At 71.2% G+C, this 57,671-nt stretch carries 39 protein-coding genes and 1 pseudogene (1 of these 40 cut by a window edge); 18 read left to right on the plus strand and 22 right to left on the minus strand.

All coding sequences use genetic code 11. The features are described 5' to 3' along the window. Nucleotides 1–797: 797 nt before the first annotated feature. Nucleotides 798–1,934: a glycerate kinase gene (locus AB0G63_RS19780; protein WP_360751794.1), complete on the minus strand. Its 1,137-nt coding sequence runs from the start codon at nucleotides 1,932–1,934 to the stop codon at nucleotides 798–800. Nucleotides 1,935–2,116: 182 nt separating this feature from the next. On the opposite strand from AB0G63_RS19780, the gene AB0G63_RS19785 reads away from it, so the two are divergent. The 3 genes from AB0G63_RS19785 to AB0G63_RS19795 all read left to right on the plus strand — a co-directional run bounded on the left by AB0G63_RS19785 (nucleotide 2,117) and on the right by AB0G63_RS19795 (nucleotide 4,559). Continuing rightward, the gene (locus AB0G63_RS19785; protein ID WP_360751680.1) at nucleotides 2,117–3,196 is read left to right on the plus strand and encodes an ADP-ribosylglycohydrolase family protein; all 1,080 of its coding nucleotides are present in this window, start codon (nucleotides 2,117–2,119) and stop codon (nucleotides 3,194–3,196) included. Next, on the plus strand, nucleotides 3,193–3,690 hold the full coding sequence (locus AB0G63_RS19790) for an NUDIX hydrolase (RefSeq protein WP_360751682.1): 498 nt from the start codon (nucleotides 3,193–3,195) through the stop codon (nucleotides 3,688–3,690). The genes AB0G63_RS19785 and AB0G63_RS19790 overlap by 4 nt, the downstream gene beginning before the upstream one ends. A gap of 92 nt (nucleotides 3,691–3,782) precedes the next feature. Continuing rightward, entirely contained in the window at nucleotides 3,783–4,559 is a 777-nt protein-coding gene (locus tag AB0G63_RS19795) for a Sir2 family NAD-dependent protein deacetylase (RefSeq protein ID WP_360751685.1), read from the plus strand. A gap of 197 nt (nucleotides 4,560–4,756) precedes the next feature. On the opposite strand, the gene AB0G63_RS19800 is transcribed toward AB0G63_RS19795, so the two are convergent. The 5 genes from AB0G63_RS19800 to AB0G63_RS19820 form a co-directional block, all read right to left on the minus strand. Further along, nucleotides 4,757–5,245, minus strand: coding sequence for a methylated-DNA--[protein]-cysteine S-methyltransferase (locus tag AB0G63_RS19800; protein ID WP_360751688.1), 489 nt, complete (start codon nucleotides 5,243–5,245; stop codon nucleotides 4,757–4,759). A gap of 8 nt (nucleotides 5,246–5,253) precedes the next feature. Continuing rightward, nucleotides 5,254–6,777: an AlkA N-terminal domain-containing protein gene (locus AB0G63_RS19805; RefSeq protein WP_360751690.1), complete on the minus strand. Its 1,524-nt coding sequence runs from the start codon at nucleotides 6,775–6,777 to the stop codon at nucleotides 5,254–5,256. A 94-nt stretch (nucleotides 6,778–6,871) separates the two neighbouring features. After that, a complete protein-coding gene (locus AB0G63_RS19810; protein ID WP_360751796.1) occupies nucleotides 6,872–10,798 on the minus strand; it encodes a glycoside hydrolase family 2 TIM barrel-domain containing protein in 3,927 nt (1,308 codons plus the stop codon). A 556-nt stretch (nucleotides 10,799–11,354) separates the two neighbouring features. After that, on the minus strand, nucleotides 11,355–11,558 hold the full coding sequence (locus AB0G63_RS19815) for a DUF397 domain-containing protein (protein ID WP_360751692.1): 204 nt from the start codon (nucleotides 11,556–11,558) through the stop codon (nucleotides 11,355–11,357). Next, nucleotides 11,555–12,394 carry a helix-turn-helix transcriptional regulator gene (locus AB0G63_RS19820; RefSeq protein ID WP_360751695.1) on the minus strand — a complete coding sequence of 280 codons (840 nt, stop codon included), beginning with the start codon at nucleotides 12,392–12,394 and terminating at the stop codon, nucleotides 11,555–11,557. Before AB0G63_RS19820 ends, AB0G63_RS19815 begins: the two co-directional genes overlap by 4 nt. Before the next feature lie 1,191 nt (nucleotides 12,395–13,585). On the opposite strand from AB0G63_RS19820, the gene AB0G63_RS19825 reads away from it, so the two are divergent. The 4 genes from AB0G63_RS19825 (at nucleotide 13,586) to AB0G63_RS19840 (ending at nucleotide 25,198) form a co-directional block, all read left to right on the plus strand. Further along, nucleotides 13,586–17,155, plus strand: coding sequence for a LamG domain-containing protein (locus tag AB0G63_RS19825; protein WP_360751698.1), 3,570 nt, complete (start codon nucleotides 13,586–13,588; stop codon nucleotides 17,153–17,155). 267 nt (nucleotides 17,156–17,422) lie between these two features. Next, nucleotides 17,423–23,884 carry an RHS repeat-associated core domain-containing protein gene (locus tag AB0G63_RS19830; protein WP_360751700.1) on the plus strand — a complete coding sequence of 2,154 codons (6,462 nt, stop codon included), beginning with the start codon at nucleotides 17,423–17,425 and terminating at the stop codon, nucleotides 23,882–23,884. Next, on the plus strand, nucleotides 23,881–24,240 hold the full coding sequence (locus AB0G63_RS19835; protein WP_360751703.1) for a DUF6086 family protein: 360 nt from the start codon (nucleotides 23,881–23,883) through the stop codon (nucleotides 24,238–24,240). The genes AB0G63_RS19830 and AB0G63_RS19835 overlap by 4 nt, the downstream gene beginning before the upstream one ends. Nucleotides 24,241–24,859: 619 nt before the next feature. After that, on the plus strand, nucleotides 24,860–25,198 hold the full coding sequence (locus tag AB0G63_RS19840; RefSeq protein ID WP_360751706.1) for a hypothetical protein: 339 nt from the start codon (nucleotides 24,860–24,862) through the stop codon (nucleotides 25,196–25,198). A 121-nt stretch (nucleotides 25,199–25,319) separates the two neighbouring features. Here AB0G63_RS19840 and AB0G63_RS19845 read toward each other — a convergent pair. Beyond that, a pseudogene (locus tag AB0G63_RS19845) lies at nucleotides 25,320–25,989 on the minus strand (transposase); the annotation flags it as partial. 58 nt (nucleotides 25,990–26,047) lie between these two features. Between AB0G63_RS19845 and AB0G63_RS19850 the strand changes: the two are divergent. Beyond that, nucleotides 26,048–26,320, plus strand: a complete 273-nt coding sequence (locus tag AB0G63_RS19850; RefSeq protein WP_360751708.1) for a YrhB domain-containing protein — start codon at nucleotides 26,048–26,050, stop codon at nucleotides 26,318–26,320. Between the two features lie 28 nt (nucleotides 26,321–26,348). Here the strand turns inward: AB0G63_RS19850 and AB0G63_RS19855 are convergent, their stop codons facing one another. From AB0G63_RS19855 to AB0G63_RS19870, 4 genes are all read right to left on the minus strand, one after another. Beyond that, nucleotides 26,349–26,870 (minus strand): O-acetyl-ADP-ribose deacetylase, encoded by a 522-nt coding sequence (locus AB0G63_RS19855; RefSeq protein ID WP_360751710.1) that lies wholly within the window; start codon nucleotides 26,868–26,870, stop codon nucleotides 26,349–26,351. Beyond that, the gene (locus tag AB0G63_RS19860; RefSeq protein WP_360751713.1) at nucleotides 26,867–28,276 is read right to left on the minus strand and encodes an NAD(P)/FAD-dependent oxidoreductase; all 1,410 of its coding nucleotides are present in this window, start codon (nucleotides 28,274–28,276) and stop codon (nucleotides 26,867–26,869) included. The genes AB0G63_RS19855 and AB0G63_RS19860 overlap by 4 nt, the downstream gene beginning before the upstream one ends. 104 nt (nucleotides 28,277–28,380) lie before the next feature. Further along, the gene (locus AB0G63_RS19865; RefSeq protein WP_360751715.1) at nucleotides 28,381–29,226 is read right to left on the minus strand and encodes an inositol monophosphatase family protein; all 846 of its coding nucleotides are present in this window, start codon (nucleotides 29,224–29,226) and stop codon (nucleotides 28,381–28,383) included. 111 nt (nucleotides 29,227–29,337) lie between these two features. Beyond that, a complete protein-coding gene (locus AB0G63_RS19870) occupies nucleotides 29,338–31,167 on the minus strand; it encodes a gamma-glutamyltransferase (protein ID WP_360751718.1) in 1,830 nt (609 codons plus the stop codon). Between the two features lie 836 nt (nucleotides 31,168–32,003). Here AB0G63_RS19870 and AB0G63_RS19875 point away from each other — a divergent pair. After that, nucleotides 32,004–32,660: a hypothetical protein gene (locus AB0G63_RS19875; RefSeq protein WP_360751721.1), complete on the plus strand. Its 657-nt coding sequence runs from the start codon at nucleotides 32,004–32,006 to the stop codon at nucleotides 32,658–32,660. A gap of 58 nt (nucleotides 32,661–32,718) precedes the next feature. Here AB0G63_RS19875 and AB0G63_RS19880 read toward each other — a convergent pair whose 3' ends face one another. The 9 genes from AB0G63_RS19880 to AB0G63_RS19920 all read right to left on the minus strand — a co-directional run bounded on the left by AB0G63_RS19880 (nucleotide 32,719) and on the right by AB0G63_RS19920 (nucleotide 44,596). Further along, a complete protein-coding gene (locus tag AB0G63_RS19880; protein WP_360751724.1) occupies nucleotides 32,719–34,245 on the minus strand; it encodes an NCS1 family nucleobase:cation symporter-1 in 1,527 nt (508 codons plus the stop codon). Between the two features lie 121 nt (nucleotides 34,246–34,366). Beyond that, nucleotides 34,367–35,389, minus strand: a complete 1,023-nt coding sequence (locus AB0G63_RS19885; protein WP_360751726.1) for a TIGR03842 family LLM class F420-dependent oxidoreductase — start codon at nucleotides 35,387–35,389, stop codon at nucleotides 34,367–34,369. An 11-nt stretch (nucleotides 35,390–35,400) separates the two neighbouring features. Further along, the gene (gene hydA, locus AB0G63_RS19890; protein WP_360751728.1) at nucleotides 35,401–36,804 is read right to left on the minus strand and encodes a dihydropyrimidinase; all 1,404 of its coding nucleotides are present in this window, start codon (nucleotides 36,802–36,804) and stop codon (nucleotides 35,401–35,403) included. 31 nt (nucleotides 36,805–36,835) lie between these two features. Continuing rightward, entirely contained in the window at nucleotides 36,836–37,678 is an 843-nt protein-coding gene (locus AB0G63_RS19895) for a nitrilase-related carbon-nitrogen hydrolase (RefSeq protein ID WP_360751731.1), read from the minus strand. A 155-nt stretch (nucleotides 37,679–37,833) separates the two neighbouring features. Continuing rightward, nucleotides 37,834–39,468 carry a PucR family transcriptional regulator ligand-binding domain-containing protein gene (locus AB0G63_RS19900; RefSeq protein WP_360751733.1) on the minus strand — a complete coding sequence of 545 codons (1,635 nt, stop codon included), beginning with the start codon at nucleotides 39,466–39,468 and terminating at the stop codon, nucleotides 37,834–37,836. Between the two features lie 219 nt (nucleotides 39,469–39,687). Beyond that, nucleotides 39,688–40,974, minus strand: a complete 1,287-nt coding sequence (locus AB0G63_RS19905; RefSeq protein WP_360751736.1) for an aspartate aminotransferase family protein — start codon at nucleotides 40,972–40,974, stop codon at nucleotides 39,688–39,690. Continuing rightward, nucleotides 40,971–41,813 carry a nitrilase-related carbon-nitrogen hydrolase gene (locus AB0G63_RS19910; protein ID WP_360751739.1) on the minus strand — a complete coding sequence of 281 codons (843 nt, stop codon included), beginning with the start codon at nucleotides 41,811–41,813 and terminating at the stop codon, nucleotides 40,971–40,973. Before AB0G63_RS19910 ends, AB0G63_RS19905 begins: the two co-directional genes overlap by 4 nt. A 199-nt stretch (nucleotides 41,814–42,012) precedes the next feature. Next, the gene (locus tag AB0G63_RS19915; protein WP_360751741.1) at nucleotides 42,013–44,211 is read right to left on the minus strand and encodes a hypothetical protein; all 2,199 of its coding nucleotides are present in this window, start codon (nucleotides 44,209–44,211) and stop codon (nucleotides 42,013–42,015) included. A 133-nt stretch (nucleotides 44,212–44,344) separates the two neighbouring features. Continuing rightward, the gene (locus tag AB0G63_RS19920) at nucleotides 44,345–44,596 is read right to left on the minus strand and encodes a helix-turn-helix transcriptional regulator (RefSeq protein ID WP_360751744.1); all 252 of its coding nucleotides are present in this window, start codon (nucleotides 44,594–44,596) and stop codon (nucleotides 44,345–44,347) included. A gap of 230 nt (nucleotides 44,597–44,826) precedes the next feature. Between AB0G63_RS19920 and AB0G63_RS19925 the strand changes: the two genes are divergently transcribed. Then, a complete protein-coding gene (locus AB0G63_RS19925; RefSeq protein ID WP_360751746.1) occupies nucleotides 44,827–47,361 on the plus strand; it encodes an ATP-dependent Clp protease ATP-binding subunit in 2,535 nt (844 codons plus the stop codon). 175 nt (nucleotides 47,362–47,536) lie between these two features. Here the strand turns inward: AB0G63_RS19925 and ggt are convergent, their stop codons facing one another. Beyond that, a complete protein-coding gene (gene ggt, locus AB0G63_RS19930) occupies nucleotides 47,537–49,336 on the minus strand; it encodes a gamma-glutamyltransferase (protein WP_360751748.1) in 1,800 nt (599 codons plus the stop codon). A gap of 116 nt (nucleotides 49,337–49,452) precedes the next feature. Between ggt and AB0G63_RS19935 the strand changes: the two genes are divergently transcribed. Continuing rightward, a complete protein-coding gene (locus AB0G63_RS19935) occupies nucleotides 49,453–50,208 on the plus strand; it encodes a hypothetical protein (protein WP_360751750.1) in 756 nt (251 codons plus the stop codon). Between the two features lie 528 nt (nucleotides 50,209–50,736). Here the strand turns inward: AB0G63_RS19935 and AB0G63_RS19940 are convergent. Beyond that, nucleotides 50,737–51,144 carry a DUF6278 family protein gene (locus AB0G63_RS19940; RefSeq protein WP_360751753.1) on the minus strand — a complete coding sequence of 136 codons (408 nt, stop codon included), beginning with the start codon at nucleotides 51,142–51,144 and terminating at the stop codon, nucleotides 50,737–50,739. 165 nt (nucleotides 51,145–51,309) lie between these two features. On the opposite strand from AB0G63_RS19940, the gene AB0G63_RS19945 reads away from it, so the two are divergent. From AB0G63_RS19945 to AB0G63_RS19975, 7 genes are all read left to right on the plus strand, one after another. Continuing rightward, nucleotides 51,310–52,650, plus strand: a complete 1,341-nt coding sequence (locus AB0G63_RS19945) for a radical SAM protein (RefSeq protein WP_360751755.1) — start codon at nucleotides 51,310–51,312, stop codon at nucleotides 52,648–52,650. A gap of 117 nt (nucleotides 52,651–52,767) precedes the next feature. After that, nucleotides 52,768–52,926 carry a hypothetical protein gene (locus AB0G63_RS19950; RefSeq protein WP_360751758.1) on the plus strand — a complete coding sequence of 53 codons (159 nt, stop codon included), beginning with the start codon at nucleotides 52,768–52,770 and terminating at the stop codon, nucleotides 52,924–52,926. Nucleotides 52,927–53,193: 267 nt separating this feature from the next. Continuing rightward, nucleotides 53,194–54,666 (plus strand): radical SAM protein, encoded by a 1,473-nt coding sequence (locus tag AB0G63_RS19955; protein WP_360751761.1) that lies wholly within the window; start codon nucleotides 53,194–53,196, stop codon nucleotides 54,664–54,666. 4 nt (nucleotides 54,667–54,670) lie between these two features. After that, a complete protein-coding gene (locus AB0G63_RS19960) occupies nucleotides 54,671–55,456 on the plus strand; it encodes a hypothetical protein (RefSeq protein WP_360751764.1) in 786 nt (261 codons plus the stop codon). A 237-nt stretch (nucleotides 55,457–55,693) separates the two neighbouring features. Then, on the plus strand, nucleotides 55,694–56,491 hold the full coding sequence (locus AB0G63_RS19965) for a class I SAM-dependent methyltransferase (protein WP_360751766.1): 798 nt from the start codon (nucleotides 55,694–55,696) through the stop codon (nucleotides 56,489–56,491). A gap of 1 nt (nucleotide 56,492) precedes the next feature. Next, nucleotides 56,493–57,389 (plus strand): SAM-dependent methyltransferase, encoded by an 897-nt coding sequence (locus AB0G63_RS19970; protein WP_360751769.1) that lies wholly within the window; start codon nucleotides 56,493–56,495, stop codon nucleotides 57,387–57,389. Between the two features lie 57 nt (nucleotides 57,390–57,446). After that, nucleotides 57,447–57,671 carry the 5' end (the start) of an MFS transporter gene (locus AB0G63_RS19975; RefSeq protein WP_360751771.1) on the plus strand. 1,095 nt of this gene lie beyond the right edge of the window, so the window shows 225 of its 1,320 coding nt (coding positions 1–225); the start codon lies at nucleotides 57,447–57,449; its stop codon lies beyond the right edge, outside the window.

Raw genomic sequence — 57,671 nt, forward strand, 5'->3', positions numbered from 1 at the left:
ACCGGGGCCGCCCGCACGAACCGGCCGAGCGGCCGAGCGCCGCCGGGCACGAACTTGCGGGGCAGCCGCACGCCGAGCGGGCGACGGCCGACCGGCAGCCACGACGCGAGGCCGACACACCGGAGCCCTCCGCACCGGACGGCTTCCGCCCACCGGGACACGCCGCAGGACCGGCCGGACACGGCCCGGCCTGGCGGCCGGCCGAGCACCGGGGCGACCGGCACCAACCAGCCGGACGGCCGCGTGCCGCGCAGCCGGCAGAAGCCGACGGGACAGCCACACGCCGAGCGAGCGATCGGGCGACGTGCAGCCGACATGACCCCGGCGGGCAGCCGACACCGCCCCCGCGGCAGCCAAGCACCGGGGCCGCCCGCACGAACCGGCCGAGCGGCCGAGCGCCGCCGGGCACGAACTTGCGGGGCAGCCGCACGCCGAGCGGGCGACGGCCGACCGGCAGCCACGACGCGAGGCCGACACACCGGAGCCCTCCGCACCGGACGGCTCCCTCCCACCCGAACACCCCGCAGGACCGGGCGGACGGCCGCGTGCCGAACAGCCGGCACAGACCGGCGGGACAGCCGCACGCCGAGCAGGCGCGGCCGACGGGCAGCTGGCACAGCCCTCGCGGACAGCCCGCACCAGGGCCCCGACACCGGCCCGGCAGACGGGTCCCGGGCGGGCGGCAGGCCGACAGGCAGCCGACACCACCCTCGCGGGAGAGGCGCACCGGGGTGGCCGACACGAACCGGCCGGGCGGGCGTCGGGCAGCCGGCACCGCCCTCGGAGGAAGGCGGGGGTCAGGTCAGGAAGTCGTGGGCGATGGCCTCCGCCACCCGTTCCAGGATCGGGCCCGCGTCCGCGATGCACTTCGCGACGTCCGGCTCGGCCTGCGTCAGGGGGTAGGCGCGGCGGATGCCGGCCCGGCCCAGCGCCTCCGGGGGCAGCGCGAGGCGTCCGCACACGGCGACCACCTCCTTGCCGGCGGCGCGCGCGGCGGCGGCGACCCCCGCGGGGGCCTTGCCGTGCAGGGTCTGCTCGTCGAGGGAGCCCTCACCGGTGATCACGAGGTCGGCCCGGTCCAGCGCGGGGGCGAAGCCCAGCACGTCGAGCATCACCTCGATGCCGGGGCGGAAGCGCGCGCCGAGGAGCAGCGCGCCGAAGCCGATGCCGCCGGCCGCGCCCGCGCCCGGCGCGGCGGCGTACTCGGCGGCCCGGGCGCCGACGGCCTCCTCCAGCACCTTGGCGTAGTGCGCGAGGGCCGCGTCCAGCGTCTCCACGTCGTCCGGCGAGGCGCCCTTCTGCGGCCCGTAGACGGCCGGTGCGCCCTTCGGCCCGGTCAGCGGGTTGTCGACGTCGCTGGCGAGCACCAGCTCCACGGAGGCCAGGCGCGGGTCCAGTCCCGACAGGTCGGCGGACGCCAGGTCGCCGAGGCCGCCGCCGCCCGGCGTCACCGGCTCCCCCTCCGCGTCCAGGAACCGCGCCCCGAGCGCGGACAGCATCCCGGCGCCGCCGTCGGTGGTCGCGCTCCCGCCGACGCCGAACACGATCGTCCGTGCCCCCGCGTCCAGCGCGGCCCGCAGCAGTTCCCCGGAACCGTAGGTGGACGCCGTCAGCGGCGCGAAGACGCCGGCCGGCAGGCGCTGCAGCCCGCTCGCCTCCGCCATCTCCACCACCGCCGTGTCGCCGCGCAGCGCGAACGCCGCCGTCACCTCGTGACCGAGCGGCCCCGCGACCCGCGCCTCCCGCCGCTCGAACCCGGCCGCGACGGCCGCGTCGACGGTTCCGTCGCCGCCGTCGGCCACCGGCAGCGACTCCACCGTCACCCGCGGCGCGACCCGGCGCAGTCCGGCCGTCACGCGCTCGGCGACCTGAACGGCCGTCAGCGACCCCTTGAACTTGTCCGCGGCGATGAGCACGCGCTGTGTCACTCGAATTCCCCTTGCTCCCCGGGCCTTGGGCACGTCAAGGCCAGTCGCGCCGCTGCGACCTTAACCGGAGGGCGCCCTCGCCGTCATGCCCCGTCCGGAGCCTGGGAACACCCTGTCGGACCCCTGTGCCGGGGAGCCGGGGAGCCGCGGAGCGCGCGGGCGCCGCCGGATGCGGGTACACCGGTGCCATGACCTCTGTGGGCACTGAGCCAGAGCTCGCCGACCGCGTCCTCGGAGGCTGGCTGGGCCGGATCGCCGGCAACATGCTCGGCAAGCCGGTCGAGCAGGGCGAGGTGTGGACGCGGGACCGGATCGACCGTTACCTGCGGCGGGCCGACGCCCTGCCGCTGACCGACTACCTGCCGGAGCCGGCCGACGAGAGCGACCGTCTCGCGCTGCGGCCCGAATGGCGCCAGTGCGTGCGCGGCCGCGTCGACGGCAGCTGCCGGGACGACGACGTCGACTACGCCGTCCTCGGCCTGCACCTGCTGGAGACCCACGGCTTCGCGTTCAGCACCGAGCAGGTCGGCGAGCTGTGGCTGCTGCGGCTGCCCTACCTGCAGACGTTCACCGCGGAGCGGGCCGCCTACCGCAACCTCGCAGACGGGCTCAGGCCGCCGCTGACGGCGACGTACGACAACCCGTACCAGGAGTGGATCGGCGCCCTCATCCGCGCCGACGTGTACGGCTGGACCTGCCCCGGCGAGCCGCACCGGGCCGCCGCGCTGGCCCGCCGGGACGCGGTGCTGTCGCACACCGGCAACGGCGTGTACGGCGCGATGTGGGCGGCGGCGCTGATCTCGGCGGCGTTCACCGCGCCCACGGTCCGGCACGCCGTGGACACCGCGCTGACGGTGATCCCGGCGGGCAGCCGCCTCGCCCGCGCCGTACGCCGCGTCGTCTCGCTCCACGACACACGGATGGCGTGGGAGGACACGCTCTCCACGGTGGCGGAGGAGACGGCGGGGCTGCACTGGATCCACGTCGTCCCGAACGCGGCGGTGCTCACCGCCGGGCTGCTGTACGGCGACGGGGACTTCACCCGCACCGTCGCCCTCACCGTCCGCGGCGGCCTGGACACCGACTCCAACGGCGCGACCGCCGGCTCGGTGGCCGGTGTGCTGACCGGGGCGGAGGCGGTCCCCGCGGTGTGGAAGGACCCGCTGCGGGACACGGTGCGCAGCGCGGTGTTCGGCTTCGACGGGGTGGCGATCAGCGAACTGGCGGAACGCACCGTCCGGCTGGCGCTGGCTACCCTTCCCGCATGACCACCACCCAGGACTACGCCACGTACATAGCCGGACTCCCCCGCGTCCTCGCCGCCACCGCTGTCCTCTTCCGCGACGCCGGGGGCCGGGTGCTGCTCCTCGAGCCCAACTACCGTGACGGCTGGGTCCTGCCGGGCGGCACCGTCGAGTCCGACGACGGCGAGACCCCGCGCCAGGGCGCGCGCCGTGAGACGGCCGAGGAGATCGGGCTCGACCGCGAGCCGGGGCGGCTGCTCGCGGTGGACTGGGCGCACGGCGCGGGCCGTCCGCCGCTGGTGGCGTACCTGTACGACGGCGGGGTGCTGGCCGAGGACGAGTTCGGGGCGATCCGGCTGCAGGAGGAGGAGCTGCTGTCCTGGCGCCTGGTCCGGCCCGAGGAGCTGGCCGACCACCTGCCGGGCGCTCTCGGCCGCCGTGTCCTGGCGGCCCTGGACGTCCTGGCCACCGGGTCGGGCACGGCGGAGCTGGAGAACGGGCACCGGGTGGACCGGTAGGCGTTCGCCCTGCCGCGGGCCGACAAGCATTCGCCGTACGGCGGGCCGATAAGCGTTCGCCCGACGGCCGGGCCCCGCCTACCCTCGGCACCATGACCAAGCCCCTCGTCGCCATCCTCAGCGGCGCCGGTGTCTCCACCGATTCGGGGATCCCTGATTACCGCGGTCCGAACGGGCTGTGGCGGCGGGATCCGGAGGCCGAGAAGCTCGTCACCTACGAGCACTACATGGCCGATCCGGAGATCCGGCGGCGCTCATGGCGGATGCGGCGCGACAACGGCGCCCTCCGGGCCGAGCCGAACGCCGCGCACCGGGCGGTGGCGGAGCTGGAGCGGGCCGGGGTGCCGGTGCGGGTGCTCACGCAGAACGTGGACGGGCTGCACCAGCTCGCCGGGATGCCCGCCCGCAAGGTGCTCGAGCTGCACGGCACCGCCCGCAGCGTGGTCTGCACGCGGTGCGGGGCACGCGGGTCGATGGAGGACGCCCTCGCCCGGGTCGCGGCCGGCGAGGACGATCCGCCCTGCCGGGACTGCGGCGGCATCCTGAAGTCGGCCACCGTGATGTTCGGCGAGCGGCTCGATCCGCAGGTGCTCGGCGAGGCCGTCGCGATCACCAAGGCGTGCCAGGTGTTCGTCGCCGTGGGCACCAGCCTGCAGGTGCAGCCCGCCGCCGGGCTCGCCGGCGTCGCCGCCGACCACGGCGCGCGGCTGATCATCGTCAACGCCGAGCCGACACCGTACGACGAACTCGCCGACGAGGTGGTGCGCGAGCCGATCGGCACCGCCCTGCCCCGGCTGCTGCGGCGGCTGGCCGGCCAGGGCGCCGAGGAGGGCGAGGACGCCGAGGGGCGGGTTCCGCGGGGGCGGTGAGCGGGTACGGGCTTACGCACGTGCGGACCCCGTGGCCTACGCACGTGCGGACCCCGTGGCCTACGCACGTGCGGACCCCGTGGCCTACGCACGTGCGGACCCCGTGGCCTACGCGCGTGCGGACGCCGTGGCCTACGCGCGTGCGGACCCCGTGGCCTACGCGCGGGCGGACGCCGTAGGGCCCTGGCCGGGGTCGGTCACTGGACGAAGAGGGCGGCTCCGCGTTCGAAGTCCAGCAGACGGCGCTTGCGGTCCAGGCCGCCGCCGTAGCCGGTCAGGCTGCCGTTCGCGCCGACGACGCGGTGGCAGGGAACGATGATGCCGACCGGGTTGCGGCCGTTGGCGAGGCCGACCGCGCGGGCGGCGCCCGGGGTGCCGAGGGCCTGGGCGAGTTCGCCGTAGGAGCGGGTCTCGCCGTAGGGGATCTCGCGCAGCCCGGCCCAGACCCTGCGCTGGAACGGGGTGCCGTGCATGCGCAGTTCGAGGGTGAACTCCTTCAGCTCGCCCGCGAAATACGCCTCCAGTTGTTCCTCGGCGGCGCGGAAGAGGGTGTCGTCGCGCGGGCCGAAGGTCTCCTCCGGCGGGCGGTGGCGCTGCTCGGTCATGTACAGGCCGCACAGGACCCCGTCCTCGGCGACCAGGGTGAGCGGGCCGCAGGGGCTGTCGGTGACGGTGTGGTGCTTCATGGACGTCCTCACACGGGAAGGAAGTTGATCGGGTGGCTGTCGGTCGCCCACAGGTACTGGACCGCGTACGCACGCCACGGCCGCCACGCCGCGGCGCGGGCGGTCAGGGCCGCGGGGGTGGAGGGCAGGCCCAGTTCCCGGGCGGCCCGGCGGATGCCGAGGTCGGTGGGGAGGAAGGCGTCGGGGTCGCCGAGGGCGCGCATCGCGATGACGTCGACCGTCCAGGGGCCGAAGCCGGGAAGGGCGAGCAGTCGGGCGCGGGCCTCGGGCCAGTCGCTGTCGACCCCGAGGTTGAGGGTGCCGTCGGCCAGGCCGCGGACGAGGGTGGTGAGCGTGGCGCGGCGGGTGCGGGGCATCGCCAGTGACTCGGGGTCGAGGGCGGCGAGCGCCTCGGGGCTGGGGAAGAGGTGGGTGAGGCCCCCCTCGGGGTCGTCGACGCGGTCGCCGTGGGCGGTGACCAGGCGGGCCGCGTGGGTGCGGGCGGCGGCGGTGGAGACCTGCTGGCCGAGGACGGCGCGCACGGCGAACTCCGCCTCGTCGACGGTGCGCGGCACGCGCCGGCCGGGGGCCTTGTCCACCAGCGGGGCGAGCAGCGGGTCCGCGCGCAGCTGGTCGTCGACGGCGACCGGGTCGGCGTCGAGGTCGAGCATGCGCCGGCAGCGGCTGATCGCGACGGGCAGGTCGCGCAGGTCCCCGAGGGTGAGCCGGCAGGCGATGTGGTCCGGCTGGGGGGTCAGGGCGACGATGCCGTGGCCGTAGGGGAGGCGGAGGGTGCGGCGGTAGGCGCCGTCCCGCCATTCCTCGACGCCGGGTACGGCGGTGGCCGCGAGGTGGCCGAAGAGGTTGTCGGGGTTGAGGGGGGCGCGGAACGGGAGACGGAGGGTGAGCGTGCCCGGGGTGGCCCGGGAGTCCGGCCGCGGTTCCCGGGCGTCGTTCCTCGATGCCCGGGCATCGTTCCTCGATGTCCGGGCGCGCAGTTCGCTCGGGGTCAGGGCATGCACCTCGCGCACGGTGTCGTTGAAGGTGCGGATGGAGGAGAAGCCCGCGGCGAAGGCGATCCGCGCCATGGGCAGCGTCGTCGTCTCGATCAGCAGGCGGGCGGTCCGGGCGCGCTGGGCGCGGGCCAGGGCGAGGGGGCCCGCGCCCAGCTCGGCCAGCAGCTGGCGCTCGATCTGCCGGGGGCTGTAGCCGAGGCGGGCGGCCAGTCCGGGCACGCCCTCGCGGTCGACGACGCCGTCGGCGATCAGCCGCATCGCGCGGGCCACGAGGTCGGCGCGCTGGTTCCACTCCGGGGAGCCGGGGCTGGTGTCGGGGCGGCAGCGCTTGCAGGCGCGGAACCCGGCCTGCTGACAGGCGGCCGCGCTCGGGTAGAAGGTCATGTTCTCCGGCTTGGGCGGCACCACCGGGCAGCTGGGACGGCAGTAGATGCGGGTGGTCAGCACCGCCGTGAAGAACCAGCCGTCGAAGCGCGCGTCCTTGGACCGGACGGCGCGCACGCAGCGCTCGGTGTCGGTGTGCATCCCCTTCTGCATGTCTCCAGCATCGGGGACGGGCCGGGCAGGAGCTGGCGGGAATCCGACATCGACCTCGCCTGTCCTGCGCCGGCCCGGATCGCGCGAACCCCGGCTAGTCCGAGAACCGCGTGGAGGTCGGCCGCCGGGAGGCCGGTGTCGCCGCGCGGACGCTCATCAGCGGGCGCAGCCGGTAGGTGTAGGCGTAGTCCCGGTCCGCGAAGAGCTTGTACGCGTCGTGCGTGTGGGCGCCCCAGCTGTTGTCGCCGCCGACGCCCATCTGCCGGTGGTTCACGCGCAGGACGACCTGCTCGCGCGGAGTGAGCTGGTAGGCGTGGCGGGCTCCGGCCGACAGGTCCTCCGGAGTGAAGTGGGAGGCGTTGACCTCCAGCAGCGGTTCCGCGGAGACCAGCAGGCCCCGGCCGCGCCCGTCGGTCAGGGCGGCCCAGCGCACGTCGGTCTTGTTGCCGTTCTCCTGCGGGCGGATGTAGGGCGTCCACTGGCCGGAGACGGTCCCGGAGTACAGGCCGACGTCGGTGCCGGTGTTGCGGTCCCAGTGGTTCTCCTCGGGACCGCGCCCGTAGTAGTGCAGGTGCTCCAGCCGGCCGGGCAGGAACAGCAGGGAGCCGACCTCGGGGATGTAGGGCAGGCTCGCGGCACCGGGGTGGAGGGTGTTGTCGACCCTGATCTCGCCGTTGCCGAAGACGGTGTACGCCGTGGTGTACGCCGACTCGACGGTCGTCGGCAGCGTGCCGGTGACCTTGATCTCGACGGCGCGGTCGCGCAGGGCGCGCACGGTCACGTCCGTCACCGTGCGGCGGGCGCCGGCGTCGCGCCAGGTCTGGTTGCGGACGTGCTGGCCGTTGCCGCGGTCGTTGTCGGTGGGGGCCCGCCAGAAGTTGGGCACCGGGCCGGAGTCGATCAGCCGGGCGCCGTGGGCCTCGTAGGAGGTGATGAGCCCGCTGCGCTTGTCGACGGTGACGGAGAAGCCGTCGCCGGTGACGGTGACGGTGCCGTCGCGGTCGTCGTACCGCAGCGCCGGGACGCTCTCCAGTGGCACCGGCACCACGTCGGGGCTGCCCGCGTCGAGGGCGAGCTGCTGCCGGGCCACCTCGAAGCCGGCCCGCGCCCACTTGGTGGGCTCCTTGGTGGTGAACGACAGCTCCAGGAAGTACTCGGTGCCCGGCGCCGGGTTACGCGGCAGCCGTACGGGCACCGTGACGTCGCGGCCGGCCAGCGGCTCCACGTCGAGCTGGGCGCGGCTGAGCCTCCCGCTCTGGACGGTCCGGCCGTCCGCGACGAGTTCCCAACAGCATTCGAATTCCCGGAGGTTGGTGAACAGGTACTCGTTGGTGAGGGTCACCGCTCCGGGAGCGCCGCCGGCGGCCGGGGACACCTGGACGGCCTGGTAGACCCGTTTGACCTCGGCGGCCTTGCCGGTGTGGCCGCGGTCGGCGGTGACGATGCCGTTCGCGCAGAAGTTGCCGTCGTTGGGGTTGTCGCCCCAGTCGCCGCCGTAGGAGAAGTACGTGTCCTCGGTGGGGCGTTGCTCGGTGAGGCCGGCCGTGGCCGCGTCGAACCAGAAGCGCACCCCGTCGTCGCCGGGACCGCGGTCGTCGTCGGCCAGTTCGGCGGCGGTGAGGGCGCGGGCGTGGACGACGGCCCGGCGGACGGTGCCGCTGAACTCGCGGGTGGGGTTGTCGGCATCGCCGGCGATGGCGAGGGGCGCGGTGCCGTTGTCCGGCCGCCGGGTGGTGGCGCGGGTGGCCCTGGCCACGCCGTCGACGTACAGGGTGAGCGCGCCCGCCGTCGCGTCGAAGACGCCCGCGACGTGGTGTTCGGTGCCGGTCCAGCCGCTCGCGGGCAGGGTCCAGCTGGTGCTGATCCACTGGCCGCCGCCGTAGATGAAGAACTCGAGTCTGCCGTCGGTCTGCTTCAGGGCGTACTGGGTGTCGCCCTTGGCGAGGAGGGGTTGGTGATAGCCCGTCAGGTGCGGGGTGATCCAGGCCTCCAGCGTCAGGGAGCCGGTGAGGTCGAGGCCGGGGTCGCGGGCGAAGACGGTGGCCCCGCGCACGCCCTTGTCGCGGTCGAAGTCGCCGCTGGGGTTCATCAGTTCGCCGCGCAGACCGCCCGGTCCGGTCTCGGTGAGGAACCTGCGCCGCGGGGCCGGCCGGCTCAGGGACTGGTCGACGAAGTCCCAGATCCAGCCGCCCTGCAGCACGTCGTGGCGGCGGACGACGTCCCAGTACTCCTTGAAGTTGCCGTTGGAGTTCCCCATGGCGTGCGAGTACTCGATCATCACGTAGGGCCGGGTGTCGGCGGTGTCCCGGGCGCGTGCCTCGACGGCTGCCGGGCTCTCGTACATCTTCGAGCGGATGTCGCTGATCGCCGGGCTGTCGTCGCCCTCGTACTGGATGACGCGGGTGGGGTCACAGGAGCGGATCCAGTCGTGCATGGCGACGAAGGTGCTGCCGCCGCCCGCCTCGTTGCCGAGGGACCAGATGACGACCGAGGCGTGGTTCTTGTCGCGGTGGACCATGTTCTTTGCGCGGGCCACGCAGGCGGCGGTCCACTCGGGGTGGTCGCCGGGGTACTCGCCGCGGATGCCGTGGGTCTCGAGGTTGGTCTCGTCGACGAGGTAGAGGCCGTACTCGTCGGCGAGTTCGAGCCACTGCGGGTTGTTCGGATAGTGCGAGGTGCGCACGGAGTTGATGTTCAGGCGTTTGACGATCTCGATGTCGCGGACCATGTCCGCGCGGGTGAGGGCGGTGCCGCGGACGGGGTGCATCTCGTGCCGGTTGGTGCCGCGGAGCGAGACCGGCCTGCCGTTGATCCGCATCAGGCCGTCCACGAGCGCGAACTCCCGGATGCCGACGCGGTGCGAGAGGGTCTCGGTGACCTTCCCGGACGGGTCGCGCAGGCGCAGCACCGCGGTGTAGAGGTACGGGTCCTCGGCCGACCACAGCCTCGGCTCGGGTACGGCTCTCGCCGCCTGTACGGTCGTCTCGGCGCCGGCGTCGAGGTCCGCCGTCTGCTGGAGCGGGCGGGGCCAGACGGGGTGCCCGCCGGCGTCGTAGAGCTGGGTCTCGACGGTGTACCGGCCCCGGCCGTCGCCCGCGTAGTCGCGCACGCTCGCGGTGACCGACAGCCGCGCGGTGGTGTGGCCGTCGCCGAGCGGGGTCTCCAGCTTGAAGTCGCGCAGGTGCACGCCGGGCGTGGAGTAGAGGTAGACCGAGCGGAAGATGCCGCTCAGCCGGATCATGTCCTGGTCCTCCATCCAGTCGCCGTCGGAGAAGCGGTAGACCTCCACCGCGATCTGGTTGACGCCGGGCTTGAGGTGCGCGGTGATGTCGTACTCGGCGGGTGTGTAGGAGTCCTCGTGGTAGCCGGCCAGTCGGCCGTTGATCCACACGTAGTGGGCCGACTTGACGCCCTCGAAGTGCAGGAACGTGCGGCGTCCGGCCCAGTGGCGGGGCAGCGTGAAGGTGCGCCGGTACTGGCCCACGGGGTTGAAGCGGGTCGGCGCGGCCGGCGGCCGCGCCTCCTCGCCGAGGCCGTTGGGGCCCCACCACGGGTAGGTGATGTTGAGGTAGATCGGGCGGTCGTGGCCGTGCAACTGCCACGGGGAGGGCACGGGGACGGTGTCCCAGTCGCTGTCGTCGAGGTCGGTGCGGTGGAAGTCGGGGTCGCGGTCGTCGGGGCGGTCGGCATGGGCGAACCGCCAGGTCCCGTCGAGGCTCATCCGGTACGGCGAACGGGTGCGGTCGGCGGCCAGCGCCTGCTCCAGGTCCGCGTAGGGCATCAGCGTGGCGTGCGGGGGCTCGGTACCGACCTCGAACAGGCCGACGTGCCCGTTCCACTCGGGCGGGCCGTCGGCCGCCGCGTCGCCGGCCGCGTGTGCGGCGACCGACGGCCGGGACAGGGCGAGCGCGCCGAGCACGGCGGCGGAGGACTCCAGGAGCCGACGGCGGCTGACCACCGCGCGCCGGGGACGGTCGGGCTGGGACGCGTGCGGGTGGGGGTGCGCGTGCGGGTGCGGCATGACCGTGGCCTTCCTCGGGACGACCGTGTACGACACGGGCTTGAGGGTGCGTCAGGGTTCAGTGGGGTGGGGGGTCTCGAACGGGGACGCGTGCGCTGTCGGCCGGCTGGCGGCGGGGTCGGTGGCGACGGGTGGTGACGGTGTGACTACCGAGCCAGACCTCACCCTAGAACCCGAACACAATCGAATCAATTATCTTGTCGGACTCTGTGTGAACGTGATGGTCCGGTGCCGGCCGGTGCATGGCCGACCGGGGCGGCGGCGGGAGCTGTGGACGAACTGCTGCCGGTGTCGGCCCCCGGCCCGGCCCGGCCCGGCCCGGGGGCGGGTGCCGCCGGGCACGCCCCCCGCGCCCCCACCGCTGGATCACGGCCACGTCGGCCGCGCGGCCGACGGGACCGGCCGTTTTCCGCGCCGTGTCCGTGTCGCGCAGGGCGGCCTGATCGCGGCCGTCGGCGCGCCGGCCGGCCCGCTGCCGGCCGCCACCGTCGCCGGCTGACACGCAGATGCGGCCGGCACCCGTGGCTTCGGGCGCCGGCCGCGTGCGTTCACTCCGTCAGCGTCTGGAGGCGTACGGAAGGAAGGTCGCCCAGGTGGTGGGAGCGAGGGCGAGGCGGGGGCCGTGGGGGTTCTTGGAGTCGCGGACGAGTATGCGACCGGGGGCGGCCGCTGCTTCGACGCAGTCAGGGCCGTCGGACGTGCTGTAGCTGCTCTTTATCCATTCCGGCTCGGTGCCGGTTCCAGAGACCTTGAGCGTCATGTCCTTGTCTCTCCCAGTGCTTTCTCGATCAGTGGCAAGGAATCCTGTGGGCTGAGAGCCTGGGCGCGCAGAGCTCCGTAGCGGATGTCGAGGACCGTCGTTTCCTTGGGGTCAGCCGTCACTCGGCTGCTCAGGGGCGACTCGCTGAACGCGACTGTGGTTCCTTCCTTGAGCTTGAGCAGCCGGAACGAACCGCCGGTTCCGGAGTTCACCTCGCGGTCCAGGGGAAGGACCTGGAGGTCCACGTTGCGCAACTGGGCCACGGTGAGCAGGCGTTCGAGCTGCTGGCGCATCACCATTCTGCCTCCCATGGGCCTACGAAGCGTCGACTCGCACTGAACGAAGCTGAACACGCGCCGCCCGGTCATGAGATCAAGGATCCCCTGTCGTGCCAAGCGTGCCGCGACCTGCTGCTCGACCTCGTCCTCGGTGAGCGTTGGTCGATGTGCGTTGAACACGGCCCGTGCGTAGTCCTCGGTCTGCAACAGCCCATGGATGACAGAGTTGTTGTAGGCGCACAGCTCAACAGCCTCCGCCTCCAGCTTCTTCAGGTCCCGCACCTTCTTCGGGTACCGGGCCTCCGCCACGTCCCCCTTCATCGCCGCGATCTTCCCGCCCGCGCCCAGCACCTCGTCCGCCGCGTCCAGATATTCAGGCCGGGGAATCCGCCGCCCTCGCTCCACGGAGGACACCAGCTCCTCCCCGTACCCGATGGCCGCCCCGAACTCCGCCTGGGTGAGGCCAGCCGCCTCGCGCCACAGCTTCAACTGCCGAACCACCGTCCGCATCACGGCCCCGGCCTCTTCGTCCTCCGGCCCCGCTTCCCATCCGCTCATGTCCGTCTCCCTCCGTCGCGCGCCCTCCCCGGACCAACCTCTGCCGCCGGCGCCCGGTCACCCCGGACAGCCCGGACGGAATCCGGACACCTCGCGTACAGCCACCCGCCGTACGAGCCGTCCGCCTCCACACGGTACGCACGCATGAAGACACAGAGTGATACGAATCAGAGAGACACCACACAGAAGGGGCACCGCATGACGACGCCCGCACCCGAGACCCCCTGGGCACTGCGCCTGGTCACCGACCGACTGCCGGCCGGGCCGCCGCCACACCTCGAGCCCGAGGCCATCGGACTCCGGTGAGGCGGCCCGTGACCAGCGGGACACCGCCGTATCGCGCGGATGAGCACAGGCAGCGCAGACCTCTGAGTTCAAGTCGTCGGCCAGCATGCAGCAAAGCGGCTCTCAGCAGTCCGAGGGACTGTCTCGATCACCACCGGCGTGACCTCGGCAGCCACCCGGTGTAACGCAGCGGTAGCGCAGCGCTCGCCGCTCGACCCAGGTCGTGGTCTCGCTGGTGAACGAGTGGCGCCCTTCGTGCTGGTGCCAACGCCGGCGCAGCGCTGGTGCAGCACATCCACGGCCTTGCTCCCTCCCCCACACACAGCCGCAGTCCGCCGTTTCGGGAGGGTGGGCGAAGCAGGAATTCTGACGCCCGTTCTCACAGCGACTCTCTGCGGTCCCCTTGGAAGACCCCAGCACCACGCCGACCTGTGAGCTCACCGGCATCACAGAGGCATCGGTCTCGGCCGGAACACCTCCCACAGCATCCCGGCCATCCCCTGGCCACGCCAGAGGCATACAGAAGCAATCTCACGGCGCGCCACGGCATCCACCACGCCCCGGGCACGCACCGAAGGCGCGCTGAATCGCTGTCAATTTCCTGTGAGCATGCGGATTGATCCAGTTCAGGCCATGACCTGCCCCTGTCAATCTAAACCACCTGAAGGCGTTGACTTGCCGCGACGTCGTGACTTAGATCTTCAACTTGTAAAGATCATATATAGATGGGGTGGGGGCTATGGGGTGGAGTGCGTCGCGCCGTCATGTCCGCGCACGTGGGGGACACAACAAGTGCACCGGACACGGCAGACGGAGTAGGAAACGGTTCCTCTCAGGTGCGGTGGTGGTGGCGTTACTGGCGGGACTGCCAGTGATTGGGGGGGACCTGCAGCTCAGGCGGATGCGATGTCCGAGGCGCAGGCCGCTTCGGCACAGGCGGCCGAGTCTGGCGAACGGGTCGAGGTGGTGGGCCAGCGCACTGAGTACTCGACTACCTACGCAAACCCTGACGGACTGACCTTCAAGCTGGTGCAGTCGGCAGTTCCCGTGCGGGCGAAGCTTGCTGACGGTTCGTGGGCGGCACCGGACGCGACGCTGGAGCGACGAGCGGACGGTTCGATCGGGCCGAAGGCCGCAGTGTTGGGCATCTCGCTGTCAGGCGGCGGCGAAGGCACCAGTCTGGTGACACTGACCGAGAGTGGGACGTCGCTGTCCCTGGGCTGGCCCTGGAAGCTTCCGGAGCCGACGCTGGACGGTGCATCCGCACTGTACACGGACGTGCTGCCCGGTGTGGACTTGCGGATAACAGCCACCGTCGAGGGTGTCCGGCAGGTGCTGGTGGTCAAGAGCGCGGACGCTGCTGCCAACCCAGAGTTGCAGAAGCTCGACTTCTCCATGCGCGCCAATGGCCTCACCGTACGGGACGGAGGTGGTGGTCTGTCTGCGCTGGACGCCAACGGCAACACCGTCTTCCGGGCCCCGGTTGCGCAGATGTGGGACTCCGCAGGTGATGCGGCCGCCCCGTCGGCGACCGTGTCGCAGGCTTCATTCGACCAGACCTCCACGGAAGATGCGTCCGCATCAGCCCAGGACGGCTCCGGCGAGGCTTCTGCGGACCCTGCGGCAGGCCCGAGCGACGGTGACGCCTCAGTGATGCTGCCGTTGTCGACGGACGCGGATTCGGTGACGGTGGTACCGGATGCGAAGCTGCTGACCGGCGAGGACACGGTCTACCCCCTGTACATCGACCCGGATGTGTCCCTGAGTGAGTCAGAGCGCACGCTGCTGTCGTCCGACGGGGACAAGTTCTACAACTTCTCCGGCGGCGACGACGGCAAGGGCGTGGGCTACTGCGGCACATACGTGACCGGCAGCTATGCCTACTACTGCGGTTCTGGCTACAAGAACCGAATGTACTTCGAGTTCTCGCCGAGCAAGCTGGCGGGCAAGCAGGTGCTGGACGCCACCTTCCGGGTCACCGAGCGGTTCTCGATGTCCTGCGAAGCCTCCTGGGTGGATCTGGTACGCACCGGAAACATCTCGTCATCCACGAACTGGCCAGGTCCGACGAAGAACTGGGACCTGATGGTCGACCGATACGTCTCGGCCGGCCGGGGCTCCGCCTGCGATCCGAGCCAGCCGGACGCGGCGATCGAGTTCAACGACAACCCCGACGAGACCAACGAGAACCTCACCTCGACCGTCAAGAAGTTCGCGGCCGGTGACATCTCTCGTCTCACCCTGATGCTGAAGGCACACGACGAGTCGGACCCCAACGGCTGGAAACGTTTCGACGACGACGCAACCCTGGACGTGGACTTCGTCGGCATCCCTGCCAAGCCCACCACGATCGGACTGGTCACTGGCGACGGCACCCAGTGCGAGACCGACCAGAGCGACCCATTGATCGTCTCGGACCCGACCCCGCAGCTGACCGCGACCGTGCAGACCGCCAAGGGCGGCGAGGAGGACGCCCTGCTGCGCGCGGCCTTCGACGTCGACAAGTACACCGCCAGCAGCGATTCCTGGTCCCAGGCCGTCGACGAGATGGAACGTCCCACCAGCGGCCACGCCACCGACAACACTAAGCTGAACGCGACCACACCGACGCTGACCGAGGGCACTCTGTACCGCTACCGGTCCTGGACCCGTTCGTACTACAACGGCTATGCCAGCCATCTCTCCTCGGTGTCCAACGCCTCCACGACTGGTTGGTGCTACTTCAAGGTCGACTCGACCCGCCCGAAGGCTCCCGGCATCACGGTGGCCGGCCCGTACTCCCAGTGCACGGCCAACGCCTGCGAACCGGGCGGTGGCCCCGGCGTAAAGGCGACCTTCACCTTCACCCCCCACTCCGGGGACACCAACACCGCCTACCAGTACAAGCTCTCCACCGTGAGTGCCTGGTCCTCCGCGATCCCCGGCGCGACGGTGACCAAGGACATCACGCCGACCACAGCGGGCACGTACACCATCTACGTACGCGCCAAGGACACCATCCGCTGGGGTGCCCAGAACGCAATCGACTTCGTGGTCGCCGAGGGTCCGGGCCCGGTCGGGCAGTGGCACTTCGACGAGACCAGCGGCCCCGCGATCGACACCTCTACAACAGTGACGGCCGACCAGGACAACGCGACCCTCTCCGTCACGGGCGCCTCCCGTGACGGACACGGCCGACGCGGCGTCATCACCAAGGACCCCAGCGGTAACGACCTCGACGCCCCGGTGACCGACACCGGCCTGGCCCTCGACGGCTACGCCGGCTACGCAGCGACCTCCGGCACGGTGCTGGAGACCCGGGCCTCCTACACGGTGTCGGCCTGGGCTCGTATCGCCTCGGCCCCGGCACACAACTATGCCGTGCTGTCACAGGTGAGCAACGATGCCACCGCGTCGGGGTTCTCGCTCTACTACTCCACTGCCTACAAGGCCTGGATCTTCAACTGGCACTGGCGTGACTCCGCCGGAACCTCGCACATCATCCGTTCCTACGCTGGCCAGACCTCCATCCCGTTCGGTGTATGGACCCACCTGGCCGGTGTCTACGACTCGGAGGCCAACACCATCCAGCTGTACGTCAACGGCAAGCCCCAAGGCACCCCAGTCGCCTTGGACAGCGGACAGCCCATGGCAGCCGAGGGCAAATTCGTCATCGGCCGGAGTCTCTACACAGCCGGGTCTCCCACTGACTACTTCGGCGGCCAGATCGACGAGGTCCGCGCCTGGCAAGTCAAGCTCAGCGACGACCTGATCGCCGAAGATGCACGGTTGAAGAACTCCAACGGCTATGCGGGAGCCGAGCTGGTCGCCTCCTGGAACCCGGCCGACGCCAGCGGCACCACCCTCGCGGACACCGACTCCGGCTACGGTCGCTCGCTCACCCTCTCCGGCGGTGCCTCCCTCGACGGCGAGGGGATCGTGCTCGACGGAACGGACGATGCGGCGACGGCTTCCGGGCCACTGGTGGACGAGGCCGGCTCGTTCACCGCAACCACTTCCGTACAGCTGAACAGTGACGCGCTGGCAGCCAAGGGCGTGGGCTACACCGCCCAGGTGATCGGGCAGCGTAGCGCCGACGGGTCCGCCTGGGGCTTCTGGTACGAGCTGAAAGGCACCGAGGACGATCCGGAGACGGAAACGACGGTCCCCGTCGGCGTGTGGCACTTCGGACGCCTCAACGCGGACGGCACTTTCACCGGCGTCACCTCCGACGACGCTGCCACTCTGGGCAGCCCGGTGCGTATGACCGGCGTGTACGACGCTCAGTCCGGCACGATAAGCCTCTATCTCGGGCTCAACCAGAACGGTGACGACACCGCTTACACGGCCGTCGTCGGATCCGGCGACTTCGCAGTCGGCAAGGGCTTCGCGAATTCCGCCTGGGGCCACTACCTGCCCGGATCCATCACCGACATCCGGGTCTGGGCCGGCGCGATGGCCAGCCAGGACCAGATCGCCAACACCGTCGGGGACTGATCCGGTCACTACGCCAGCACTGGGTGGGCGGCTATAGGCGCCCACCCCGTCCCTCCTTCGTCACCGCCGTCACCTATCACGCGGGTTGCCGCCCGTGCCACCACCGAGTTCTCTGCGCCGAAGTATTGGCATCTTCCGTGTCCCACCGCCTTGCTCTCGGATTCTCCCGATCCTTCTTCACCTGGGGGTTTTGTGCATACCCAAAAATTAGCCCGTTGGGCGCCGCTCGCGGTGACGCTCTCATTGGCCCTGACCGTGCCGGTTGCCTTGACACCGGTCGCGGCTGCCGCCAGTGGCGGCCTGGGCAAGCCCGCGGTGGCCGAGCAGCGCGCGAGCAAGGTCCGAGCCGTGACCGGCCTGGGTGCCAAAAAGGCCCGCGCCACCGTCGCCGCGGCCAAAGCGGCCAATGCCCTGCAGGCCAAACGGGCAGCGGCGGAGCAGAAAGCGTCCTGGCCCAGCACGGCCGAGGGCACCGCGCGGATCCCAGAAAGCGGGAAGGCCAAACTCACCGCCGGTAAACTGCCGGTGACAATCACCCGGTCCGGTGACAAGGACCCCGCCTCGGGCCAGGCACAGGTGCGTGTCCTGAGTCGTAAGGCCACAAAGGAAGCCGGCATCAAGGGGGTCCTGCTCACTGCGGCCGCCACCGATCCCGGCAAGGCCGAGGTGAGCGTGGACTACTCGGCGTTCGCGTCCGCTTACGGCGGTGGCTGGTCGGGTCGCCTGCGACTGGTCCAACTGCCCACCTGCGCCCTGACCACGCCGAAGAAGGCGGCATGCCGGGTGCAGACCCCGCTCGGTTCACACAATGACATCTCAGGCCAGTCGGTCTCGGCCAAGGTGGACCTCGCCTCCAACTCGACCGCAACCTCCAGCCCGGTGAGCGATTCCCCGGTGTCGACCGCCGCCTCCTCGGCCACTGTCCTCGCGCTGACCGCGGCCTCGGGTGAATCCGCCTCGGGATCGGGTAACTACTCCGCCTCGCCCCTGTCGTCCTCCTCCACGTGGGAGGCGGGCGGTTCCTCCGGCGCGTTCACCTGGTCCTACCCGCTGAGCACGCCCCCGGCCGCGGCGGGCCCCTCCCCGACACTGTCGCTGTCGTACGACTCCGGCAGCTCGGACGGCAGGACGGCGTCCACCAACAATCAGTCCACTCAGGTGGGCGAGGGGTTCGACATCACGTCTTCCTACGTCGAGCGCTCCTATGGTGCCTGTGACGACGACGGCCAGGACAGCAAATACGACCAGTGCTGGAAGTACGACAACGCGTCGCTCGTCCTCAACGGCAAGTCCAGCGAACTGGTCAAGGACGATACCACCGGCGTGTGGCGACTCAGCAACGACGACGCATCCACCGTGACCCACTCCACCGGCGCCGAAAACGGCGACGACAACGGTGAGTACTGGACCGTGATCACGGGCGATGGCACGAAGTATGTCTTCGGTCTCAACAAACTCAGTGGTGCCGACACCGAGCGGACCGATTCCGTGTGGACGGTCCCGGTCTACGGCGACGACTCCGGTGAGCCCGGCTATGACAATGGAGACTCCTTCTCCGGCCGCTCCCTCGACCAAGCCTGGCGCTGGAACCTGGACTACGTCCAAGACCCGGTCGGCAACGCGATGACGTACTGGTACACCGCCGAGACCAACTACTACGCCAAGAACGGCGCCGACACCGCCACCACCGCGTACACCAGGGGCGGCTACCTCACCAAGATCCTCTACGGGCAGAACAAGGACACCCTGTTCAGCGGAGTCACCTCGGACAAGGTCACCTTCTCCTACGACGAACGCTGCACGGCCTCCGACTGCTCCTCGCTGACGGACTCCACCGCCGACAACTGGCCGGACGTTCCCTACGACTCCATCTGCAAGAAGGACGCGAACTGCGACGCCAAGAGCCCGGCCTTCTTCACCCGCAAGCGCCTGACCGGCGTCGACACCTACGCCTGGTCGGCCGCATCGAGCGCCTTCACTGCCGTCGACTCCTGGACACTCACCCAGGCGTTCCTGGACGGCGGCGACATCGGTGACACCTCCGACCAGACGCTGGTGTTGAAGTCCATCAAACACACCGGCAAGAACGGCACCGACATCGCCCTGGACCCGGTGACCTTCGGATACCAGATGCGCGTCAACCGGGTCGACTCCAACTCCGACGACATCCTCCCGCTGACCCGCCCTCGCATCGAAACAGTGACCTCCGAGACCGGCGCGATCACCACCGTCACCTTCTCCGACCCCGAATGCGTACGCGGCTCCAACATGCCGGTCGCCGAGGACAACGACACCAAGAGCTGCTACCCGACCTACTGGCACATCAACGGCGCCAGCGAATCGTCGCTCGACTGGTTCCACAAATACCGCGTGACGGCGGTCAACACCTCTGACCCGACCGGCCAGAACGTTGCGGTCGAGCACACCTACAGCTACTCCGGCCCGGCCTGGCACCACAACGACAACCCGATCACCCCCTCCGACGAGCGCACCTGGTCCATCTGGCGCGGCTACGGCAAGGTCACCGACACCACCGGCGACGCCGACGGCACCCAGTCCAAGACGGTGTCGCTCTACCTGCAGGGCATGAACGGCGACAAGCAGAAAGACGGCACGACGCGTTCTGTCTCCGTCACCGGCATCGACTTCACCGGCCTGGACGTGGCCGACCAGACCGACAGCGACCCGTACGCCGGGCAACTGCGCGAAAAAATCACCTACAACGGCTCAACGCCCGTGACGGTCACGGTCAACGACCCCTGGCTGAAGAAGACCGCCACCCAGCACAAGTCGTACGCCGACACCGAGGCGTACTACGTCCGCACCGCGAAGACCTACGCCCACACCTACCTCACCGCCACGTCGAAGTGGCGCACCATCGCCACCTCGACCACCGACTTCGACGACTACGGCATGCCCACCAAGGTCTACGACGAGGGCGACACCTCCGTCACCGGAGACGAGACCTGCACCCGAACCTGGTACGCCCGCAACGACAACCTCGGCATCAACTCCCTCATCTCCCGCACCCGCAAGGTCGGCCGGGCGTGCTCGGTCGCCGAAACCTCGCTGTCCCTGCCCACATCCTCTGCCGGCCGTGGTGACGTCCTGTCCGACACCGCTACGGTGTACGACGACACCACCGCCACCTCCTGGACCCCCTCCCAGACCCCGACCAAGGGCGAGCTGACCTGGACGGGCCGCGCCTCTGCCTACCCGGCCACCGCCAGTGGCGGCGAGCGCTCCCCGAGTTCCTGGCAGACGCTCTCCAAGCTGACGTACGACACACTCGGCCGCGTCCTCACATCGACCGACGCCGGCGGCAACACCACCACCACGACCTACACCCCCACCGCAGTCGGCCCGCTGACCAAGACCAAGGTCACCAACCCCAAGTCCCAGAACGTCTACACCTACGCTGACTACGCCCGGGGCACACCCACCAAGGTCTACGACGCCAACAACAAGATCACCGAGAGCACCTACGACGCCCTCGGCCGCAAGACCTCCACCTGGCTGCCCAACCGCTCCCGCTCGTTGTCGCAGAGCGCCAACTACACCTACGCCTACTCCGTCTCCAACGACGCCCCATCATGGACGTCCACCTCATCACTCAAGGCCGACGGCAGTACGTACAACACGACCTACACCCTCTACGACTCCATGCTGCGCACCCTGCAGACGCAGTCTCCGACGGCAGTAGGGGGCCGACTTCTGACGGATACCCGCTACGACAGCCGGGGCCTGGCCTACGAGACGTTCGCCGATATCTTCGACTCGACAGCGACGCCGTCAGGCACCTACACCCGGGCCGAGTACGGCGAGGCGCCCAAGCAGACCGAGGTCGTCTTCGACGGCGCCGAGCGCCCCATCTCGAACACCCTGCTCGTCTACGGCGAGCAGAAATGGTCCACATCAAGCAGCTACACCGGTGACTCCACCGCCACCACCGCCCTCTCCGGCGGCTCGGCGGTCCGGACCATCACCGACGCGCAGGGCCGGACGGTGGAGCGCCGCGAATACGCTGGCACCTCCCCGGCCGACACCGCCTACGGGGCCGCCACCGGCACCGCGTACACCTCCACCGCGTACACCTACACCCGCGACGGCAAGCAGTCCACGATCACCGGCCCCGACAGCAAGTGGTCGTACTCCTACGACCTCTTCGGCCGTCAGACCTCCGCCGTCGACCCGGACAAGGGCACCGCCACCACCGGCTACACCAATCTCGACCAGACCTCCTGGACCAAGGACGGCGCGGGCCGCGTCACCGTCTATGCCTACGACTCCCTCGGCCGCACCACAGACACCTGGAGGGCTGCCGCGACCGACGACCTGACCTCCACAGTGGAGGAACAGGTCGACGCGAACAAACTCACCCACTACGCCTACGACACCCTGGCCAAGGGCCAGCTGGACTCCTCCACCCGCTATGTCGGCGGAGTCTCCGGAAGTGCCTACACCAAGCAGGTCACGGCCTACGACAGCCTCTACCGCGCGACAACCACACAGCTGGTCCTGCCCGCCGGTGACTCTCTGGTCACTTCCGGAGCGGTCTCGTCCTCGACCTTGACCTTCTCGACGTACTACAACATCGACGGCACCCAGCAGTACACGTCCGAGCCCGCCGCCGGCGGCCTCGGAGCCGAGGAGATCGACAACGACTACAACGGTCTGGGACTGCCCACCGCCGTCACCGGCGCCACGGGCTACCTCCTGGGCGCCAGGTACTCCGCTCTGGGCCAGACCGAGCAGCTCACTCTGGGAACGTCCTCCGGCACCAAGAAGGCCTACATCGCCAACAAGTTCGAGGAGGGAACCGACCGGCTGAAGGAGTCCTCGGTCACCGACCAGACCCACAGCTACCAACTGCAGGACCTCAACTACACCTACGACGACGCCGGCAACGTCACCGCGATCAGCGACCCCACCACCCTGGGCGGCACGGGCGCGGTGGACAACCAGTGCTTCGCCTATGACGGCTACCGGCGGCTGACCGACGCCTGGACCCCCTCCACGGCCGACTGCTCAACCACCAGCCGCACCACCGCCAAACTCGGCGGGGTCAGCCCGTACTGGACCTCGTACGCCTACACCGACTCCGGCCTGCGCAAGACCGAGACCACCCACACCATCAGCGGCGACACCGCCAAGACCTACTGCTACGGCGCCACCAAACCCCACCAACTGGCCGCCACCACCACCGCCGGCACCTGCACAGGCGTCACCGCTACCTACGGCTACGACGACACCGGCAACACCACCACCCGCCTCGACGGCACCACCTCGCAGTCCCTGGTCTGGGACAACGAAAGCCGCCTCAGCAAGCTGGTGGAGGGCAGCAGCACCACCGGGTACGTCTACGACGCCGACGGAAGCCTCCTCATCCGCCGCAACACCGCGGGCGAGACGGTCCTCTACCTCGGCGCCACCGAAGTCCACCTGGACACCAGCACATCCACCGCCAAGTACTGGGCCCAGCGCTACTACTCAGCCGGCACCGCCACCATCGCGGTCCGCAGCAACAAGTCCGGGACCTCGACCCTCTCCTACCTCGCCGCAGACCAGCACGGCACGTCCAGCCTGGCACTGGACGCCACCACCCAGGCCGTGACCAAGCGCTACACCACCCCCTTCGGCGCCTCCCGCACCGGCGGCACCGGGACCTGGCCCGACGACAAATCCTTCCTCGGCAAGACCGCAGACTCCTCCTCCGGCCTCATCCACATCGGCGCCCGTGAGTACGACCCGGTCCTCGGCCGCTTCATCAGCGTCGACCCACTCCTGGAGACCGACAAACCCCAGACCCTCAACGGCTACACCTACAGCGCCAACAACCCCGCCACCTTCTCCGATCCCACAGGTCAAGGCCTCGCCTGCGGCGGCAACTTCGCCGAAGGCTGCGGCAACGGCGTCGTCACCCACGGCGACGGCACCAAGTCCAAGAACGGCCAGCCAACCGGCGGCGGAGTAGCGCCCGGGTATTCGGGCACTGCCTCGACCAGTAGCACTGGCAACACTGGCAACACCACGAAGAGCAGCAGCGGTGGCGATGGCGGTTGGCTCCACTGGATCTCAAACGCCGTGGACACCACCATCAACTACGGCACCGCCATTATCACCAACCCCGATATCCTGGCCGGCAGTTTCGAGACGGCGGCCAGCATCTTCCTCATGAACGCTGGCGGCGAAATAACCATCGGCGGAGCCCTGCTCTGCACAACCGTTGCCGGCTGTTTCATCGGCGGCCCCGCCGCCGCAGGCGGCGTGGCCCTCATAGGCATCGGCGCCAGTGGCGCAGCAGACGGCATCAACCGCATCGACAACGGCCTCAACAAGGCACTGTCGGAAGCCCGCTCGGAAACCGGATCGGGTGGCGGCTCGGCGGGCCCACTGGAAGGAAAGACAGATTATATTGTAAAAGATCCGAAGGACCCGGGCCGGATCGTCACCGATATTGACCGAGTTCAAAATGGGGTGCTATGGGAAGAAAAGACTGCAATTGGCGCCCAAGACAATGGCGCCTGGATCGCAAAACACATCACAAAGAAGTTCAACTCATACCTGGAAGCCCGAAAGTATCTACCCGGATACGAAGACGCACCGATTGGTTTCAATTTCACCAAGCCGGGAGTTGAGCCGGGTTTTCGGAGCGCTGTGGAAAGAGAGATTTCCGGGTTGCGGAACAGCAATCCCGGCGTCGAAATAAAAACGGAGTGGACGCAATGAGCTACGTCTTCGACGTAGAAGATGAAACGGTGTGGTCACCGTCACTTCGCGTGGGTGAATGGTACGTGTCTTTGACTGAGTCATCGGCAAGAATCTTGGGCTGCCCACACGGGCTCCATCCGATTGCCAACGACATGTACGTCATCAACCCTGAACCCTTCGAGATCTTCACTCATTCACTGCACCGAGAGTACTTCTCAACCGGCCATCCAGTCCTTCGGGCGCAGATCCACGGAATCCTGCTCACCTCAGTAGTTCTGCTGGAGCGGGCGGGAATCAGGATCAATCCGATAGATGAAGAACAACGCGCCCTTCAGCTAGAGGTTCAGGAAATGGGTCAGTCAATGGCGAGATGAAATCTCGAAGTGGAACGGCGCGTGGAGCAAGCTCCGGGCGCGGAGTTGTGGGCACGACACTTCGGCCGAGTAGCCGAGGGGATTTCAGCCTCGGCCGCTCGGCCAACTGGGGTGACTTGATCGCGTTCACCCCCAGGGTTTTTGCCTATTCCCTGAGCTTGACCAGACTGGAACGACCCGCCCTTCCGGAGTTCACCTCGCGACTGGGTCGCGTTTTACAAGCCATCTCATTTGGTGAGTCTGCGGTAACAGATGAGAGTGCAGGCGATGCTGGTGAAGGCTAGCCTCGAAGTCTCTACGTACGCCCAAGCCAGCAGATTTGGGTGCCAACTGGAAGCCATCAAATATCTGCGGCAGCAACGGATACGAGGACGTGGCGTCGATATCCAAGGGCGGCGATCGAATGCGCATAACGGATTCGACGGGAGCACCAACCTAGGAAAGTACCGAGGTCAGGACACAGGCTGGGGCCATCATGACGTCGTCGTTCGAGATGAGAGGGTCTACGATGCTTGGACAGGTCGACACGGTGAGGAAATGGACGATTACATGAGTCATTGACAGTGCGGCGAATACCCACAAATGACACCCAGCCCATACACGCCGTGCGGTCACGGAGATGAATTTCAACCAGTTACTCAAGGACGCACAAAGACGTCCAGGCGCTTACGGGCTCAACGGGGGGTACCGCGAATTTATCGCGTTCATCAACGGCTGTAACGCGGCAACCGGCGGCCATCTGTTGGACGGATTCTCTGCGCACCTGGCGAAGCGCCTCGGCAGCGGGGGAAATCTCTACTGGGCACTTCTAGTGGCCAAGCTGGGAGTCGCTCCGGACGGTATCCGTCGTGTGGACGATATTTCCGAAGCAGCTGAGAATCAGGTTGTGTCCCGGCTGTTCGCGGAGCTGCTCGAATTTCTGGAAACCCATGATTCGAGGGACGTAGTGGCGAACTGACAGCCCATACCAGGCGACTGTTACTGCCCGGCGAGGAAATATGTTCGTTCTGGCAGTCACCAAACCGACTTCACCGGTCGGGTGAAGAGTGTCATGGAGTCGCGCCTCAGCAAACCCATTTCTTCATGCGGGCGAAGACGTGCTCGACGCGGGCACGGACCTGCTTGTGGGACTTGTTGTGTTCCTGTTTCCAGTCCGAAAGCTCTTCGCCCTTGCGTTGGCGGTGGGGCATGACGAGCCTGGTGCCGGGATAGCCGCCGTCGGCGATCGTCAGTGTGTTGCCGACGGCGGACCTGGCGCCGGGTTCCTCCCACGCCTTGCAGTCGTTGCGGTTTCCGGCGAGCGGCCGGCCGACCACGACGACCAGGCGGGTGTCGGCGTCGATGACGACCTGGTGGTTGGTGGAGTAGCGGTAGTTCTTCGACTGCTCGGCCACGGTGTGGTCGCGGGGTGGGGACCAGGGTGCCGTCCACGATGAGCACGGTGCCCTTGGCGAACCGCTTACGCGGCTGGAGCGCCAGCATCGGCCCCAGATGGTCGATTATCCGATCCGCCGCCGACTTCGAGACCCCGAACAGCGGGGCGAGCTGCCGCATGGTCAGGTTTGTGCGCCAGTACGCCGCGACCAGCAGGGCCCGGTCCTCCAGCGGAAGACTCCACGGCCGGCCCTTGCGAACGGCATCCGCACCCTGGCGCCGCAGAACGGTCACCAGCCTCCCGAACTGCCTCGGGCTCAGCCCGGTGAACGGGGCTATCCAGGACGGTTCCGACGCCGTGATCAAACCAGCCACGCGGAGATCATCCCAGGCCGGTTAGGGTGCCCTCGTCGAGCCGACGGACTTGAGACGGATGATGGAGCAGGACGAAGCTCTGCAGCTCGCGGTGGCGTTTCTCGCGCACAGCCAGCGCGATGACGAGCCGCCTCTCGCCATCGACACAGAGCGGGTCCGCGAGAGCAATGGGCTCCTGATCGTGCCCTACAACTCCGTGCAGTACCTCGCCTCGCGCGATATGAGACATCAACTGTTGGACTGCTGGCCCATCCTCGTCGACCTTGAACGCGGAGACGTGCGGTTCGGGACCCAGGACGAGCGGCATCTGTGGAGGAGCCCGAGCACCTGACGAGGCTGCGGCTGCCCCGCAACCACAGTTACGGGACAACTCTTAGGTGCCGGGCGAACGCCTCGTACGCCTGGTCGTCGAAGAGGACGAACCGTATCTCTTCGACGGCCGTCGGCGTGGTGCGTACGGTGTCCAGCGCGATGCGGGCGGCGTCCGGCAGCGGCCAGCGGTAGACGCCGGTGGAGATCGCGGGGAAGGCGACCGTGCGGGCGCCGAGTTCGTCGGCGACGCGCAGGGACTCGCGGTAGCAGGAGGCCAGCAGGTCGGAGCGGTCCTCGGTGGTGCTGTGGACGGGGCCGACGGTGTGGATGACCCAGCGGGCGTCCAGGTTGCCCGCGGTGGTGGCGACCGCCCGGCCGGTGGCCAGGCCCTTGCCGTACTTGGAGGCGCGCAGCCTGCGGCACTCCTCCAGGATCGCGGGGCCACCGCGGCGATGGATGGCGCCGTCCACGCCTCCGCCGCCGAGCAGGGAGGAGTTGGCCGCGTTGACGATCGCGTCGGCGCTGACGCGGCTGATGTCGCCCTGGACGAAGGTGATGGTGGGGGTCATGTCTGCCGCAGTCGCTTCCACACGGCCTTGGCCGCGTTGTGGCCGGACATGCCGTGCACGCCGGGGCCGGGCGGGGTGGCCGACGAGCAGATGAAGACGGCCGGGTGCGGGGTGGTGTAGGGGGACAGGGAGAGTTTCGGCCGCAGCAGGGTCTGCAGTCCGGTGACCGCGCCGGTGGCGATGTCGCCGCCGACGTAGTTGGCGTTGCGGGCGGCCATCTCGGGCGGGCCGGCGGTCGCGCGGGCGAGGACGCGGTCGCGGAAGCCGGGGGCGAAACGCTCCAGCTGGTTCTCGACGGCGTCCGTGAGGTCTCCGGTCCAGCCGCTCGGGACATGGCCGTAGACCCAGAAGACGTGCTTGCCCTCGGGCGCGCGGGTGGGGTCGACGACGCTGGGCTGGACCGTGATCAGGAACGGCCGGTCGGGCGCCCGCCCCTCCCGGGAGGCGGCGCGCAGGGCGGCGCCGATCTCCGCGCTGTCCGCGCCGATCTGCACGGTGCCCGCGAGGCGGGCCTCCTTCGCGGTCCACGGCACCGGGCCGTCCAGCGCGTAATCGATCTTGAAGACGCCGGGGCCGTAGCGGTAGCGGTCGTAGTAGCCGCCGAGGCCCGCGATGCGGGCCAGGGCGGTGGGCGAGGTGTCGAAGACGTACGCGCGGGCGGGCGGCAGGTCGTCGAGGCGCTTGACCTCGTAGTCGGTGTGGATGCTGCCGCCGAGGTCCGCCAGGTGGGCGGCGAGGGCGTCGGAGAGGGACTGGGAGCCGCCGCGGGCCACGGGCCAGCCGCGGGCGTGCGCGGCGAGCGCGAAGACCAGACCGACGGCGCCGGTGGCGAAGCCGCTGAGGGGCGCCATGACGTGGGCGACCAGACCGGCGAACAGGGTCCTGGCCCGCTCGTCGCGGAAGCGTCGGATCAGCCACGTCGACGGGGGCAGACCGGCCAGGCCGAAGCGGGCGAGGGTCAGCGGGTCGCGGGGCAGCGCGGTGAGCGGCAGCGACATGAAGTCGCGGACCAGGGTGTCCCAGCGGGGCAGGAACGGCTCGACCAGCCTGCGGTAGGCCCCCGCGTCCCGCGGGCCGAAGGAGGCGGCCGTCTCGGCGACCGACCGGGACAGCACGGCGGCCGTGCCATCGGGGAACGGGTGCGCCATGGGCAGTTCGGCGTGCAGCCACTGAAGGCCGTACCGCTCCAGGGGCAGGGCGCGGAAGGCCGGCGAGCTGATGCCCAGCGGGTGGGCCGCGGAGCAGGGGTCGTGCCGGAAGCCCGGCAGGGTGAGCTCCTCGGTGCGGGCACCCCCGCCTACGGTTCCGCGGGCCTCGAAAAGGGCGACGGAGAAGCCGCGGCGGGCCAGCTCGACGGCAGCGGTCAGTCCGTTCGGTCCCGCGCCCACCACGACCGCATCGAGCATCGACGGCACCTTCGGACCCCCTCGTCAGCCGATGGCATGTGAGCATCAGGATAGGCGGGAAACCGGCGCCGCCGGCCCGCAGGTCGCCGGCCCCTCCGTCGGTGTCAGGACGAGCCCGCGAGCAGCGCCCTGACCCTGCGGGCGGTGGCCGCGTCGCGGGCCGCGGTGAACGGCAGGGCGTTGCCGCCCGTGATCCGGAACGGCTCCCCGGTGAGGGTCAGGTGCGCGCCGCCCGCCTCCTCCACCAGCAGCAGGCCCGCCGCGTGGTCCCAGGCCGCCTCCCACGAGAAGGCGACCGCGTCCGACTCGCCGCGGGCGAGGGCGAGGTACTCCAGGCCGGCCGAGCCGCAGGGACGGGGCGCGACGCCGTCGGTCCACAGGCCGAGCAGGGCCCGCTTCTGCTCGTCCGTCGTGTAGTCCGGGTGCGAGGTGGCCACGCGCAGGTCGCGGCCCGGGTCGGGCGGACCGGCGTGCAGCCGCTCGCCGTCGAGGAACGCGCCCCGGCCCCTTGCCGCCGTGGCCAGCCGGCCGAGCGCCGGTGCGTACGTCCAGGAGGCGAGCACGGTGCCGCGGTGGGCGAGCGCGACCAGGGTGCAGAAGCCGGGGTCGCCGTGCACGAACTGGCGCGTGCCGTCGACGGGGTCGACGATCCAGACCGGCACGTCGTCCCGTATCGCGTCGTACGACGCCGGGTCGGCGTGCACCGCCTCCTCGCCGACCACGACCGAGCCGGGCAGCAGCTTGCCGAGCTCCTCGGTGAGGTACCGCTCGGCGAGGCGGTCGGCGTCGGTCACCAGGTCGTGCGGGCCGTTCTTCTGGTCGACCTCGTGCGCGGCGAGACGGCGGAAGCGGGGCATGATCTCGGCCGCGGCGGCCGTGCGGACCGCCTCCTCCACGTCGGCCGAGTGGCGGGCGAGAAACTCGTCGATGGTTTCCGTGTCTTCGATCATGGCTCCATGAGAGCACGCGCCACTGACAATCCCCACCCGTCCGGTGCACTTGCGGTGGAATCCGGATGAAATCCGGGATTGCGGGATTACGGAGTTCCGTACCGACGACGGTCAACGGCCCACCGCGTACCCCTGCATCCCCCGCGGGTTCGCCGCCGCCGACAGGACGCCGGTGGCCGGGTCCCGGGCGACCGCGCACAGCCGGCCCTCGGACCACGGGGCGCCCACGGTGACGCGGTGACCGCGCCGGCGCAGCTCCTCGACCACGGCCGGGTCCGTGCGGGACTCCACGGTGACGCTGCCCGGCCGCATGCCGCGCGGGTAGAAGGAACCGGGGAAGCTGTCGTTGTGCCAGTTCGGCGCGTCGATCGCGCCCTGGAGGTCGAGGCCGCCGCGCACCGGGCCGCGCAGGGCGACGGCGAGGAAGAAGTGCAGTTGCCACTGGTCCTGCTGGTCGCCGCCGGGTGTGCCGAAGGCCAGCACCGGCTCGCCGTCGCGCAGGGCGAGGGAGGGCGTGAGGGTGGTGCGGGGCCGCCGGCCGGGCGTCAGTGAGTTCGGCAGGCCCTCCTCCAGCCAGGTCATCTGCAGCCGGGTGCCGAGCGGGAAGCCCAGTTCGGGGACGACGGGGTTGGACTGCAGCCAGCCGCCGCTGGGCGTGGCGGCGACCATGTTGCCCCAGCGGTCGACGACGTCCAGGTGGCAGGTGTCGCCGCGGGTCGCGCCGTCCGCGTCGACCGGGGGCTCTCCGGGCACGGGCGAGGCGGGGACCTTGGCGACGGTGGGCTCACCGGCGCCCATCGGGTCGAAGCCGGGAGCCTCGGCGGCGATCACGTGCGCGTGGGCGCTCAGCCGCGGGGTGCGTCCGCCGGGGCTGCCGGGCCGCAGTTCGTGGGAGGCGGTGTCGCCGATCAGGCGGCGCCGGGCGGTGTTGTAGTCCGCCGACAGCAGGTCGCCGAGCGGCACCTCGGCCGCGTCGCCGTACCAGGCCTCCCGGTCGGCCATGGCGAGTTTGCAGCCCTCGATCAGCAGGTGGACGTAGTCCGCGGAGCCGTACGGCGGCAGTTCGGACGGCAGCAGGGCGAGTTGCTGGAGCAGCGCCGGGCCCTGGCTCCACGGGCCGGCCTTGCACAGGGTCCAGCCGTTCCAGTCGTACGTCGCCGGCGTCTCGTAGCCGGCGGACCAGCCGGCGAGGTCGGCGGCGGTGAGGGTGCCGGTGTGGCGTTCGCCGCTGGTGTCCCTGGTGGGCCGGGCGGCCTGCCGCACCAGGGCCTCGGCGATGAACCCGGTCCGCCACACCTCCCGCGCGGCCTCGATCTGCGCCTGCCGGTCCCCGGCGCCCGCGACCTCGGCGAGCAGCCGCTTCCAGGTGGCGGCCAGCGCGGGGTTGCGCAGCAGTTCGCCGGGGCGGGGCGCCTTGCCACCCGGCAGGTACAGCTCTGCCGAGGAGGTCCACTCCGTCTCGAAGAGTTCCCGTACCGACTCGACGGTCGCGCCGACGTTCTCCACGGGTGCGTGCCCGTGTTCGGCGTACCCGACGGCGTACTTCAGGACGTCGGCCAGGGTCTTGGTGCCGTGGTCGCGCAGCAGCAGCATCCAGGCGTCGAACGCGCCGGGCACGGCGGCGGCGAGCGGCCCGGTGCCGGGGACGAGGTCCAGTCCGAGTCCCCGGTAGTGCGCGATCGTCGCGCCGGCCGGGGCCACGCCCTGCCCGCACAGCACCCGCACCTCGCCGCCGGCCGGGGCGAGCAGGATCGGCACCTCGCCGGCGGGGCCGTTCAGGTGCGGCTCGACGACGTGCAGCACGAACGCGCCCGCCACCGCGGCGTCGAAGGCGTTGCCGCCGTCCTCCAGCACGGCCATCGCGGACTGCGAGGCCAGCCAGTGGGTGGAGGACACCATGCCGAAGGTGCCCTGGAGGGTGGGCCGGGTGGTGAACCGCATCTCTCACCTCACTCGTCGGGTGCCTCGGCCGGGTCCGAAGCGAGCGCTCCCGCACGGAGCATTTCATCCCACGCCCGGGGCCTACGAAGGTTCTGCGATCCCACGGGCTCCGCACGGACCAGCTCCCACCCGCTTGAAGTCCCTTTCGTCCGGCCGCTTGAGGTGCCGTTGATCCCGAGTTCACCGGTGTTGCCTTCCGCCAGGCCGACGCGCGTGGTGTCCCGCCCGCGCTCGCCATCCCACGTGGGCTCAACTCGACCAGGAGTAACGCATGTTGTGGAGGGTCCTCGGCCGCGCGGGTTTCGCTGCGGGCGCCCGCCCGGAACGGCCCCGTCGGCTCCCACCGGGCCGCCCGCCCCCACCGTGACGACGCCCTGCTGTAGGGCGTCGAAGACGCTCTGTTCTGCGGCGGCGGCCATCAGGCCCGGCGACCGTGTCCTCGACGCCGGCTGCGGCGCCGGGGCCGCCACCCGCGTCGCCGCCCGGCAGGCCCAGCAGGCCCAGCAGGCCCAGCAGGCCCGGCAGGCCCGGCGCGGGCAGGCGGTCGGCGTGGACGTCTCGGGGTCCGTGCGCCGGACCGCGCCGTCTCCTCCCGTGTCCGCGTGGCCCCGGATGACTCCCGCCCCGTACGAGTCACGGCGCCATGTCGCCCCGCGCGGCACGCCGTGGCTCGTCACCGCGAACCGGGCGCGCCGGGCGCCCGCCCGGGCTACGCGTCGGTAACCGGCCGTGTACGGAGCGAGTTGGCACTTCCGTCTCGGAGGTACTCGTGTGAAACTACGCCCGTCCGCAGTGCGGACTGCTCCGCACACCGTCCCCCACCGAGAAGTGTGCCCGTGCGTGATCTTCCTCTGCCGCTCGCGCTGGCCGCGCGCCTGACCCCGGTCGTCGTGCTCGCCACGGCGGGCTGGGCGCTGTCGTCCGGTTCCGCGACGCCGGCCGCCCAGCACAAGGACGCGCCGCAGACCGGCACCAAGTCGGCCTCGGCGCCGTCGTCCACGGCCGTCGCGAAGACGTACACCGCCGCTCCCGCGCCGTGCGGTGCCGTGGCGACGAAGACGGTCAAGTCGCTGGTTCCGGGGGCGAAGACGGCCGGGAAGGAGATCCGGTCGACGGACCAGACACTGCGCCGCACCTGCTCCTGGAACGCCCTGAAGGGCTACGACTACCGCTGGCTCGACGTCTCCTTCGAGATCATGGACTCGGACCAGGAGGCGCAGAACGCGTACCAGGCCCGGATCACGGAGAAGAGCGGCGGCGGGGACGTCCCAGGACTCGGCGACGCGGGCTACTCCGTGGTGAACCTCACCACGGAGGACAAGCAGCAGACCCGTGAGGGCGAGGTGGTGGCCCGGGTGGCGAACGCGCTCGTGGTCGTCACCTACAACGGCAGCGACTTCGAGACCAAGAAGGCGCCCGGCACGGACGAGATCAACAAGGGCGCCATCAAGGCGGCGAAGGACGCGGTGGCGGCGCTGGAGGGCAGCCGGTAGCGCGGACCGGGGAGGGCAGTCGGCGGGAACCCCGGCCGGCCGCCCTCCCCCGCCCGGTTCAGGCCTCCAGCCGCTGCCTGCCGCGCGGCAGCATCAGGGCCACGTAGAGCACCATCGACGTGCCCAGGCCCACCGCCCAGCCGTAGTCGGCGAGCGGTTCGAGGGCCGGGATGGGCCGTCCGTCGATCAGCGGCTTGAAGCTGGCGCCGCCGATTGCCAGGACACCTCCGACGGCGAAGGCGGCGACGGCCCGCCAGTTCCAGCCGCCGTCGTACCAGTAGCGGCCGCCCGTGCGGTACAGGTCGACCAGGTCGAGCTTGCCGCGGCGCAGGATCCAGTAGTCGGCGATCAGGATGCCGGCGACCGTGCCGAGCAGCCCGCCGACCAGGCCGAGCCAGGTGAAGATGTAGCCCTGCGGATCGGAGTACAGCTTCCACGGGAAGATCAGCACCCCGAGGACGCAGGTGGCCAGCGCGCCGACCCGGAAACTGATCTTCCGCGGGGCGATGTTGGAGAAGTCGAAGGCCGGGGAGACCAGGTTGGCCGCGATGTTCACGGACAGGGTGGCCACCAGCACGGTCACCAGCGCGAACAGCAGGCCGGCCACGTTGTCGGTCTTGGCGGCCAGCTGTACCGGATCCCAGACCGTCTCGCCGTACACCGCCTGCGAGCCGGAGGTGACCAGCACCGACAGCAGCGCGAAGAGGGTCATGGTGGTCGGCAGGCCGAGCGCCTGGCCCCAGGTCTGCGCCTTCTGGCTCTTGCCGTAGCGGGTGAAGTCGGGGATGTTCAGCGACAGCGTGGACCAGAAGCCGATCATGCCCATGAGGGAGGGCCAGAACAGCTTCCAGAAGTCGCCGCCCCAGCCGAGTTTGGAGGGCTGGTCGAGCAGCGGACCGAAGCCGCCGGCCTTGTTGCTCATCCAGATCAGCATCACGAACGCGCCGACGAGCACGAAGGGCGCCGCCCAGTTCTCGAAGCGGCGGATGGTCTCCATGCCGCGGTAGATGATGGCGATCTGCAGCACCCAGAAGAGCGCGAACGACAGCCACATGGTCCAGGCGTAGCCGCCGACGTGCGAGGCGTTCGCCCAGCTGTCGCCGATCAGCTTGCCGGCCAGGAAGTAGATCGCCTCGCCGCCGATCCAGGTCTGGATGCCGAACCAGCCGCACGCCACCAACGCCCGTACGACGGCGGGCAGGTTGGCGCCGCGCACGCCGAAGGAGGCGCGGGCGAACACCGGGAAGGGAATGCCGTACTTCGGTCCCGCGTGCCCGGTGAGCAGCATCGGGACGAGCACGATCACGTTGGCCAGGGCGATGGTGAACACCGCCTGCTTCCAGTCCATGCCGACGGCGATCAGACCGGAGGCCAGGGTCCAGGAGGCGGTGTTGTGGGCCATGCCGACCCACAGCGCGGAGAAGTTGTACGTGGTCCACGTGCGCTTCTCGACGGGGACCGGCAGCAGGTCGTCGTTGGCGTAGGGGCCGGTGGGCAGCGGGGATCCCGGGGCGATCTCCACGCGTCCGTCGGGGCGGGTGACCTGGGCGGTCGGCGGTATGGCCGGGGGAGCGGTTTCGGTCATGGGCAGGCCAATCAAACGAGGGGCGGTTCCGGAAAGGCCAGTGCGGGCTCCGGCCCCTCCCCGGCACACGCCGGGGAGGGGTGAACGGGAGTGGGGGGACGGGACAACCCGGCTGCTTGGGTCAGGAGTTGACCGCGGGGATGACCTTCTGGCCGTACGCGTCGATCACGGCCTCCTGCGCGTCGTGCATGTCGTACACGGCGAACTGGTCGACGCCCAGTTCCCGCAGTGCGTTCAGTTTCTCGATGTGCCGCTCGACCGGGCCGATGAGGCAGAAACGGTCGACGATCTCGTCGGGCACGAACGCGGTGTCCGGGTTGTCGGCACGCCCGTGGTGCGAGTAGTCGTACCCCTCGCGGGCCTTGATGTAGTCGGTGAGTTCCTCGGGGACCTGGGCGGAGTGCGCGCCGTACTTGGCGACGAGGTCGGCGACGTGGTTGCCGACCATGCCGCCGAACCAGCGGCACTGCTCGCGGGCGTGGGCGAGCGCCTCGGGCGAGTCGTCCTCGGTGACGTACGCCGGGGCGGCGACGCAGATCGTCACCTCGGACGGGTCGCGGCCGGCCGCGGCGGCCGCGTCCTTGACCGCCTTGACCATGTACTCGGTGAGGTAGAGGTCGGCGAGCTGGAGGATGAACCCGTCGGCCTCCTCGCCGGTCATCTTCAGCGCCTTGGGCCCGTACGCGGCCATCCAGACGGGCAGTTCGGCGCCGGGCCTGATCCACGGGAACCTGACGACGGTGCCGCCGCCGAGGTCGGCCTCCTCGCCGCGGCCCAGCGCCCGGATGACCTTCATGGCCTCGCTGATGCGGGCCAGGGTGTTGGGTTTGCGGCCCGCCACGCGCATCGCGGAGTCGCCGCGGCCGATGCCGCAGACGGTGCGGTTGCCGAACATGTCGTTGAGGGTGGCGAAGGTGGAGGCGGTGACCTCCCAGGTGCGGGTGCCCGGGTTGGTCACCATCGGGCCGACCTTCAGCCGCTCGGTGTGGGCGAGGATCTGGCTGTAGATCACGAACGGTTCCTGCCACAGCACGGCCGAGTCGAAGGTCCAGCCGTGGGTGAAGCCGTTGCGCTCGGCGCGCTTCATCAGCTCGACGACCTTCGTGGCCGGCGGATCGGTCTGCAGGACGAGTCCGAAGTCCATGGGCGCCACTCCTAGTTGAGGTACTGACAGGTGGAGCGCGGGGTGTAGACGCCGTGCCCGGCGTGTCCGGTGTACTCCCGCTCGGTGATGACGGGTTCGCCGCGCGAGAGGACCGTCTCGACCCGGCCGGTGGTGCGCTTGCCCTCGTACGCCGAGTAGTCGACGTTCATGTGGTGCGTGTCCGCGGACATCACCTGCTCGGCGTGCGGGTCGTAGATGACGACGTCGGCGTCGGCGCCGGGGGCGATGGTGCCCTTCTTGGGGTACAGGCCGAACATGCGGGCCGGGGTGGCGCAGGCGATCTCGATCCAGCGGCGGCGCGAGATGTGCCCGTCGACGACGGCCTGGTGGAGCAGGTCCATGCGGTTCTCCACGCCGGGCAGCCCGTTGGGGATCTTGGAGAAGTCGCCCCGGCCCAGTTCCTTCTGGCCGGTGAAGCAGAACGGGCAGTGGTCGGTGGAGACGACCTGGAGGTCGTTGGTGCGCAGGCCGTTCCACAGCCGGGCCTGGTGCTCCTTGGGGCGCAGGGGCGTGGAGCAGACGTACTTCGCGCCCTCGAAGCCGGGTTCGGCGAGGTTGTCGGTGGACAGGAAGAGGTACTGCGGGCAGGTCTCGCCGAACACGTTCAGGCCCTCGTCGCGGGCCCTGGCCAGCTCCGCGACGGCTTCCGCGGCCGAGACGTGCACGACGTACAGGGGGGCTCCGGCGACCTGCGCGAGCTTGATGGCGCGGTGGGTGGCCTCCGCCTCAAGGAGGGCCTTGCGGACCTCGCCGTGGTAGCGGGGGTCGGTCTCGCCGCGGGCCAGGGCCTGCTCGACGAGCACGTCGATGGCGATGCCGTTCTCGGCGTGCATCATGATCAGGCCGCCGTTGTCGGCGGAGCGCTGCATGGCACGCAGGATCTGGCCGTCATCGCTGTAGAAGACGCCCGGGTAGGCCATGAACTGCTTGAAGGAGGTGACGCCCTCCTCCACCAGCAGGTCCATCTCCTTCAGCGTCTCCTGGTTCACGTCGGAGACGATCATGTGGAAGCCGTAGTCGATCGCGCAGTTGCCCTCGGCCTTGGCATGCCAGGCGTCCAGGCCCTCTCGCAGGGAGTGTCCGACGCTCTGCACGGCGAAGTCCACGATCGTCGTCGTGCCGCCCCAGGCGGCCGCCCGGGTGCCGGTCTCGAAGGTGTCGGAGGCGAAGGTGCCGCCGAACGGCAGCTCCATGTGGGTGTGGACGTCGACGCCGCCCGGGATGACGTACTTGCCGGAGGCGTCGATGGTGCGGTCGGCCGTCCAGGCCTCGGCGGCCGGGGTGCCGGAGGCGGCGAGGGCGGCGATACGGCCGTCCTCGATCAGGACGTCGGCGTGGATCTCGTCGGACGCGGTGACGACGAGGCCACCGCGGATGACGGTACGGCTGCTCATGGTCCCTCTCCTGCCAGGGTGAACGGTTCGGTCAGGGTGCGGTCAGCGGGGCGTACGCGTCGGGGCGGCGGTCCCGGAAGAACTGCCAGCGGTCGCGCACCTCGCGCAGCTTGGCCAGGTCCAGGTCGCGGACGACGAGTTCGGTCTCCTTCTCGCTCGCCACCTCGCCGACGAACTGGGCCTCCGGGTCCACGAAGTACGAGGTGCCGTAGAAGTCGTTGTCGCCGTACTGCTCCACGCCGACCCGGTTGATCGCGCCGACGAAGTACTCGTTGGCGACGGCCGCGGCCGGCTGCTCCAGCTGCCACAGGTAGCGGGACAGTCCCCGCGAGGTGGCCGACGGGTTGAAGACGATCTCGGCGCCGGCCAGGCCCAGCGCCCGCCAGCCCTCCGGGAAGTGCCGGTCGTAGCAGATGTAGACGCCGATCCGGCCGACGGCGGTGTCGAAGACCGGCCAGCCCGCGTTGCCGGGACGGAAGTAGAACTTCTCCCAGAAGCCGGGCACCTGCGGAATGTGGTGCTTGCGGTACTTGCCGAGGAAGGTGCCGTCGGCGTCGATCACGGCGGCCGTGTTGTACAGGACGCCCGGCTGCTCCTCCTCGTACATCGGCAGCACGAGGACCAGGCCCAACTCCCGGGCGAGCGCCTGGAAGCGCTTGACGATCGGGCCGTCGGGGATGCGCTCGGCGTACTCGTAGAACGCCTTGTCCTGGACCTGGCAGAAGTAGGGACCGTAGAACAGTTCCTGGAAGCAGAGGACTTGGGCGCCCTGCGCGGCCGCGTCCCGCGCGGCCTGCTCGTGCACCTGGATCATCGACTCCTTGTCGCCCGTCCACGCGGTCTGGAAGAGGGCGGCGCGGATCACTTGGCTCATCGGGACCTCCGGTCGCTCGGTGTGCGAGAAGGCTAGGAAGTCCGGGGGCGGGCTTTGAGGTGCACCGTGTCACGTCTGCGGCCCCGCGGCGTGCCACGTTGTCACCTTGTCGCGGGCCCATGTTTCACCGCCGTTTTCCCTGGTCATCATGTGTTTCAGCCCTGTTGCGCGTCGTGTGCGAGGAGCGCGATGTGCACGGAGGCGGCCTGTTCGAAGTCGTCGAGGTCCACGCCGAGGCGGCTTTGGATGGCTTCCAGGCGCCGGTAGAGCGCGGGCCGGGAGACGTGGTGGAGCTGGGCGGTGCGGGACTTGTTGCGGCCGGTGGCGAGGTAGGTGCGCAGCACGGACAGCAGGGCCGCCGTCTCCTCGTCCGGCCCGCGCAGCAGCCCGTCCAGCTCGCGTTCCGCGAAGGACTGCACGTGCGGGTCGTCGCGCAGCAGCCGGATCAGGCCGCGCAGGTGCACGTCCCTCAGCCGGACGACGGCCGGCAGGTCCAGGGCGGCCGCGGAGTCGGCGACGGCGTCCGCGACGTGCTGGGCCTCGCGCAGCCCGGCGGGCACGTCGTCCCAGTCGGTGCGCGGGTCGGCCGCGGCGACCACCGTCCCCGGCGTCCCCGACTCGGTGCGCAGCCGCGCCGCGAAGTGCGCGGTGAGCGCCTGCGCGTCCTGGTCGCGGGCCAGGCTGAGCAGCACGGCGACGGCGCCGTCGGCGAGTTCGGCGACCAGTCCGGACAGGCCGAGCATGCGCAGCACGCGGTCGAGCCGGGCGGGGTCCTTGTCCCGCACGACCAGCGGCACGAAGGTGCGCCGGTTGACCGGCAGCCCCGCCGCACGCGCGCGCGGCAGCAGTTGCCTCGCCGGTACGACCCCGCTGACCAGGTCGGTCAGCAGGCTCTGCGCGGACTGCTCCTCCCAGCTGCAGCCCGTGTTGGAGCCGAGCATGCGGTGCAGGACGAGGGCCTCGGCGGCCCGGTCGGCGAGCAGCCGCCCGGTGGCGGTGTCGCCGCGGTAGCCGCACAGCACGATGCGGCCCCACCGCTCGCCGCGTCCGCCGAGTTCGGCGCGGATCCAGCCGTCGCCCTCGCTGCCTCCCCCAGTGCCTGAACGGCCTGGGTGGTGCCCCCATGCCTGCCGGGAGATCCGCTCCCAGTCGCGCAGCACGTCGTCGACGGCCGGCCGCTCCCCCGCCGTGGCGAGGACCCGGTGGGCGAGGTTGGTGAGGACGACGGGGCAGGCGCTGTGCTGGGCGACCTCGTCGAGCAGGCGTTGCAGGGGCGCGCCGGCGGTGATGAGGCCGGTGAGGGCCGTGCGCACCGACTCCGAGAGGCTGACCGCGGCGAACTTCCGCCGCACCAGCCGGGACTGCACCTCCTCCGTCAGTTCCGCGAAGGGGAAGGGCCGGTGCAGGACTATCAGCGGCAGCCCGCACCGTTCGGCGGCCCGCCGCATGACGTCCGGCGGGGCGGGGAACGCCCGGCCCAGGCCCAGGACGACGGCGGCGGCTTCCGCGTGGTGCAGCGAGCGGATGTACTCGGCCTGCTTCTCCTCGTCGCCGGCGAGCAGCACGCCGGTGGTCAGGACCATCTCGCCGCCGCTGAGCATCACGCCCACGTCGGCCGCCTCGGCGACGTGCACCCAGCGTACCGGCCGGTCGAGCCGGGCGGCGCCGGCCACCACCTCGGGCTCGCCGGCGAGCACCCGTTCCAGCGCCAGCACCTGGCGGACCGACAGGGCCGGTTCCGGGTGTTCCGGCTGTTCCGGGCACTCCGGGGATCCGAAGGTGGTGGTCATGGCGGTGTTCCCCTTTTCTGCGGCTCGGTTCGCCTCGGGGCTCCGGGGCCCCGCGGCGGGAGGGCGACCGGGCTCAGCCCAGCGGGCCTCCGCGCGCTCGCCCTCTCGCCGCCGTCGTGCCCCTTCGGCTCACTCGCCCTTGCACTGCTTGTCTGCCGTCTGCCGTCTGCCGTCTGCTGCCTGCTGCCTGCTGCCTGCCGTGCCGTCTGCCGTCTGCTGCTACCGGATGCTCCGCAGAGCGCTTTCGAGGATCGCGGCGCCCTCCTCGGCCTCCGCGGCCGTGAGGGACAGCGGCGGGGCGATGCGCAGGGCGCTGATGTTGTGACCGCCGCCCTTGCCGATGAGCAGTCCGTCGGCGCGGGCCTGCTCGAGCACGGCGGCCGCCGCGTCGAAGTCGGCCTCGTCCGTGCCGGGCCGGACCAGCTCGACGCCGATCATCAGGCCGCGTCCACGCACCTCCCGGACGTGCGGGAGCTGCGCGGCGACGGCCCGCAGCCGCTCGATGAGCAGCCCGCCGACGCGCCGGGCGTTGCCCTGCAGGTCGTGTTCCAGCAGGTACGCGAGGTTGGCGAGGCCCGCGGCCATGGTGATCTGGGTGCCGCCGAAGGTGGAGATGCTGTTGGCGTCGAGGCAGTTCATGATCTCGGCGCGGGCGACGACGCCGCCGATGGACATGCCGTTGCCGATGCCCTTGGCGAAGGTGAGGATGTCCGGCGGGCCGTGCTGCCCGTGTGCCTGCCAGCCCCAGAAGTGGTCGCCGGTGCGGCCCCAGCCGGTCTGCACCTCGTCGGCGATCCACAGCACGCCGCGCTCGGCGAGCACCTGGCGGAAGGCCGCGTACAGGCCGTCGGGCGGTGAGGTGAAGCCGCCTACGCCCTGCACGGGCTCGGCGATCAGGGCGGCGGGCGGCCGGGTGTGGCCGAGCAGGTCCTGGAGGTCGTCGACGCAGGCGGCGATGAACTCGTCGTCGCCGAGGGAGGCGTACGGGCCCCGGGTGCGCACGCCGCCGTGCACGTACAGGGTCTGCAGCGGGGACAGCGAGGTCGGGGACCAGCCGCGGTTGCCGGTGATGCCGACCGCGCTGAAGGAGCGGCCGTGGTAGCTGTTGCGCATCGCCAGGATCACGTTGCTGCGCCGGTACGTCGTCGCCAGCAGCAGGGCGGTGTCGTTGGCCTCGGTGCCGGAGGTGGTGAAGAAGACCCGGGCGTCCGGGATGCCGCTCAACCGGGCGATGCGCTCGGCGAGTTCGACCATCGGCCGGTTGAGGTACAGGGTCGAGGAGTGGATGATCCGGCCGGCTTGCTCGCTGACCGCCTTGGTGACCTCGGGCAGCGCGTGCGCGGTCATGGTGGTGAGGATGCCGCCGAAGAAGTCGAGGTACCTGTTGCCGTCGGCGTCCCAGACGTGGCGGCCCTCGCCGTGGGTGATCTCGATCGGCCGGCCGTAGTAGAGGGCGAGCCAGTCGGGCAGGACGGCCCGGTGGCGGCCCAGCAGTTCCTCGCTCACGGGCGCACCAGCCCTTCGTACGCGTCGGGCCGTCGGTCTCGGTAGAACGCCCACTGCTGCCGCACTTCCTCGATCAGGTCGAAGTCGAGGTCGCGGACGAGGAGTTCCTCCTTGGAGTCACTGGCCACGTCGCCGACGAACTGGCCGCGCGGGTCGACGAAGTACGAGGTGCCGTAGAAGTCGTTGTCGCCGTACTCCTCCACGCCGACCCGGTTGATCGCGGCGACGAAGTACTCGTTGGCGACGGCCGCGGCGGGCTGTTCCAGGCGCCAGAGGTGGCTGGACAGCCCGCGGTGGGTGGCCGACGGGTTGTAGACCAGCTGGGCGCCGTTGAGGCCGAGTTGCCGCCAGCCCTCCGGGAAGTGGCGGTCGTAGCAGATGTAGACGCCGACCTTGCCGACGGCGGTGTCGAAGACGGGCCAGCCCACGTTCCCGGGTTTGAAGTAGTACTTCTCCCAGAAGCCCTTGACCTGCGGGATGTGATGCTTGCGGTACTTGCCGAGGACGGTGCCGTCGGCGTCGATCACGGCGGCGGTGTTGTAGTAGAAGCCGGACTGCTCGACCTCGAACACCGGCACCACGATCACCATGCCGGTCTCCCGGGCGAGCTCCCGCATACGGCGCACGGTCGGGCCGTCGGGCACGGGCTCGGCCCAGCGGTAGTGCTCGGGCTCCTGGACCTGACAGAAGTAGGGGGCGTTGAAGACTTCCTGGAATCCGATGATCTTCGCGCCCCGGCGGGCCGCCTCACGGGCGTGCTCCTCGTGCTTCGCCACCATGGACTCGGTGTCGCCGATCCAGGTGGCCTGGACCAGAGCGGCGCGTACGACGTTGGCCATGAGCTGCTCCTTCGACGGGACGCAGAGCCTCTACGCCCGTAGACGCAGGTCGTAGAGGGATGAACGTAAGCCTCCGGGACGGCCTTGCCAAGACCATCGTCGTCAACCCGCGGAGTCGATCACGTTTCGCACTCCGGTGGGTGAGTGGAGTGGCCGGTGCGGAGGGTGGGGGGACGGCGGGAGGACGGTGGGCGGGGTGTCAGGCGGCGAGACCGGCCACCCGGAAGGCATGGACCAGGTCCCAGCGTCGCTCGTCGGACACGCCCTGCGCGGCCTGGAGCAGCAGCGGGGCGAGGGTCGGCGGGTCGGGCTCGACGCTGCGGACCGCCTCCTCGGGTGTGCGGACGCGGACGTACGCGTCCAGCAGCGCGCGCACCTCGCGGCGGCGCCCCTCGGCCACGAGGCCCAGCACGGCCTCGCCGATCTCGGTGGCGGGCCGCACGACGCCCTGGCGCAGGATCTGCTCCCCGTCGGCGGGCCGGCCGGCCGCGACCAGCGCGTCGGCCGCGGCGACCAGCCGGTCGGCGGGCAGCGACGCGGCCTCCCACAGCAGCGTCGCCCAGTCGGCGCCGAGCCCGGCGCGCCGCAGCTCGGCGGCGAGCAGCGGGAAGCGGGCGGGGGGCCAGTAGGCCGCCTCGAAGAGCAGCATGTGCGCCTCCCCGCTGCGGCCCTCGGCGTGCAGCCGCAGCAGCGACTCGACGGCGGCCGCGACCTCCCGCGCCGCTTCGGCGTCCACCGGCTCGGGCTGGGGCTGCGGCGCCCGCGCTCCCCGCGCCCCCTGGTCCGCCTCGGCCGCTCCGGCGAACCGGGCGCCGCGCGGCGTACGGGCGCCCGCGGCGTCGGGCGCGGACGGGGCCGGCACGGTGGCCGGCGGCACGGTCACCGGAGCGGCGTCCTCGTCCGCCATCCCGGCGAACCGGGCGCTGCCCCGGCGCCGCTTGCGCGCCTTGACGCCGTCGCCCGACGGCTGTCGCGGCGGGGCCGTCGCGGCGGACGCCGCGCCAGGGGACCGCGGGCCCGCACCGGCGTCCCCGTCCCCGGGTGCGCCTGCTGCTCCGGCTCGTCCGGCTCCTCCGGGCGCGTCGGCTGCTCCGGCTGCTCCGGCTCCTCCGGGTGCGTCGGCTGCTCCGGCTCCTCCGGCTCCTCCAGTCGCTTCGGCGGCTCGGGATGCTCCGGCTGCTCCGGTCGCTTCGGCCGGCCACGCCTCGGGGGAGCCGAGCCGCCCGGGGAACGCCTCCGCGTCCGCCCGGTCGGGCCCCGGGAAGCGCGGTACGGCGCCACCGCTCCCCGCCCGGACGTCCCGCCGCTGCGGTACGCCGCTGAGGCCACCGCCGGAGGCGCCGGGGTCGGCGGGAACGCCCGTCTCCACCTGGGCCTCGATCCGGAAGACGGGCCGCGCCGAGGGGTGGACGCCGGTGCGCTTCAGGGGCCGGGCGTCGGCGCGTCTCGGGGATGGCGCGTCGGCTCGCTCCGGGTACCGGGCCTCCGCATGTCTCGGGGGTTGGCCGTCGGCACGCTCGGTGCGCTGGAGGTCGGTGCGGAAGGCGATGCCCTCGCCGGACCCCGACACGGTGCCGAAGGCGACGCCCTCCGCAGGCCCGGCGTCGGCCCACAGCGCGGCACCCTCCACCGGCCCCGCCCCCACCCCGAAGCCGGCCCCGGACGCGGCACCCTCCATGGACCGGGCGTCCGCATGGCGCGCGGCACCGCCTGCCGAGCCGGCACCGGCACCGGCACCGGCACCGGCATGGAAGGCGGCGGCTCCCTGGACCGGCGCCGGGCCGGGTCCGAACACGGTGCCGCCCGTCGCGGTCCCGGCGTCGCCCCGCCCCCCGCCGTCAGCCGCCGTCCGTGCGGTCGCCCCGGGCGGACCGGTGCGGGCGTAGGTGGCTCGGTGGGTCATGGCGTCCATACGGCCGCGGAGTTCGGCGCAGCGGGCGGTGGCTCGTTCGTGGTCGTCGCGGGCCCAGGCGAGCTCGATGCGCAGCGCGTCGGCCTCCTCGCGGCCGACGGCGGAGGCGAGCGCGCGGCCCAGTTCCGCCAGGCGTTCGGCGGCGTAGCGCTGCTCGCGGAGCATGACGTCGAGCCGGTCGCCGAGGGCGTCCCGGCCGCCGGGCCGGGCGTCGTACGCGGCGACCGCGGCGGCGTGCAGGGCGCGGGCGTGCTCCCGCTCGCGGGCCACCGGCCCCGGCCCGGCCGCCGCGGCGAGATCCTGCAGCAGCGCCTCCACCAGGTCCCAGGGCGGCATCTCGCGTCCGTCCCGGCACGCCCGCATCCCGTCCGGGTCGCGCTGCCAGAACACCGCGCACCAGCCGCCGCCCTGGTCCAGGCGCCCCAGCAGGCCGTTCAGGTAGTTCGCGAACTCCCGTACCCTGCCGGGGAGTCGATCCACAGCCATCGCCCAACTCCCGCCAGACCGGAATACTCCGGCCCGTAGCCAACACCCGCCGTGTTACGGCGGCGCTACAGAGAGTTTTCGGGCTCGACGCGGAGTACGCCGATCCTGCCGGAACGTGACGTGCGACCGCCGTTCACAGCGGGACCGGCGCGCACCGTCCGGCCAGGTCGTCCATCGACATTCCGAGGGCACCGGCGAGCGCGGCGACCGTGAAGAAGGCCGGCGTCGGGGCGCGGCCCGTCTCGATCTTGCGGAGGGTCTCGGCGGAGATGCCCGCCTCGGCCGCGACGTCCGTCATGCTCCGCCCGCCGCGGGCCTCGCGCAGCAGCCTGCCGAGCCGCTCGCCGCGCTCGCGCTCTTCGGGGGTGAGAGGGGTGCGCACCATGACGTCATAGTAATACCGGTATAGTAATTGGAACGATGCTGCGGCCCAGGTCCGGCTGGGCGGGGCTGGGCGGGGCTGGGCGGGGCTGGGTGGCGCCGGGCAGCGACTCAGGGCTCCGGCGCGGGCGCTGGACGTGCCCGCCGGACCAGAACGTGCCATCGTGGCATGAGCGCCCTTTGTCCGGGTTACCCGCCCGACTCCGGCACGTCGTCAGCGAAGGACCCAACACGATGACCAGCGGCTACCTCGGCCCGGAGGGCGACCCCTTCGGTGAATTCCTGGCCCGCTTCTTCGGCGGCCCCCGCCAGAGTCCCCGGCAGATCGACATCGGCCGGCTGCTCAGCCAGCCCGCGCGGGACCTCGTCCGCGGCGCCGCACAGTACGCGGCCGAGCACGGCAGCCGGGACCTCGACACCCAGCACCTGCTGCGGGCCGCGCTGGCCGCCGAACCGACCCGGAGCCTGCTCAGCCGCGCCGGCGCGGACCCCGACTCACTGGCGACGGAGATCGACAAACGCTCCGGGCCGGTCCAGCACCCGGCGGGCGAGACACCGCCGCCGACCTCGCTGTCCCTGACCCCGGCCGTGAAGCGGGCCCTGCTGGACGCGCACGAGCTGGCCCGGGCCGCCGGCGCCGGCTACATCGGCCCGGAGCACGTGCTCAGCGCGCTCGCCGCGAACCCCGACTCCGCCGCCGGGCACATCCTCAACTCGGCCCGCTACGCACCGTCCGGCCCGCCCGAGGCCCCCGAGACCCCGCAGGGCCGCGCCGAACGGCCCCGGACCACGGGCACGCCCACCCTGGACAAGTACGCCCGTGACCTGACCGACCTGGCCCGGCAGGGCCGCATCGACCCGGTGATCGGGCGGGACGACGAGATCGAGCAGACCATCGAGGTGCTCTCCCGCCGCGGCAAGAACAACCCGGTGCTGATCGGCGAGGCGGGCGTCGGCAAGACCGCCGTGGTGGAGGGGCTCGCGCAGCGCATCGCCGACGGCGACGTGCCCGACGTGCTGGCCGGGCGCCGGGTGGTCGCCCTGGACCTGACCGCCGTCGTCGCCGGCACCCGCTACCGGGGCGACTTCGAGGAGCGCCTGAACAACATCGTCGGCGAGATCCGCGCCAACTCCGACCGGCTGATCGTCTTCATCGACGAACTGCACACCGTCGTCGGCGCCGGCGCGGGCGGCGAGGGCGGCACCATGGACGCGGGCAACATCCTCAAGCCGGCCCTGGCCCGCGGCGAGCTGCACGTCGTCGGGGCCACCACGCTGGTCGAGTACCGCCGGGTGGAGAAGGACGCGGCGCTGGCCCGCCGGTTCCAGCCGATCCTGGTGCCCGAGCCGTCCGTGCCCGACGCCATCGAGATCCTGCGCGGGCTGCGCGACCGCTACGAGGCCCACCACCAGGTCCGGTACACCGACGAGGCGCTGGTGGCGGCGGTGGAGCTGTCCGACCGCTACCTGACCGACCGCCGGCTGCCCGACAAGGCGATCGACCTGATCGACCAGGCCGGCGCCCGGGTGCGGCTGCGTGCCAAGACGAAGGGCACCGACGTCCGCACCATGGAGCGCGAGGTCGAGCAGCTCACCCTCGACAAGGACCAGGCGGTCGCCGACGAGCAGTACGAGCAGGCCACTCAACTGCGCGACCGCATCGTGGAGTTGAAGCAGCGGATCACGGCCGCCGGCGGCGACGGGCAGGCCGACGAGGGGCAGCACCTGGAGGTCACCGCCGAGGCCGTCGCCGAGGTGGTGTCCCGGCAGACGGGCATCCCGGTCAGCAGCCTCACCCAGGAGGAGAAGGAACGCCTGCTCGGCCTGGAGGTGCACCTGCACGAGCGGGTCGTCGGGCAGGACGAGGCGGTGCGCGTCGTCTCCGAGGCGGTGCTGCGCTCCCGCGCCGGGCTCGCCAGCCCCGACCGGCCGATCGGCAGTTTCCTCTTCCTCGGCCCGACCGGCGTCGGCAAGACCGAGCTGGCCCGGGCGCTCGCCGAGGCGCTGTTCGGCAGCGAGGAGCGCATGGTCCGCCTGGACATGAGCGAGTACCAGGAGCGGCACACCGTCAGCCGGCTGGTCGGCGCCCCGCCCGGGTACGTCGGCCACGAGGAGGCCGGCCAGCTCACCGAGGTGGTGCGCCGGCACCCGTACTCGCTGCTGCTGCTCGACGAGGTGGAGAAGGCGCACCCCGACGTCTTCAACATCCTTCTCCAGGTCCTGGACGACGGGCGGCTGACCGACTCGCAGGGCCGCACGGTGGACTTCACCAACACCGTCATCGTGATGACCAGCAACCTGGGCTCGGAGGCGATCACGCGGCGGGGCGCGGGCATCGGCTTCGGGGCGGGCGGCGCCGACGCCGACGAGGAGGCGCGGCGCGAGCAGGTGCTGCGGCCGCTGCGGGAGCACTTCCGGCCGGAGTTCCTCAACCGCATCGACGAGATCGTCGTCTTCCGCCAGCTGACCGGCGACCAACTGCGCCGGATCACCGACCTGTTGCTGGAGAGGACCCGCCGGCTGCTGCACGCGCAGGGCGTGACGGTGGAGTTCACCGACGCGGCCGTCGACTGGCTGGCCGAGCGCGGGTACCAGCCGGAGTACGGCGCCCGCCCGCTGCGCCGCACCATCCAGCGCGAGGTGGACAACGAGCTCTCCAAGCTGCTCCTCGACGGCCGGGTCGTCGAGGGCGGCCGGGTCACGGTGGGCGTCGAGGACGGGCGGCTCGTCTTCTCCACGGAAGACCTGCCGCCCGCCCCCGAACTGTGAGCACCGCGCCCTACGACGCCGGGCGCACCACCACCGCCGGGCCGACGACGGGCGAGCGCACGACCACCGCCGGACCTACGACGCGCGGGCACACCACCACCGCCGGACCTACGACGCCGGGTGCGCACCACCCTCGCCGGACCTACGACGCGCGGGCGCACCACCCTCGCCGGACCTAGGACGCCGGGCGCACCACCATCGCCGAGCCGCCGCCGCGCCGGACCTTCTCGGCGGCTGCCAGCCACCTGCCGTCGGGCAGGCGCTGCACACCGGTGGCCGCGCCGATCTCCGCGTTCAGCTTGAAGGAGTGGCCGATGGCCTCCAGTTGCGTCCTGAGCGGGCTGTCGTACAGGCCCGGTTCGAGTTCGGTCTGCGCCGCGTTGCGCTGGCTGGCGCGCGGCGCGGCGATGGCGTCGACCAGCGGCAGGTGCTGGTCGAGGAACCCGGTGAGCGTCTGCAGCACCGTGGTGATGATGGTGGACCCGCCGGGCGAACCCACCGCCACCACGGGCCTGTCGTGCCGGTCGAGCACGATCGTGGGCGACATCGACGAGCGCGGCCGCTTGCCCGGCCCGGGCAGGTTCGGGTCGTGCACGGCCGGGCTGGCCGGGGCGAAGGAGAAGTCCGTCAGCTCGTTGTTGAGCAGGAAGCCGCGGCCGGGCACCGTGATGCCGCTGCCGCCGGTCTGCTCGATGGTGAGGGTGTAGGAGACGACGTCGCCCCACTTGTCGGCGACCGTCAGGTGCGTGGTGTTCTCGCCCTCGTACGTCGTGGGGGCCGCCGTGCCGCCGGACGCGCAGGCGGCCGGGTCGCGCGGGTCGCCGGGTGCCAGCGGGCTGGTGAGGACGGCGTCGTCCTCGATGAGGCAGGCGCGCGAGTCGGCGTACTTCTGCGACAGCAGTTCCTTCGTCGGGACGTCCTCGAAGGCGGGGTCGCCGACCCAGCGCCCGCGGTCGGCGAACGCGATGCGGCTCGCCTCGATGTAGCGGTGCAGGTAGCGGACCTCGCTCGCCTTCGACAGGTCGGTGCCCTCGAGGATGTTGAGGGCCTCGCCCACCGTGGTGCCGCCGGAGGAGGAGGGCGCCATGGAGAACACCCCGAGACCGCGGTAGGAGGTCTTCGTCGGGGCCTGGAGCTTGGCGCGGTACGCGGCGAGGTCCTTGTCGGACAGCTGGCCCGGGCGGGCGTTCCAGCCCGAAGCGGGGTCCACCGGCGGGTGGTTGACGGTGTCGACGATGTCGTCGCCGAGGTCGCCGTGGTAGAGCGCGCCGGCGCCCTTCCTGCCGAGTTCCTCGTAGGTGCGGGCGAGGTCGGGGTTCTTGAAGGTGGACCCGACGACCGGGAGCCGTCCGCCCGGCAGGAACAGCTCGGCGGTGTCCGGGAAGTAGCGGAACCGGGTCTCGTTGGCGGCGGTCTGCGAGCGGAACGTGTCGTCGACGGTGAAGCCGTCGCGGGCGATCCGCTCGGCCGGCTTGAGCACCGTGCCCAGCTTTCTGCTGCCCCACTTCTGCAGCGCCGTCTGCCAGGTGGCCGGCGTGCCCGGTGTGCCGACGCTCAGACCGCTGCTGACGGCGTCGGCGAAGGCGAGCGGCTTGCCGTTCTCCAGGAAGAGGCCGGAGTCGGCCGTCAGGGGCGCCGTCTCCCGGCCGTCGATGGTGTGCACGGTGCGGGACTTGGCGTCGTAGTAGACGAAGTAGCCGCCGCCCCCGATGCCGGAGGAGTACGGCTCGGTGACGCCGAGGGCGGCGGCGGTGGCGACGGCCGCGTCGACGGCGTTGCCGCCCTTCCTGAGCACCTCGATGCCGGCCGCCGAGGCGTCCGCGTCGACGCTCGCGACCGCGCCGCCGTAGCCGACGGCGACCGGGACCTTCTCGGGGGCCGTCGTCCCGGCGGCGGGCGGGGCCGCCGCCCCCACCGACACCACGGCGGCCGATACCGCGAGGACCGGCAGTTTCCGTAAGACAGGCCGACGCATGCGCACCTCCAGTCAGGAACCGTCCGCGCAGCCTATTGCATCGCCAGGGCCCCGTCAGGAGCGCGTGACACCGTGCTCGAACACGGGTTTGCGTGGGCCCGCTACCATGCGCGCCCATGAATGACGACGTGCGCAACATCGTGCTGGGCGTGGTCGCGGCCGGCATCAGCGCGGCCCTCGGCTGGCTGGCCCGCACCTATCTGTGGAAGCGCAAGCTCCGTCGCAAGCAGGCCTTCTTCGGGCTGCCCGACAACTCCGAGACGCTGCTGGTGGTCAACCGGGAGCCGGGCGGCGCCGAACTGTCCGTCAAGCGCCACGACGTCTTCGCGCTGCTGGAACTCTCGGCGCTCATCAAGGACTGCAACGCGCACGCGCAGATCGTCGCGCACGACGCCGCCCAGCAGGGCTTCGGCGAGCGCACCGAGTTCTGCGTCGGCGGCCCCGCGTCCAACCGCCGGATGGCGGCCCATCTCGACTCCCTGCTGCCCGGCATCCGCGTCAACGTGGACGCCGAACCGGGCCCGGACCGGGCCGCGTTCCTGATCGGCAGCGAACGCTACCGGCTGGAGGGCGGCCGCAGCGAGTACGTGATCCTCGCCCGGCTGACCGCCGGTGACCGCCGCGAGACACGGCCGGTGTTCCTGTTCTGCGGGCAACGCGCGATCGACAACCAGGCCGCCACGCGCTATCTCGCCCGCAACCACGAGCGGTTGTCCCGCAAGTACGGCAACAACTCCTTCGTCCTGCTGCTGCGGGTCGTCAACTCGCAGGCGTACGGCCCGGACGTGGTGGAGCTGGTCGCCGACGTGACGCGGGCCGCGCAGACGCCGCTGCCCGCGTCGGCTCCGGCACCGACGCCGGACCGCACCTAGCACCGGGCCACTTGATCCGGCAGCACGGGGCAGAGGAGAGGACAGGAGGGCGGGGGCAGGGGGCGGGTGGGGGCGTCAGGGAGCCGGAGTTCGGGTGGCGGCGCGGCGGAGGTCGGGCGGAGGTTCGGCCCCTGCGGCCGCGCTGGGACGACGCGTCGGGCCGGTCACGGGTGCGTGCGCCCGGTGGACGTCGGGCCGGTCAGGGTGCGTGCGCCCGGCGGGCGTCGAGCACAACCCGTCCGGCGCGCGGCTGACCTTCTCCTCGCCGGCGGACGACCCGTCGTACGTGTCGATCCCACCGCGCGAGCAGTGATCTCCGGCCGGCGCCGGCCGGGTATGGCTCTGCGACTGCCGCCCCCCGCGGTCGCGAGGACCGTGGGCCCCACCCGGCAGCGGTGCCCCTGAAGGCGGTTCGGGCTTCACCGTGGGGTGAGCGGAACATCGTAGTCGAGGTTCGCGCGCCCGGTGCCCTCCGGCCGGTGTTCGACGATCTTGGAGAGCCGCCGTCCAGGGTGAGGGCGCGGCGGCTCACGCCTCGGCGACCTCGGCGTACAGCTGGGACAGCTCGGGAACGCCGCCGGCCGCCCACTCCCGGCCCGAGTCGACCACGTCGAACTCGCGGCCGGAGGCGAGCCGGACGACGGGCTGGCCGTCGGGCCGGATCTCCCACCCGGCGCCGGGCACCGTCCGCACGATGACGGTGCCCAGGTACAGGCCCGCGTCGTTGCCCAGCCAGGCGAGCGCCTCCTCGTCGTCGCGCCAGCGCGGCAGCACCTGGTCGAGTTCCTCCAGCGAGCCGGCGGAGTCGTCGAGCCGCACCCCCTCCCGGGCCGCCTGGGAGCGCAGCAGTTCGCACTCGGCCAGGAGGTCGGCGAGCCCCTCCGCGTCACGGGGCTGTGAAGGCTCACGCCGGTGTCCCAGAAAACGGATGTTCATTTCTTCAGCCTCGCATCGACTCCGGCCGCCGCACCACAGGCGCGCGGAACACCGCCCGGCCACACCGCCCGCTCACCACCCCTTGCCAAGGTTATTCATCCCTCGTAGAGTTCAACACATCATGAGTTCAACGTCCGTTGACTTAGGCAGGGAGAGGCGGGACTCGTGCAGAAGATTCCGTTCCAGACGAACGAAGGCGGGCTCGTCGCGCTGCTGCCGAACGGTCACGTCGAGTTCCTGGCCGCCTCGGCGCGAGAGCTGATCCTGCGGCACAACTCCGGGCTGCCGGTGGCGTCCGAGGAGCTGATGGCGCACGCGCTGTCCGACCCGCTGGTGACGCTCGACCGCTTCCACCTGCCGGCCCCGGCCATCGCGTTCGTGGAGACCACCAACCTGTGCAACCTGCGCTGCAAGCACTGCTACGCGGACTCCGCGCTCAAGCGGCCCGACGAGATGCCCACCGAGAAGATCAAGGCGCTGCTCGACGACTTCGCCGACAGCGGCGTGCTGCAGGTGTTCCTGACGGGCGGTGAGATCTTCTCGCACCGGGACGCGGTCGAGATCATCCGGCATGCGCGCAGCAAGCCGTTCAGCACGCAGATCTTCACCAACGGGCTGCTGATCACCGAGGAACGGCTCGCCGCCATCCCCGCGGGACAGTCCTTCTTCATCAGCTTCGACACCGCCGACCCCGAGCGCACGGTCCGCGGCCGGATGGACTTCCCCAAGCTGGAGCGCGCCTTCGAGATGATGCGCGCCCACGGGCACGTGTTCCGTACCGCGATCTCCGTCCACCGCGGCAACATCCAGGACGCCGAGGAGATCTTCGAGTGGTGCGCCGAGCGCGGGTACCCCCGGCCGCAGTGGCTGGAGACCCATCCGGTGGGCCGCGCCCTGCTCCACCCGGACATGCTGCTGCGTCCCGAGGACGTGGACGAGGTCTTCGACGTCTACCGGCGCTGCATGGAGCGCTACTCCAGCGGCCCCGACGACATGGCCGCCGAGGCGGCGGAGGCCGCCGGGGCCACCGGGGTCACCGAGGCCTCCGCCGGGCAGCCGGCGCGGCGCGCCGCGGACGAGATCCGCGGGGTGGACACCATCCAGTTCTGCCAGCGGCTGGAACGGGCCGTCGGCCAGGAGAAGTGCGGACGCTCCGTCGTCTACGTGAACAGCCGCGGCGACGTCTACCCGTGCAGCAACTGCATGTCCGGGCAACTGCACCGGGCCGGGAACGTCACCGAGCGGCCGTTCGCCGAGATCTGGGAGACCGGCTTCGACGAGTTCCGCGACATCCGCTTCGCGGACCACACGGTGTGCGGGACGTGCCCGGTGGCCCGCGAGGACATCTGGTGCCAGTTCCGCTGCCCCCCGCTGGCCCGCAACCTCTCCGGTGATCCGCGCGGCTGCGGGGCCACCGAGTACCTCCAGGAGTTCATGCTGCGCGCCGGCCGCTACTGGCGTGAGCGCAAGCAGCGCGACGTACGCCTGACGCTCACCCCGCGGTAGCGCAGGCCCGCCCGGCGATCCGCCGGGCCCCACCGCCCCCGCTCCCGACGACGTGAGCGGGCCCCCGTCCGCGGGCGGCGCACCCAGCCGCCGCCCCACCAGTGAAGGGAACACGACATGCCGGAAGAGAAGAAGATCATCCGCATCCACCTGGAGCCGGGGCAGGACGGCGTGACCCTGAGCGCCGTCGGCGCCGCGTCGGCCACCGCCCCCGCCGAGACCCTGGTGGAGGCCACCAACATCACCGAGGCCACGGTCATCGAGGTCGAGATCTGATCCACCCGGGTGACGACCGGAGCGGAGCACCACCTCCTGGGCCCGTAGAGGGACGGGCCGGGGAGCGCGCCCGACGAGCGCCCTGCGAGCACACAGGGGCGGGCGCCGCACGGTCTTCCCGGCCCGTAGAGGGATGGGCCGGGGAGCGCGCCCGACGAGCACCCCGACAAGGACACACCGGGGCGGGCGCCGCACGGCCTTCCCGGCCCGCAGAGGGACGGGCCGGGAACGGCCGAGTCCGACGAGGTGTGAGGAGACGAGGTCGCGATGAGCAAGACGGTTGCTTCAGCCGGCACCACCGCCGTGCGCCCCGGCACGGGTCTCGCGCGGCTGCTCCGGGAGAACCCCGCGCTGCGGATCGGCCAGGACGACTACAACATCAACGTGACGGCCAACTACGGCGAGCGGCTGACGCCCGCCGAGGTCGCCGACGCCCTGCGCGCCCACCCCGGCGCCGGGCGGCCCGCCCACCTGTACTTCCACGTGCCGCTGTGCGCGTACATCTGCCACTTCTGCAACTACGTCAAGCGCAAGGTCCCCAGCGGCCCCGAGGGGGACAGGGCGCCGCAGGTGTGGACCGACATGCTGCTCGACGAGTCCCGCCGCCGGCTCGCCCACGCCCCCTGGCTGGCCGAGGCCGCGGTCGAGTCCGTCTACCTAGGGGGCGGCACCGCCTCACTGCTGGGCACCGAGCAGCTGCGGCGCCTGACCGGCCACATGCGGGCCTCCTACACGCTCACCGGGGACTGCGAGATCTCCCTCGAGGGAAACCCCGACAACTTCCAGCACGACGAACTGGCCGAGGCCTGCGAGATCGGCTTCAACCGGTTCAGCGTGGGCGTGCAGTCGCTGCAGAGCGAGGTCAACGCCTTCGCGGGCCGGGGCCACGACGCGGCCATGTCGCTCACGGCCATCGACAAACTCCGGGCCACCGGCAAGCCGTTCAACGTCGACATGATGTTCGGCCTGCCGCACCAGACCCCGGCGAAGGTGGCCGACGACATCCGCTGCCTGATCGACCGGGGCGTGCCGACCATCACCATCTACCGGCTGCGCAACGCGGACCGGGCGAAGATGGGCATCGGCAACCGGGCCCTGTGGAACGTCGAGAGCGTCCGGGACCGGCTGCGCGAGGACGACCTGTTCCCCGGCCTCGACGACACCTACGCGATGCGCGAGGCCATCGTGGAACTGCTGCTCGACGCCGGCTACCACCCGAGCCCGTGCGGCTGGTGGAACCGGCCCGGCGTCTACCCGGACGGCAACATCCCGCGGGTGTCGCGCAACAAGTGGCAGCGCCACGACTCCATGATCGCCTACGGCCCCGGCGCGTACGGCTGGCTCACCGGCGACGACGACACGGTGGTGCAGACCCACAACATCGCCGACATCAGCGGCTACGCCCGGCACCTGAAGCAGGGCCCCGGCCTGCCGCTGGCCTTCGGCCGCCGGCTGGCGGGCCTGGAGGCGGCCGGGCTGGTGCTCGGCTTCAACTTCAAGGCCGACCAGCCCATCGACGCGGGGCGGTTCCGCCGCCGGTTCGGCGTCGAACTGTTCCGGGACGAGCCGTTCGCCTCGGTGTTCGCCGAACTGCTGGAGCGCCGGCTCGTCGAGCCGGTGCCGGGGACGGCGGAGAGCGTGGTGCCGACGCTGGACGGCGAGGCCCTGCACGAGGAGATCATCAGCGTCTACTTCCACCAGCGCATCGGCAGCTTCGCCGACGCCGTGTGCCGGAGGTGATCCGGTGAGCGTCGATCAGGTCCAGGGGCTCCAGCAGGACCAGCGGCCCCATGGGGTCCACCAGGTCCACCGGGTCCACCGGGTCCACCGGCACCTGCGGTGGCGCAGGGACGGCGGCGGGGCGGCGTACCGCACCAGGCGGTCGTTCCCCGCCACGCCGGCGAGCCGCACCGTGCTGCTCGCCGGCCCCGGAGCCGTCTCGGCCCTCGACGGCGAGGGCCGGGACGACCTGCTGCTCGGGCGGCTGACGGCCCGTCTGGTCGCGTCCGGCGCGCAGGTGCTGGAGTGCGACATGCCCGCCCGGGACGCCGGCACGCCCGCCGGGGAGCCGGACGTGCGCGCGCGGGCCGACCGGCTGCGGCAACTGCTGGACGGTCACCGCCACCTGCTGACCGGACCGCTCGTCCTGATCGGGTTCTCGCTCGGCGGGCAGGCCCTGCTGCGGCTGCTGGAGTCGGGCGCGCCGGCGCGCGCGGACCGGCTGGTCCTGGTGGGCACCGTGGTCGACGACGACGTCTTCCTGACCTCCCGCGTCCCCGCCGTCGAACTCGTCTACGGCGGCCACGACCTGCTCGGCTTCGTCGACAGCTTCGACACCTCACTGCCGCCGGTCGTCTTCGAGCCCACCGTCTACGCCGACTGGTCCGCACGCCACCTCATCGGCTCCCCCACGCCCGCGGTCCGGGTCCATGTGCTCGAAGGGCTCGGCCACACCCTCCACCCGTGCGGTTCCGGCCCCGCACGGGACCCGCTCGCGGAGCTCGGCTCGCTGGTGGTGCCTGCCTGGTGACGGGGCTCGGGGGCGGCCCTCGGGGGCGGGCGCGCCGGGGGCGGGTACACCGGGGACGGGTGCACCGGGGGCGGGTACAGCGGGAGGCGGGCGCTCGGGGACGGGTTCTCGGTGAGGATCCGTCGGCTCCATCAGCACGGTCGGTTCCATCAGCGCCGTCAGCTCCAACAGCTCGGCTCCATCAGCACCGTTCAGTACCTCCCGGTCATTCCGGTCCGCCGAAGGAAAGAGGACGACATGCCCGCCACCGAGACGCTCTCCAGCCGGCGTTTCGACAAGATCGCCGGTAACTTCGCCACCAGCGAGGTGCACCGGTCGAGCCCGACGATGGAGGCCCTACACGAGACACTCGGCTCGCAGACCGGCAGCGCGATCTGCGACGTCGCCTGCGGCGCAGGCCACCTGGCGCTGTCCTTCGCCGGCGAGCACCCGGCCCGGCTCGTCGGCGTGGACCCCGCGCCGTCGATGCTGGAGTCCTTCCGCGCACTGGCGGCGGAACGGTCGGTCACCGTCGAGACCGCGCAGGCCGCCGCCGAGGAACTGCCCTTCCCCGACGCCTCGTTCGACCTGGTGGTCTCCCGGCTCGCCCCGCACCACTTCCTGGACATCCGGAAGGCGGTCGCCGAGATGACCCGGCTGCTGCGCCCCGGCGGACGGCTGGCCGTGATCGACCTGGAGGGCAACGAGGACCCGGAGATCGACACGCTCAACCACGAGCTGGAGGTCCTGCACGACCCGACCCACATGCGCAGCTACACCCTCACCGAGTGGATCGGCTTCCTGCAGGACGCCGGGCTGAACGTCCCGGTCGCCCGTGGTGAGCAGGCCGAGAGCCGGACCGGTGTGCCGGTCAAGCGGTGGTGCGAGATCGCCTCCTCGGGGGCCGAGGCCGAGCACGCGATCCGCCGTCGGCTGGCCGCGGCGCCCGAGGCGCACCGCGCCGCGCTCGGCATCCGGCAGGACGGCGACGAGTTCCTCATCCCGGTGCGCACCTGCATGCTGATCGGCGTCAAGCCGCTGGGCGGGGTGCGCTGAGATGCCGGTGATCAGGCTGCACTCTCCGGCGCCGAGTCCGGGCGCCGCGGTATTGGAGCAACTGGCCGCCTCCGTGACGGAGTTGCTGGGTCTGCCGGCCGGGCACTGCTGGGTGTGGTGGCAGCAGCTCGCGCCGGGGACGTATCACCGTCCGGAGTGGCGCGAGGGTGAACGCGGTCCGGCCCCGGCCGGGTTCGTCGTCTGCAAGGAGAGCTACGGCACCGACCAGGTGAGCGCACTGCTGCGGCTGCTGCGGACGCGCCTGGGCGAACTGCTGGACGTGCGGCCGGAGGAGATCTACCTGGCCGTGCAGCGGGTCGCCGCGGGCGAGTTGCTGGTGCGTGGCGAGGTGTGGGCGGCGGAGGCCCCCGCGGCAGCGGACGCCGCGACGGCGGTCCCCGCGGCAGCGGTCCCCGCGGGGATCGGCGAGCTGGTGCCCGTCGCCCATGTCCACAGTGAGCGGCGCGAACTCACCGACGACCACTGGGGAGACGTACCCGCGGTGATCCGGCTGGACGGGCGCCGGTTCACCCCCGAGGCGCTGCTCTCCCTCGACTCCTTCTCCCACCTCGAGGTCGTCTTCCACTTCCACCGGGTCCCGCCGGAGAAGGTGCAGACGTCCGCCCGGCACCCGCGCAACAACCCCGAGTGGCCGCTCGCCGGGATCTTCGCCCAGCGCGGCAAGAACCGGCCCAACCGCATCGGTGTCTCGCGCTGCCGGCTGGTGAAGGTGGACGGGCTCGACGTGCACGTCGTGGGGCTCGACGCGGTGGACGGTACTCCGGTGCTCGACATCAAGCCCTACCTGCGGCAGTTCGGGCCGCGCGAGGAGGTCGTACAGCCGGAGTGGGTGGACGACCTGATGCGTGACTACTACGCCCCGTCCGACTTCGGCTGACGCCGGGCGTTCGGCTGCTGCGTTCTCTTCGACCGACTGCTCTGACCGGGAGCCGACATGAACAGTGACGCCGCACGGGAGCGGCTGCCGCGCACGGTGCTCGCCCTGCTCGCCGCCGTGTTCGTCGACGCCCTCGGCAGCGGGCTGTACATGTCGGTGTCCGTCGTCTTCCTCACCCGCTACCTCGACCTGGGCGACGGCCAGGTGGGCGTCGGGCTGTCCGTCGCGGGCGCGCTGTCGTTCGCGCTGCTGGTGCCCACCGGGATCCTGGCGGACCGGGCC

It is taken from the genome of Streptomyces sp. NPDC020996 (assembly GCF_040641355.1).
GTDB lineage: Bacteria > Actinomycetota > Actinomycetes > Streptomycetales > Streptomycetaceae > Streptomyces.

Bases quoted from the DNA above. Each gene is read 5' to 3' on its own strand.
- AB0G63_RS19900 (WP_360751733.1), bottom strand. From the start codon at position 39,468: ATGACCACCACCTTCGGATCCCCGGAGTGCCCGGAACAGCCGGAACAC.
- AB0G63_RS19855 (WP_360751710.1), bottom strand. From the start codon at position 26,870: ATGACCCCCACCATCACCTTCGTCCAGGGCGACATCAGCCGCGTCAGC.
- AB0G63_RS19940 (WP_360751753.1), bottom strand. From the start codon at position 51,144: ATGAACATCCGTTTTCTGGGACACCGGCGTGAGCCTTCACAGCCCCGT.
- AB0G63_RS19965 (WP_360751766.1), top strand. From the start codon at position 55,694: ATGCCCGCCACCGAGACGCTCTCCAGCCGGCGTTTCGACAAGATCGCC.
- AB0G63_RS19885 (WP_360751726.1), bottom strand. From the start codon at position 35,389: ATGGACTTCGGACTCGTCCTGCAGACCGATCCGCCGGCCACGAAGGTC.
- hydA (WP_360751728.1), bottom strand. From the start codon at position 36,804: ATGAGCAGCCGTACCGTCATCCGCGGTGGCCTCGTCGTCACCGCGTCC.
- AB0G63_RS19835 (WP_360751703.1), top strand. From the start codon at position 23,881: ATGAGCTACGTCTTCGACGTAGAAGATGAAACGGTGTGGTCACCGTCA.
- AB0G63_RS19880 (WP_360751724.1), bottom strand. From the start codon at position 34,245: ATGACCGAAACCGCTCCCCCGGCCATACCGCCGACCGCCCAGGTCACC.
- AB0G63_RS19950 (WP_360751758.1), top strand. From the start codon at position 52,768: ATGCCGGAAGAGAAGAAGATCATCCGCATCCACCTGGAGCCGGGGCAG.
- AB0G63_RS19860 (WP_360751713.1), bottom strand. From the start codon at position 28,276: ATGCTCGATGCGGTCGTGGTGGGCGCGGGACCGAACGGACTGACCGCT.
- AB0G63_RS19820 (WP_360751695.1), bottom strand. From the start codon at position 12,394: ATGAGCGGATGGGAAGCGGGGCCGGAGGACGAAGAGGCCGGGGCCGTG.
- AB0G63_RS19935 (WP_360751750.1), top strand. From the start codon at position 49,453: ATGAATGACGACGTGCGCAACATCGTGCTGGGCGTGGTCGCGGCCGGC.
- AB0G63_RS19955 (WP_360751761.1), top strand. From the start codon at position 53,194: ATGAGCAAGACGGTTGCTTCAGCCGGCACCACCGCCGTGCGCCCCGGC.
- AB0G63_RS19850 (WP_360751708.1), top strand. From the start codon at position 26,048: ATGATGGAGCAGGACGAAGCTCTGCAGCTCGCGGTGGCGTTTCTCGCG.
- AB0G63_RS19815 (WP_360751692.1), bottom strand. From the start codon at position 11,558: ATGACGCTCAAGGTCTCTGGAACCGGCACCGAGCCGGAATGGATAAAG.
- AB0G63_RS19810 (WP_360751796.1), bottom strand. From the start codon at position 10,798: ATGCCGCACCCGCACGCGCACCCCCACCCGCACGCGTCCCAGCCCGAC.
- AB0G63_RS19910 (WP_360751739.1), bottom strand. From the start codon at position 41,813: ATGGCCAACGTCGTACGCGCCGCTCTGGTCCAGGCCACCTGGATCGGC.
- AB0G63_RS19895 (WP_360751731.1), bottom strand. From the start codon at position 37,678: ATGAGCCAAGTGATCCGCGCCGCCCTCTTCCAGACCGCGTGGACGGGC.
- AB0G63_RS19915 (WP_360751741.1), bottom strand. From the start codon at position 44,211: ATGGCTGTGGATCGACTCCCCGGCAGGGTACGGGAGTTCGCGAACTAC.
- AB0G63_RS19825 (WP_360751698.1), top strand. From the start codon at position 13,586: ATGTCCGAGGCGCAGGCCGCTTCGGCACAGGCGGCCGAGTCTGGCGAA.
- AB0G63_RS19920 (WP_360751744.1), bottom strand. From the start codon at position 44,596: ATGGTGCGCACCCCTCTCACCCCCGAAGAGCGCGAGCGCGGCGAGCGG.
- AB0G63_RS19795 (WP_360751685.1), top strand. From the start codon at position 3,783: ATGACCAAGCCCCTCGTCGCCATCCTCAGCGGCGCCGGTGTCTCCACC.
- AB0G63_RS19805 (WP_360751690.1), bottom strand. From the start codon at position 6,777: ATGCAGAAGGGGATGCACACCGACACCGAGCGCTGCGTGCGCGCCGTC.
- AB0G63_RS19790 (WP_360751682.1), top strand. From the start codon at position 3,193: ATGACCACCACCCAGGACTACGCCACGTACATAGCCGGACTCCCCCGC.
- AB0G63_RS19785 (WP_360751680.1), top strand. From the start codon at position 2,117: ATGACCTCTGTGGGCACTGAGCCAGAGCTCGCCGACCGCGTCCTCGGA.
- AB0G63_RS19870 (WP_360751718.1), bottom strand. From the start codon at position 31,167: ATGCGGTTCACCACCCGGCCCACCCTCCAGGGCACCTTCGGCATGGTG.
- AB0G63_RS19800 (WP_360751688.1), bottom strand. From the start codon at position 5,245: ATGAAGCACCACACCGTCACCGACAGCCCCTGCGGCCCGCTCACCCTG.
- AB0G63_RS19970 (WP_360751769.1), top strand. From the start codon at position 56,493: ATGCCGGTGATCAGGCTGCACTCTCCGGCGCCGAGTCCGGGCGCCGCG.
- AB0G63_RS19925 (WP_360751746.1), top strand. From the start codon at position 44,827: ATGACCAGCGGCTACCTCGGCCCGGAGGGCGACCCCTTCGGTGAATTC.
- AB0G63_RS19865 (WP_360751715.1), bottom strand. From the start codon at position 29,226: ATGATCGAAGACACGGAAACCATCGACGAGTTTCTCGCCCGCCACTCG.
- AB0G63_RS19840 (WP_360751706.1), top strand. From the start codon at position 24,860: ATGAATTTCAACCAGTTACTCAAGGACGCACAAAGACGTCCAGGCGCT.
- ggt (WP_360751748.1), bottom strand. From the start codon at position 49,336: ATGCGTCGGCCTGTCTTACGGAAACTGCCGGTCCTCGCGGTATCGGCC.